General features: G+C 69.1%; 34 protein-coding genes and 2 pseudogenes. 21 read left to right on the forward strand and 15 right to left on the reverse strand.

The annotated features are described in order from the left end of the window. The first annotated feature begins 106 nt into the window (after positions 1 to 106). Both D7Y11_RS13470 and D7Y11_RS13475 read left to right on the forward strand, forming a co-directional pair. Entirely contained in the window at positions 107 to 1,345 is a 1,239-nt protein-coding gene (locus D7Y11_RS13470; protein WP_233607278.1) for a nitronate monooxygenase family protein, read from the forward strand. 206 nt (positions 1,346 to 1,551) lie between these two features. Next, positions 1,552 to 2,931, forward strand: a complete 1,380-nt coding sequence (locus D7Y11_RS13475; protein WP_199753730.1) for a hypothetical protein — start codon at positions 1,552 to 1,554, stop codon at positions 2,929 to 2,931. 384 nt (positions 2,932 to 3,315) lie between these two features. On the opposite strand, the gene D7Y11_RS13480 is transcribed toward D7Y11_RS13475, so the two are convergent. From D7Y11_RS13480 to D7Y11_RS13490, 3 genes are all read right to left on the reverse strand, one after another. Continuing rightward, entirely contained in the window at positions 3,316 to 4,086 is a 771-nt protein-coding gene (locus D7Y11_RS13480; protein WP_126933892.1) for a DUF6602 domain-containing protein, read from the reverse strand. A gap of 193 nt (positions 4,087 to 4,279) precedes the next feature. After that, positions 4,280 to 6,091 (reverse strand): serine/threonine-protein kinase, encoded by a 1,812-nt coding sequence (locus D7Y11_RS13485; RefSeq protein ID WP_126933893.1) that lies wholly within the window; start codon positions 6,089 to 6,091, stop codon positions 4,280 to 4,282. Positions 6,092 to 6,259: 168 nt separating this feature from the next. Continuing rightward, positions 6,260 to 8,041: a serine/threonine-protein kinase gene (locus D7Y11_RS13490; protein WP_233607279.1), complete on the reverse strand. Its 1,782-nt coding sequence runs from the start codon at positions 8,039 to 8,041 to the stop codon at positions 6,260 to 6,262. Between the two features lie 331 nt (positions 8,042 to 8,372). On the opposite strand from D7Y11_RS13490, the gene D7Y11_RS13495 reads away from it, so the two are divergent. From D7Y11_RS13495 to D7Y11_RS13510, 4 genes are all read left to right on the forward strand, one after another. Continuing rightward, positions 8,373 to 10,733, forward strand: a complete 2,361-nt coding sequence (locus D7Y11_RS13495) for a GMC oxidoreductase (protein WP_126933894.1) — start codon at positions 8,373 to 8,375, stop codon at positions 10,731 to 10,733. 12 nt (positions 10,734 to 10,745) lie between these two features. Continuing rightward, complete coding sequence (locus D7Y11_RS13500) at positions 10,746 to 12,293, forward strand: FAD-dependent oxidoreductase (RefSeq protein ID WP_199753731.1); 1,548 nt, start codon at positions 10,746 to 10,748, stop codon at positions 12,291 to 12,293. After that, a complete protein-coding gene (locus tag D7Y11_RS13505; RefSeq protein WP_120576397.1) occupies positions 12,283 to 13,389 on the forward strand; it encodes an alpha/beta fold hydrolase in 1,107 nt (368 codons plus the stop codon). Before D7Y11_RS13500 ends, D7Y11_RS13505 begins: the two co-directional genes overlap by 11 nt. A 131-nt stretch (positions 13,390 to 13,520) precedes the next feature. After that, a complete protein-coding gene (locus tag D7Y11_RS13510; protein WP_120576398.1) occupies positions 13,521 to 14,426 on the forward strand; it encodes an NADP-dependent oxidoreductase in 906 nt (301 codons plus the stop codon). Between the two features lie 9 nt (positions 14,427 to 14,435). Here D7Y11_RS13510 and D7Y11_RS13515 read toward each other — a convergent pair whose 3' ends face one another. After that, positions 14,436 to 16,115, reverse strand: a complete 1,680-nt coding sequence (locus D7Y11_RS13515) for a pseudouridine synthase (RefSeq protein WP_368773797.1) — start codon at positions 16,113 to 16,115, stop codon at positions 14,436 to 14,438. A 123-nt stretch (positions 16,116 to 16,238) separates the two neighbouring features. On the opposite strand from D7Y11_RS13515, the gene D7Y11_RS13520 reads away from it, so the two are divergent. The 3 genes from D7Y11_RS13520 (at position 16,239) to D7Y11_RS13530 (ending at position 19,483) form a co-directional block, all read left to right on the forward strand. Next, positions 16,239 to 16,616 carry a hypothetical protein gene (locus D7Y11_RS13520; RefSeq protein ID WP_126933895.1) on the forward strand — a complete coding sequence of 126 codons (378 nt, stop codon included), beginning with the start codon at positions 16,239 to 16,241 and terminating at the stop codon, positions 16,614 to 16,616. A 413-nt stretch (positions 16,617 to 17,029) separates the two neighbouring features. After that, positions 17,030 to 18,334, forward strand: coding sequence for a glycoside hydrolase family 2 TIM barrel-domain containing protein (locus D7Y11_RS13525; protein WP_126933896.1), 1,305 nt, complete (start codon positions 17,030 to 17,032; stop codon positions 18,332 to 18,334). 24 nt (positions 18,335 to 18,358) lie between these two features. Beyond that, a complete protein-coding gene (locus D7Y11_RS13530; RefSeq protein WP_126933897.1) occupies positions 18,359 to 19,483 on the forward strand; it encodes a hypothetical protein in 1,125 nt (374 codons plus the stop codon). Positions 19,484 to 19,493: 10 nt separating this feature from the next. Here D7Y11_RS13530 and D7Y11_RS13535 read toward each other — a convergent pair whose 3' ends face one another. Then, a complete protein-coding gene (locus D7Y11_RS13535) occupies positions 19,494 to 21,959 on the reverse strand; it encodes a hypothetical protein (RefSeq protein WP_126933898.1) in 2,466 nt (821 codons plus the stop codon). Between the two features lie 169 nt (positions 21,960 to 22,128). Then, a complete protein-coding gene (locus D7Y11_RS13540; protein ID WP_158641936.1) occupies positions 22,129 to 24,639 on the reverse strand; it encodes a hypothetical protein in 2,511 nt (836 codons plus the stop codon). 123 nt (positions 24,640 to 24,762) lie between these two features. Between D7Y11_RS13540 and D7Y11_RS43285 the strand changes: the two genes are divergently transcribed. Next, positions 24,763 to 25,854: an energy transducer TonB gene (locus tag D7Y11_RS43285; RefSeq protein ID WP_158641937.1), complete on the forward strand. Its 1,092-nt coding sequence runs from the start codon at positions 24,763 to 24,765 to the stop codon at positions 25,852 to 25,854. Here D7Y11_RS43285 and D7Y11_RS13550 read toward each other — a convergent pair. The 3 genes from D7Y11_RS13550 to D7Y11_RS13560 form a co-directional block, all read right to left on the reverse strand. Then, a complete protein-coding gene (locus D7Y11_RS13550; RefSeq protein ID WP_121753447.1) occupies positions 25,829 to 27,970 on the reverse strand; it encodes an FUSC family protein in 2,142 nt (713 codons plus the stop codon). The two genes, D7Y11_RS43285 and D7Y11_RS13550, sit on opposite strands and share 26 nt — an antisense overlap. 169 nt (positions 27,971 to 28,139) lie before the next feature. Continuing rightward, on the reverse strand, positions 28,140 to 29,219 hold the full coding sequence (locus D7Y11_RS13555) for a hypothetical protein (RefSeq protein ID WP_126933901.1): 1,080 nt from the start codon (positions 29,217 to 29,219) through the stop codon (positions 28,140 to 28,142). Between the two features lie 134 nt (positions 29,220 to 29,353). Beyond that, positions 29,354 to 29,914 (reverse strand): DUF2378 family protein, encoded by a 561-nt coding sequence (locus tag D7Y11_RS13560; protein ID WP_120563545.1) that lies wholly within the window; start codon positions 29,912 to 29,914, stop codon positions 29,354 to 29,356. Between the two features lie 231 nt (positions 29,915 to 30,145). Between D7Y11_RS13560 and D7Y11_RS13565 the strand changes: the two genes are divergently transcribed. The 3 genes from D7Y11_RS13565 to D7Y11_RS13575 all read left to right on the forward strand — a co-directional run bounded on the left by D7Y11_RS13565 (position 30,146) and on the right by D7Y11_RS13575 (position 33,476). Then, complete coding sequence (locus D7Y11_RS13565; protein ID WP_121753445.1) at positions 30,146 to 31,591, forward strand: hypothetical protein; 1,446 nt, start codon at positions 30,146 to 30,148, stop codon at positions 31,589 to 31,591. A gap of 94 nt (positions 31,592 to 31,685) precedes the next feature. After that, positions 31,686 to 32,549 carry an ATP adenylyltransferase gene (locus D7Y11_RS13570; protein WP_121753444.1) on the forward strand — a complete coding sequence of 288 codons (864 nt, stop codon included), beginning with the start codon at positions 31,686 to 31,688 and terminating at the stop codon, positions 32,547 to 32,549. A 114-nt stretch (positions 32,550 to 32,663) separates the two neighbouring features. Beyond that, a complete protein-coding gene (locus D7Y11_RS13575; protein WP_120576412.1) occupies positions 32,664 to 33,476 on the forward strand; it encodes an SAM-dependent methyltransferase in 813 nt (270 codons plus the stop codon). Here the strand turns inward: D7Y11_RS13575 and D7Y11_RS13580 are convergent. Both D7Y11_RS13580 and D7Y11_RS13585 read right to left on the reverse strand, forming a co-directional pair. Beyond that, complete coding sequence (locus D7Y11_RS13580) at positions 33,457 to 34,674, reverse strand: MFS transporter (protein ID WP_121753443.1); 1,218 nt, start codon at positions 34,672 to 34,674, stop codon at positions 33,457 to 33,459. The genes D7Y11_RS13575 and D7Y11_RS13580 overlap by 20 nt on opposite strands. Positions 34,675 to 34,687: 13 nt before the next feature. Further along, positions 34,688 to 35,230 carry a hypothetical protein gene (locus D7Y11_RS13585; RefSeq protein WP_121753442.1) on the reverse strand — a complete coding sequence of 181 codons (543 nt, stop codon included), beginning with the start codon at positions 35,228 to 35,230 and terminating at the stop codon, positions 34,688 to 34,690. 146 nt (positions 35,231 to 35,376) lie between these two features. Between D7Y11_RS13585 and D7Y11_RS13590 the strand changes: the two genes are divergently transcribed. Genes D7Y11_RS13590 through D7Y11_RS13605 form a run of 4 tightly spaced genes read left to right on the forward strand, consistent with a single transcriptional unit; the run spans position 35,377 to position 38,908 of the window. Further along, positions 35,377 to 35,889, forward strand: a complete 513-nt coding sequence (locus D7Y11_RS13590; protein ID WP_120576415.1) for a sigma-70 family RNA polymerase sigma factor — start codon at positions 35,377 to 35,379, stop codon at positions 35,887 to 35,889. Continuing rightward, positions 35,882 to 36,601 (forward strand): hypothetical protein, encoded by a 720-nt coding sequence (locus D7Y11_RS13595; RefSeq protein WP_121753441.1) that lies wholly within the window; start codon positions 35,882 to 35,884, stop codon positions 36,599 to 36,601. Before D7Y11_RS13590 ends, D7Y11_RS13595 begins: the two co-directional genes overlap by 8 nt. After that, complete coding sequence (locus tag D7Y11_RS13600) at positions 36,598 to 38,304, forward strand: caspase family protein (protein ID WP_126933902.1); 1,707 nt, start codon at positions 36,598 to 36,600, stop codon at positions 38,302 to 38,304. The genes D7Y11_RS13595 and D7Y11_RS13600 overlap by 4 nt, the downstream gene beginning before the upstream one ends. A gap of 43 nt (positions 38,305 to 38,347) precedes the next feature. After that, entirely contained in the window at positions 38,348 to 38,908 is a 561-nt protein-coding gene (locus tag D7Y11_RS13605; protein ID WP_121753439.1) for a sce7726 family protein, read from the forward strand. On the opposite strand, the gene D7Y11_RS13610 is transcribed toward D7Y11_RS13605, so the two are convergent. Beyond that, positions 38,886 to 39,986, reverse strand: coding sequence for a beta family protein (locus tag D7Y11_RS13610; protein WP_121753438.1), 1,101 nt, complete (start codon positions 39,984 to 39,986; stop codon positions 38,886 to 38,888). The two genes, D7Y11_RS13605 and D7Y11_RS13610, sit on opposite strands and share 23 nt — an antisense overlap. 185 nt (positions 39,987 to 40,171) lie before the next feature. Between D7Y11_RS13610 and D7Y11_RS44960 the strand changes: the two are divergent. Beyond that, positions 40,172 to 40,654, forward strand: a pseudogene (locus D7Y11_RS44960) (FmdE family protein); the annotation flags it as partial. A 38-nt stretch (positions 40,655 to 40,692) separates the two neighbouring features. On the opposite strand, the gene D7Y11_RS13620 reads toward D7Y11_RS44960, so the two are convergent. Next, positions 40,693 to 41,070, reverse strand: a complete 378-nt coding sequence (locus D7Y11_RS13620) for a DUF1304 domain-containing protein (RefSeq protein ID WP_121753437.1) — start codon at positions 41,068 to 41,070, stop codon at positions 40,693 to 40,695. A 92-nt stretch (positions 41,071 to 41,162) separates the two neighbouring features. On the opposite strand from D7Y11_RS13620, the gene D7Y11_RS13625 reads away from it, so the two are divergent. From D7Y11_RS13625 to D7Y11_RS13635, 3 genes are all read left to right on the forward strand, one after another. After that, complete coding sequence (locus D7Y11_RS13625; RefSeq protein ID WP_121753436.1) at positions 41,163 to 41,756, forward strand: TetR/AcrR family transcriptional regulator; 594 nt, start codon at positions 41,163 to 41,165, stop codon at positions 41,754 to 41,756. 88 nt (positions 41,757 to 41,844) lie between these two features. Continuing rightward, complete coding sequence (gene dbpA, locus D7Y11_RS13630) at positions 41,845 to 43,230, forward strand: ATP-dependent RNA helicase DbpA (RefSeq protein WP_121753435.1); 1,386 nt, start codon at positions 41,845 to 41,847, stop codon at positions 43,228 to 43,230. A gap of 50 nt (positions 43,231 to 43,280) precedes the next feature. Beyond that, entirely contained in the window at positions 43,281 to 44,627 is a 1,347-nt protein-coding gene (locus tag D7Y11_RS13635) for a Fic family protein (protein ID WP_120581403.1), read from the forward strand. Positions 44,628 to 44,633: 6 nt separating this feature from the next. On the opposite strand, the gene D7Y11_RS13640 is transcribed toward D7Y11_RS13635, so the two are convergent. After that, the gene (locus D7Y11_RS13640) at positions 44,634 to 45,317 is read right to left on the reverse strand and encodes an abortive infection system antitoxin AbiGi family protein (protein WP_233597515.1); all 684 of its coding nucleotides are present in this window, start codon (positions 45,315 to 45,317) and stop codon (positions 44,634 to 44,636) included. 128 nt (positions 45,318 to 45,445) lie between these two features. After that, positions 45,446 to 45,944: pseudogene (locus tag D7Y11_RS13645) on the reverse strand (APC family permease); the annotation flags it as partial.

The following is a 45,944-nucleotide window of genomic DNA, read 5'->3' on the forward strand; positions in this document are numbered from 1 at the left end:
GGGCTGGGGTCCGGCGGCCTCATCCTGGAGGAGTGAGGCCGCTCTGCTGGCCAGTGAGCACGGCCCCGCCCGGCCGCGACTGAATCAGGGGGCGGCGCTGCTAATCTTGAAGGCTCGGTACGTCAGCATCCTTTCGGGAGACGCGATGAACGGCGCGAACGACGGACGACCCGGCCAGCCCTCTGCTTCCCCCGAGGACGAGGCGTCGCTGGCGGACGGCGAGTCCGATGCCGCGGGCCTGGAGGCCCGTCCGAAGTCGAAGCCCATCTACGTGTTGGAGGGCAACACGCTGAGGACGCGGCTGACGCGCGAGCTGGGCATCCACTATCCCTTCGTCGGAGCGGGCATGGCGTTCGTGTCCCTGCCGCCGTTGGTGGTGGCGGTGTCGGAAGCGGGCGGCCTGGGAATGTTGGGCACGGCGCCGGAGCCGCCGGGCGTGCTGGAGGCGCGGCTGAAGGCCATCCAGGCGGGCACGCAGCGCCCCTACGGCGTGGACTTCATCGTGGACCGGCTGGAGCCGCACGGCTTCACGACGCGGGACCACGTGGACACCTGCATCGCGGCGAAGGTGCCAGTGGTGGTGTTCCACTGGGCGTTGCCGCCGCGCGAATGGATTCAAGCGCTGCAGGCCGCGGGGACGCGGGTCTGGGTGCAGGCAGGCACGGTGGAGCTGGCAAGGCAGGCACTGGACGCCGGGGTGCAGGGGCTCATCGCCCAGGGGCGGCAGGCGGGCGGGCGCAACCTGGGCAGCACGCCGACGTTGGTGTTGCTGAAGGAGTTCCGGAAGCTGACGGACTCGGTGCCGGTGCTGGCGGCGGGAGGCATCGCGGACGGCTTCAGCGCTGCGCGCGCGCTGCATCACGGCGCGGACGGCGTCTGGGTGGGCACGCGGCTGGTGGCGTCGGTGGAGGCGTACGCGCATCCGCTCTACAAAGAGCGGCTGGTGGACGGGGACGCGGGCGACACGGCGATGACGACGCTGTTCGGGCCGGAGTGGCCGGGCAAGCGAATGCGGGTGATCCGCAACCGCGTGGTGCGCGAGTGGGCGGGGCGCGAGTCGAGCGTGCCGCCGCCGACGGAGTCGGACGCCATTGGGACGACGCGGCTGTTCCCGGGCGTGCTGGACGTGCAGTACGTGATGCCGAAGTTCAGCTCGTTCCTGCCCACGCCGGACACGCAGGGGGACCTGGAGGAGATGAGTCTCCCGGCGGGAGGCGCGAGCATGGCGCGCATCGACACCGTGCAGCCCGCAGGGCAGATCGTCGTGGAGATGATGGAGCGGGCCCGGCGGTTGTTGGAGTCGCCGGAGGGGCTGGATGAGGCGGACGAGGAGGACCGGGGTTAGGTAATGCAGGCCAATCCGTATCGTGACTGTACCTGCTGGGTGAAATTGATCACTGCAGGAGAATCCTGAGATGCTGTTGAAAAAGGCCTGGAGGCGCTTTGGAATCACGATTTGTGGTGTGACTATTCAAAGACATATCTGTTTCGCTGTGGCTTGCCGACGCTGCTACGGACTTCAATGCCCTGCTAGGCCGAAGGACGCGACGCATGACCATGTCTGACCCGGTGCGGCCGCTCGCGAAGTGCCGATTCGACGCGCTGGCGGGCTATACCCGCCAGCCTTTCATCGTCCATCTCATCCAAGAGGTCGATTGGTTCGCGACTCACGACGAGCGAATCCTTGGGGTGGTGACCTGGGACCGCATCGACCACGACTTCGGATGGGTGGTGCTCGGCCGGGACGAGCGGTTCCGTTTCCGTGCGGTCTCTGTCAATAGTTCACTACCCACAATTCAAGTCGCACGTGCCGAGCTTGCCGCAGCACTCGCTGCGCGCGCCGCGGAACCCGATACCGCCTTTCATCAAGGCGATGCCATGGGCGCACCGGTTGACTTCTTCGTGCCTCACGCGCTGCCGGCGCGGCTTCATCCGACATTCCGGGTGCTAGTGGAGGACGAATGCTATTCGCCTGCGCGCGACATCATCGCGGCGATGATGCGGTTCTATGACGATCTCGACGGCAACTTCGTCGAGCAGTTTCAAACGAAGGCTTTCGATGCTCGGTTGTGGGAACTCTACCTCTTTGCTGCATTCGCCGAACTCGGCTACGCCCGCGAAGAGGCTCAGGTCCCCGACTTGGTACTGCGCGGTCCGCTCGGCCGTCTCTCGATAGAGGCGACCACTGCTAACCCGCCCAACGCCGCGCCGGAACTTCCGCCCGCGACTCTTGAGGAATTGACTGTCTATCTTCAGAACTACGTCCCAATTAAGCTTGCTCGGGCGCTCAGGCGCAAACTTGAGCGCCGCCCACCCTATTGGGAGGCGCCCGCAATTAGTGATGAGCCGTTCGCTATCGCGCTCCAAGACTTTCACGGCCCTGGCGTGATGCGCATGGTGGTGCCTGCCGCGACCCAGTATGTCTTCGGTGTGCGCCATAGTTTGGTCGGTGACAAACGGCGGATCGAGCGCATCGCCGAGCATCGCTTCAAAGGCGCTGTCGAACCATCAGGCTTCTTTCGCCTTCCCGGTGCCGAGAATGTCAGTGCAGTTATCGTTAATCCGCAGGGCACAATTACCAAGTTCAACCGCATGGGCTACCGCGCCGGGTTTGGAAGCCGACGCGTCCGGATGCTTCGCACTGGCGTTCGTCGTGGCGAGCGCGACCCTGACGGACCGATGCCGAAACCTTTCGCTCACGAAGTGCACGCGCCGGGATACTCCGAAAGCTGGATCGAGGGCATGGTAGTGCTGCATAACCCCGCCGCGCGCATCCCGCTCGACCCAATGCTCCTTCCGGGTGCTAATCACGAGTTCCTGCAAGAAGACGGTGGAATTCTCTCGCTCCTGCCGGACTTCCACCCTTACTTCTCGCAGACGGCGGTCGCGCTCGACTCGGACCCGTATCCGGACAGGATTGAAGAAGGCTGACAGGTGCGTGGACCCAGGCGCCGGTCCTGTCGTTCGGCGCCGAGCACATGGAACTGTTCCCTCAATCGGGCACGTCCTGTCTTGGTCAGTCTTGTCTAGTTCACTTCAGAAGGGCTCACTAGGACGGCATTGATGAAGTTGCGGTCCCTGCTCTTCGAAGGAGGGCCACTGCCAGAGTCCACCCAAGGCTCAACGCAACTCTATTCGGCATCGCTCGGCTTATGTCGGCGTACAGCCAGCGTTGAACATGCCTGACGCTGGCGAGCGACTTCCTAGAACCGGCTCCTGTCTAGATGTTCGCGCCACCAGGTTGATTCTTGTGTCGGATATCTGGCACAGCCTTTAGGTACAGGGAAATGCTTACAGAACAAGGCGGAGTATGCATTACCAGTACACAGTAGGCTTGCCTCCTGGCGGCAGGAAGTGGGATCTGTACTGTTCCTTCCCGCCGATGGCTGGGAACCAAGCGAATCCTGCGGAGTTGACGTCTCCTGAGCCAACCCACTCGATCAGGTTGCCCAAAAAATACGAGGGCGCGACTTCTGGCAATTTGTAGCCGTGCCAGACGGATCCCTGCTCGGCACTATTGATCTCGGTTCCTCGTGGCCAGTAGCGGACAAACGTTTCTTTGCCGTACGAGACGCAGTTGATTGGCCGATTTGTGACGGAATAAGACTTGGCAATCCCCTGAAGGATTTTTTCACAATCGTCGTGTTCGCCTTCGAAGACAAAAAGGCCTGTGAATACGGAGTCGCGACCGGTAGATTTTTGGCAGATGTTTTCGATCTGTGAGAGTTTGGTGAATGTTTCTGTCAGTTCCTTTGTTCCTCTTTGTGCGGTCTTGACCTCCACTACCGCCCGCACGGCGTCTGGCGTAACGATTAATAAGTCTCCGTCCTTGAAAAGGGTCGGCTTGTTCGCATCGACGATTAGGATGTCTATCTGTGTGGAACTCTCGGACTGAGTGACGACAAAGCCGCGGCCGACGATAACGGATTCCGGAAGGTGCCTGCGAAGTAGGCTCTTTACTGCTATCTCCTTGTGCTCGCCGTCAGTCGGCCAGTGTTGGACCAAATTCCGAATGCGGTCTTTGATTGAGTATAGTTCTTCGGTAATGCTGCGGTGGAACTCTGTGTAGTTCGGAGGGTTTGGCATGGGGGTTGGGATTCTAGCACTTTGCTTCTACATAGGTGATGCCCGGAGAGCAGTGACCGCGCGGGCTTCTACGAGCAAATGCCTCTCCCCTTGAACGGACATCAAATTCAGTTGCAGGATCTTGATGGTGGTCTGTTTTTCAATTGACGGGTGCTCAATGTGGTGCACGATGCCCCTGTTGTCGAGCCAATGATTAGCGGCGGAAGCGCGCCCTCAGTTGCTCCTCCCAGTCGTCCATGGCCTGGTTCAACGCCATGCGTTCGGTAGCGGTTTCGGCCTTCGCGGCCTCCGTGTAGAGGCCGACCAGCTTCCGCGTGAGGTCCGGCGCGACGTCCTGTCCCTTCGTGCGTCTGCGCAGCTCCGCGACCAGCTTGTCCAATCGCTGGGCGAGCCTCTGCTCAGACACGTTGGCCCGGGGCAGGGTGGGCAGCGAGGGCAGCACGAGCGGCGGGACCTTGGGCATCTCCGGAACAACGACCACGGGCGGCGCGTCATGCAAGGCGATGCGCTGGGTCAGGTCTTTCTCGATGGTGTCCAGCGCCACGTGGATCCGCGCGCGCTCGGCATCCTTCGTCGCGTCCGCGGCGGCCCGGTATTGGTGGATCAGCTTGCCGCGCAGCTCGCCTTCCGCGTCCACGTCCTTCGCTCGCTCCCGCTGTTGCTTGAACAACCCGGACAGCCGCCGCGCCAGCTTCTTCTCCGACGCCGTCGTGAGCGGCAGCGGAGGCAGTCCTGTCTTCACCTCCGTCTCCGTCTCCGACGCCTCTTCCTCGGGCGCCTCCGGTTCGGGCTCGGTTGTCACGACCGGATCCGGCGCGGGTGGCACGACCGGATCCGGCGCCTTCACCATGGGCGGGACCGGCACGGGCAGAGGCTGCTCCAACCTGGGAGGCGTCTCCGAGGGCCGAGTCATCCACCACAGCCCCGTGCCCAGCAACGCCACCCCCGCGACCGCCGCCGCGAGCGGTGCCACCTTCCGGCGATCCGCGAGCCCCTGCGGCCGGGGCGCCGTCGGAGACGTGGGCTCCTCCCGCTTCGGCTCCACCGCCACGGAAGGTCCCAGCGCATCCGGAGGCCGCTCCAGGGACAGCGCCTTCAACCTCTGCCGCACCTCCTCCGCGGAGGCAGGCCGCATCGCCGGAGCCTTCTCCAGCAACTGGAGCACCAGCGCGTCGAGCTCTGGCGGAATGCCCTCCACCTTCGACGAGGGCGGCGGCGGTGCCTGTTCGACGTGCGCGAACAACACCTGCACGTTGTCTCCCTGGAACGGACGCGCGCCGGTGAGCATCTGGAACGCCATCACGCCCAGCGCATACAGGTCCGTGGCAGGGCCCACCGCGCCGCCGCGGACCTGCTCCGGCGCCATGAAGTCCGGTGTCCCCAACACGGAGCCGTCCGCGTGCGTCAGTCCCTCTTGCGACTGCAGCACCTTGGCGATGCCGAAGTCGACCAGCTTGAGCATGGGCGCAGCATCCGGCCGCTCCGCCATGAACACGTTCGCCGGCTTCAGGTCGCGGTGCACCACCCCCGCCCGGTGCGCTGCCCCCAGCGGTGAGAGGATCTGATCCAACATCCAGACCGCCGTCCCCACGTCCAGCCGTCCCCGCGAGCGCAACACCTCCGCGAGCGACTGGCCCTGGAGCAACTCCATCACCACGTACGGCCGCCCGTCCGGCAACGACCCGAAGTTGAAGATGTCCAGGATGCCCGGGTGACGGATGGCGTTGACCGACCGTGCCTCCACCAGCAACCGCTGCGCCTGCTCCGGCGACATCAACTCCGCGCGCAACACCTTGATGGCGGCCTGCTTGCCAATGATGGGGTGCTCCGCCCGGTACACCACCCCCATCCCACCCGCGCCAATGCGCTCCTGGATGATGAACTCACCCAGCTGCGCTCCCAGCAGCGGATCCGCCTTCGGCGCCGCGGGTGCCACCGCCATCGGCACCTCCCGCTCCGTCAGCGCCCGGTGCGCCCCCGTCTCCGGAATTCTTCGCGTCTTCATGGAAAAGCTCGTTTTGCGGTGACAGTACCGTGAGCCCGGGGACGCCGTCGCGTGCCCTGGGGGCTTGCCGGTTGTTTGCTCGTCTGCCAGTCGACGCGGAGCTCCCCGTACTTCCAGTGCGGCGGTCCTTTTCCTCCCGACCGCCCTCACCGATGCACTCCTCGATGATCAGCGAGGGAAGCGCGCCGTCAATCGCTCCTGCCACGCATCCAAGGCTTGATGCACGGTCATGCGCTCGGTGGCGGTATCGGCCTTCGCGGCCTCCTTGTAGAGGCCGACCAGCTGCTTCGTGAGCTCCGGCGCGACGTCCTGGTTCCGAGTGCGCTTGCGCAGCTCCGCGACCAGCTTGTCCATGCGCTGGGCCAGCTTCTGCTCGGAGGCATTGCCCTGGGGCAGGGTGGGCAGCTTGGGAATCACGAGCGCCGGGACCTTGGGCGGCTCCGGAGCGGCGGCGACGACGACGGGAGGCGGGGGCGCGTCGTGCAGCGCGATGCGCTGGGTCAGGTCCTTCTCGATGTCATCCAGCGCGACATGGATGCGCGCACGCTCGGCGTCCGTCGCGTCCGTGGCGGCCCGGTACTGCTGGATCAGCTTGCCGCGCAGCGCTCCCTCCGCATCCACGTCCTTCGCCCGCGCCAGCAGGAGCTTGAACAGACCTGCGAGCCGCTGCTCCATCTTCTTCTCGGAGGCAGTTCCCGCCGGCAACGGCGGCAACTTCGTGGACTTCGCCAGGGTCGCTGTCGCGGTCTCTGCCTCTCCCGGCGTCTCTTCCGCGAGGACCTCGGGCGGCTCCTCGACAGGGGCTTGCGGCGGTGGCTCCACCGGAGGCGTGGGCCTCGCGTCCACCATCACCGGTTCAGAAGGTCGCGGCGGCGCAAACACTTGCGTCTGCTCCGCCTTCCGAGCCTGCGTCCCCAACCCGTAACCCAATCCCAGCAGCGCCACACCGGCAACCGCTGCCACCGCGATGGACACCCCGCTCCGGCGCCCCGGCGGCACGGTGGTCGCGGGCGCCTGCTGCGGTACGGCCCGCGACTCCACGCTCGGCTGCGGTGGCGCCTCCGGCTCCACGCTCACGGAAGGCACGGGCGGTCGCGCCAACCCCCGGAGCTTCATCCGCACAGCCGTCGCGGTCGCGGGCCGCTTCGCGGGCTCCTTCTCCATCAACTGCGACACCAGGTCATCGAGCTCCGGCGGAATCCCCTCCACCCGCGACGACACCCGGGGAGGGATCTGCTCCACGTGCGCGAACATCACCTGCACGTTGTCACCCTGGAACGGCCGGGTGCCCGTGAGCATGTGGAACGCCATGACCCCCAGCGCGTACAGGTCCGCGGCCGGGCCCACCTCTCCGCCGCGGATCTGCTCCGGGGCCATGAAGTCCGGCGTCCCCACCGTGGAGCGGTCCGCCCGCGCCAGCGCGTCATGCTCCTGCATCACCTTGGCGATGCCGAAGTCGACCAGCTTGATCAGCGGCGCCGCGTCCGGCTGCTCCATCAGGAACACGTTCGCGGGCTTCAGGTCCCGGTGCACCACTCCCGCCCGGTGCGCGGCCCCCAGCGCGGCGAGGACCTGCTCCAACACCCAGGCCGTGGTCCCCACGTCCATCCGGTCCTGCTCGCGCATCCGGTCCGCGAGCGACTGGCCCTGGAGCAGCTCCATCACCACGTACGGCCGGCAGTCCGGCAGCGTCCCGAAGTTGAAGATGTCCAGCACGCCCGGATGCCGGATGGCGTTCACCGCCCGCGCCTCCACCAGCAGCCGCTGCTCCTGCTCCGGGGACACCAGCTCCGCGCGCATCACCTTGATGGCCGCGTGCTTGCCAATCAGCGGGTGCTCCGCCCGGTAGACGACCCCCATCCCTCCCGCGCCCACGCGCTCCCGGATGACGAACTCGCCAATCGTCGACCCCACCAGCGGATCCGCCGAGGGCGCGGTCGACGCCGGCACCGCCGGGACCTCCTCGTCCGTCACCACCTCTGGTGACCCCGCTTCTGGCAATCGTCCGCGTTCATGGGAAAGGTCGTTCCGCGCCGATGGTACCGGGCCATGGCCATGACGTCGCGCGTCCAAGCGAGCCATCTGCCCGCTCGCCCGCCAACCTATCCGCGCTGATCATGGAATCCAGTTCTCCAGAGCGAAAAATGCTGATCCGCGGAGGGGGGCCGGCCTCAAGGAAACGGGGGTGACCCGTTGTAGAGTCAGGTCCGTCCTTCACCTGGACGTTCCCGGGTCGCGCTTCCGGATCCCTGCTCCCCAGGGACCGCACCCGAGGGGGAACATGGCACCGGCATACGACGCCCTGGTCATCGGCACCGGGTTTGGCGGCGCGGTGGCGGCCTGTCGGCTCGCGCAGGCGGGTTTGACCGTGCGCGTGCTCGAACGCGGCCTGCGCTACCCGAAGGGCAGCTTCCCTCGCGACTTCGAGGATCCTCGCAACGGCTGGCTGTGGCAGCACCGGCAGGGGCTCTTCGACATCAAGCTCCTCAAGGGGATGAGCGTGGTGCAGGCCGCGGGGTACGGCGGCGGCTCGCTCATCTACGCCAACGTGCACCTGCGCCCGCCGCCGGACGTGTTCGCGTCCGGGTGGCCGGAGGGCTACAGCCGGGAGTCGTTGGATCCGTACTACGACCTGGTCGCGCACATGCTGGACGTGCAGCCCATCACCGCCGCCGCGCGCGGGCTGCCGCCCAAGACGAAGCGGATGCAGGAGGTGGCGAAGAAGCTGGGCCGCGAGGCGCAGTTCTTCTACCCGAACCTCGCCGTGCGCTTCGCCCCCGCGGGCGAACCCCTGCCCAACAAGTTCGGCGTGCTCCAGGAGGGCTGCAACTACTGCGGCGAGTGCGACATCGGCTGCAACCGCCGCGCGAAGAACACCCTGGACCTGAACTACCTGGCCGTCGCCGAACAGCGGGGCGCGGAGGTCACCACCCAGGCGGAAGTGACTCGCATCGAGCCCCTGTCGCCGGGCTACCGCGTCACCTTCACCGACCACGCCAGCGCCGGCATGCAGCGCACCGTGGAGGCCCGCCGCGTCTTCCTGTGCGCGGGCGCGGTGAACTCCACGGAGCTGCTGCTGCGCAACCGCGACGTGCACGGCACGCTGCCGGACCTGAGCGCGCGGCTGGGCACGCGCTACTCCGCCAACGGGGACTTCCTCGCCTTCGCCTTCGACACGAAGGAGCCGTGGGACCCCGCGGTGGGCCCCACCATCACCACCGGCATGGTGGTGGATGAAGGACAGGGCAAGGACAAGACCTGGTTCCTCTTCCAGGAGGGCGGGCATCCGGCGCAGGCCGCGGGGCTGATGGTGGCCATGGACCCCGACCGCGCCATGTCGCTCCCGGCGGACCTGCTCCAGCGCGAGCTGGTGAAGGTGCTGCGCACGCGCTCCAAGGAGATGGCCGCCATCGAGAACGAGCGCGGCCGCTTCCAGGCCGTGTTCCTGGCCATGGGTCGGGACAAGTCCAACGGTCGGCTGACGCTGTCGCCCATCACGCGCGAGCTCCAGGTGCAGTGGGACGTGCCCGCGAACCTGCCGCTGTACCGCACGCAGGAGCAGCTCTGCGAGGACGTGGCCCGAGCGCTGGGCACGCGCGCCGCCTACAACCCGCTGTGGGAGCGGCTGCACCTGCCGGTGTCCGTGCACAACCTGGGCGGCTGCGCGATGGCGGAGGAGCCCGCGTACGGCGTCCTCAAGCCCGACGGCCAGGTGCACGGCTATCCCGGCCTGTACGTCATGGACGGCGCGGCGCTGCCGGTGGGCGTGGGCGTCAACCCGTCCTCCACCATCGCCGCGGTGGCGGAGCTCAACGTGGAGCGGGCCATCCGCGAAGCGAAGGACGCACCGGGCTGGGTGGCGCCGGAGCGCGCACCCATGAAGGCCACGCCCGCGTACCCGCCTCGCGTCAGCTTGCGGATGATGCCGGAGGTGGAGACGGTGGCCTCGCCGGTGGTGCCCGGAACGGATCCGCTGGGCGACGTGGTGATTCCGCCCGGAGGCACGGTGGTGTCCCCCACGCCGGTGGTGGGCCTGCGCTTCACGGAGCGGATGAAGGGCTTCCTCCAGCCGAACCACCCGTCGCCAGAGGACTTCGCCGGAGCTGCGCGGGCGGGCCAGCGCGGCGGGCAGACGGCGGAGTTCGTCGTCACCATCACGCTGCCCAACCTGGACCGCTTCCTCGCGCAGGAGTCACACGGCGGCATCGTGCAGGGCACGCTGCACGTGCGCGGCTTCACGCCGCCCGGGGGCGCGCCGGTGGAGAACGGCGTCTTCAACCTCTTCGTGGGCACGGAGCGCTTCTACGAGCGGCGCATGCTGTACCTGCTGCCCTTCACTGGCGTGGATGGCCAGCCGTACCTCCTGGATGGCTACAAGGAGGTCAACGACGACGCGGGCTTCGACGTGTGGAGCGACACGTCCACGCTCTACACCGTGCTGCGCAAGGGGCACGAGCGCACCGGCCCCATCGTCGCCACCGGCATCATCCGGCTGCACCTGCCGGACTTCCTCCAGCAGCTCACCACGTTCTCCGTGCTGGGAACGTCCTCGCCGCTGAAGCAGGCGGACGCGATGCGGCGCTTCGGCGGCATGTTCATGGGCACGCTCTGGGACGTCTTCGCCCGCGCGAAGTTCGACTAGGGGGAACACACCATGGGCATGGCGAAGAAGTACGACGTGGTGGTGGTGGGCTCCGGCTTCGGTGGTTCCATCACCGCGCTCCGGTTGGCGCAGGCGGGCAAATCCGTGGCGGTGCTGGAGCGGGGCCGCCGGTACAACCCGGGCCAGTTCCCCCGGGACGTCACGCGCGCGGACGAGCTGCTCTGGCGCAATCCCATCCGCCCGGAGGCACGCGGGCTCTATGACGTGCGCTTCCTGTCCGGCATCGGCACGGTGACGGCGAGCGGCGTGGGCGGCGGGTCGCTCGTCTACGCGAACATCCACGTGCGGCCGGACCCCATCGTCTTCGACCATCCGCGCTGGCCCCGGGGCTTCAGCCGCGAGGCGTTGGATCCGTATTACGACAAGGTGGCGAACGAGCTGGACGTGAAGCCGTTCCCTGCGTCCGACCCGTTGCGCAAGCGCGACCTGTTCCAGCAGGCCGCGCGGCGCATGGGCCGCCAGACGTTCGACCCGGACCAGGCGGTGTCCTGGACGGAGCCCTCCGCCCCGGGCCGCAAGGCGTGCCAGCGCTGCGCGGAGTGCGAGTTCGGCTGCCAGTCCGGCGCGAAGAACACCCTGGACCTCACCTATCTGGCGCGAGCGGAGAAGCTGGGCGCCACGGTGTGGCCGGGCCTGTCCGTGTCCCACGTGCAGCGCGTGGCGGGCGGCTACCGGGTGCACTTCAAGGACCTGGCCACCGGGGAGAAGACGTCCGTGGAGGGCAGCCGCGTGGTGCTGTCCGCCGGGGCGCTGGGCACGGTGGAGATATTGCTGCGCAGCCGCGACCGCGCCCGCACGCTGCCGCTGGTGAGCGATTGGCTGGGCCGCGGCTACTCCGGCAACGGCGACTTCCTGGGCTCGCTGCACGGCAGCCGCGAGGAGATCCTCCCGTGGGGGGGGCCGGACGTGGCCACGGTGATGCGCTTCTTCGACGCCGCGCCGCGCTTCACCATGGTGACGGCCACGTTCAACCGGCCGGCGACGGCGGTGCTCGCGGGGCTGGGGCAGCCGCAGCTGGGCCTGCTGGGCGGTATGGGGGCCCCGCTGTGGCCGAAGCTATGGCCGCTGTTGCACGGCGCGTTCGCCAAGGGGCTGTTCAGCAAGCCGCTGGGCACCGGCGTGGATCCGGCGCGCACGAGCAACCTGTTCGCCATTGGCCAGGACAATGCCAACGGACACATGGTGCTCAAGGGCGACCGGCTGGACATCGAGTGGGACTACGCGAACGAGAACGTGGCGCTGGTGAATCGCATGACTTCAGCGATGCATGAGCTGGCCTCGCAGTATGGCGGGACGTTCGCGCCGCTCGTCACGTGGGAGCTGTTCCGCCGGCCGTTCACGGTGCACTCGCTGGGCGGGGCGCACCTGGCGGAGTCGCCGGGCCGAGGCGTCGTGTCGACGGAGGGCGAAGTGTTCAACTACCCCGGACTGTACGTGGCGGATGGCTCCGTCATCCCCACGTCCATCGGTTTCCATCCGGTGATGACCATCAGCGCGGTGGCCGAGCGCATCGCGGAGGCGGTGGCCCATGGCTTTTGATTACCGAAGCAGCGCGGCGGTGTCGCGGACGCGGTCCCAGGATGTCTCGCTCCAGGGCCTGCCCATGGCGGAGCGGTACGACTTCCTCGCGGGCGACGGCGTGCCCCTCAAGCTCACCCGCTACGTGGGCGGCACGAAGGGGCCGGTGCTGCTGGTGCACGGCGCGGGCGTGTGGAGCGGCATGTTCATGCTGCCCACGCTGAAGGAGAACTTCGTCCAGTACCTGGTGCGCCACGGTTACGACACGTGGCTCCTGGACTGGCGCGCCAGCGTGCAGCTGCCCCTGCGCCAGTTCACGCTGGACGACGCGGCGGACCACGACATGCCGACGGCGGTGCGGCGCATCCGCGAAATCACCGGCGCGGAGTCGGTGCAGGCGGTGGTGCACTGCGCGGGGTCCGCGGCGTTCTTCATGTCCATGGCCGCGGGCCACCTGCAGGACGTGCGCACCGTGGTGGCGTCGCAGGTGGCGCTGCACCACCACACGCCGGCCTCCACGCGCTTCAAGGCGCTCCTGCGGGTGCCGGAGCTGCTGGACGCGGGGCTGGACTCGCTCACGCCGGATGACGCGTCCCGCACGCCGTTGTTCCAGGCGGCCTTCACGAAGGTGGCGGGCTTCCTGCGGATGGAGTGTGACAGCCCGGTGTGCCACCGGTTGTCGTTCATGTACGGCCGGTTGTACCGGCACGCGCGCCTCAACCAGGAGACGCACGCGCGGTTGGAGGAGCAGTTCGGTAGGTGCAACCTGCTGACGTTCCGCCACCTGGGGCAGATGTCGCGCGGCGGTCACGCGGTGAAGTTCGACTACGGCCGCGCGGAGAACCTGCGGCGCTACGGGCAGGCACGGCCGCCGGACTACCTGGACCCGGAGCCCTTCCAGCGGCCCATCACGTTCGTCTCCAGCGAGCAGAACCGCACGTACCTGCCGTCGTCCACGGAGCGCACCTTCCAGTGGCTGCGCGAGGCGAACGGCGCGCGCTGGTACCAGCGTCGCATGTTGCCGGGCTACGGCCACCTGGACACCTTCATGGGCAGCACCGCCGCGGAGGACACGTATCCGGTGCTGCGCGAGGCGCTGGAGTTCCAGCCCCGCTGACGGCCCTCGGCCGTCCAGGGAAGCAGGAGGAGGGGCGAGCGGTCGCGGACGATGGCGGCCCCTTCGCGGGTGCTTACCGTTGGGCCGACGTTGGAAGTCTCTTCCCTCGCTCGGCTTACGTGGAGGCCCGGATGAAAGCGGTCGTGCTTAAAGGCTATGGGGACGTGGACGTGCTCGCGGTGCAGGAGATGCCCGAGCCGAAGGTGGGGCCGGGCGAGGTGAAGGTCCGCGTCACCGCCGCGAGCATCAACCCGGTGGACTGGAAGATCCGCCGAGGGGACATGAAGGGGCGGATGGACCTGAAGTTCCCCACCATCCTCGGGCGCGACGTGTCCGGTGAGGTCGTGGAGGTGGGCACGGGCGTGGAGGACTTCGAGCCCGGCGACCGCGTGATGGGCCTGGTGAACGCCGGCTACGCGGAGACGGTGGTCGCGCCCACGGAGGCCTGGGCGAAGGTGCCCGACAACCTGGACCTGCGGGCCGCCGCCGCGCTGCCGCTGGTGACGCTGACGGGCACGCAGCTCATCGAGGAGCACGTGCGGCCCTCGCAGGGGGAGACGGTGCTCGTCACTGGCGCGCTGGGCGCGGTGGGGCGCTCGGCCGTCTTCGCTGCGCGGGCGCGGGGCGCGAAGATCTGGGCGGGTGTGCGGAAGACGCAGGTGGAGGAGGCCCGGAAGCTGGGCGTGGACGGCGTCGTCGCGCTGGATGATCCGAAGGACGTCGCGAAGCTGCCCACGCTGGACGCGGTGGCGGACACGGTGGGCGGTGAGGCCGTGGCGGCGGTGCTCGACAAGGTGAAGCACGGCGGGACCGTGGGCAGCGTGCTGGGTGAGCCGAAGGGCGCGAAGGAGAAGGGCCTCGTCGTGCGCAGCTTCATGGCCCATCCGGATGCGCGCCGGCTCGAGCAGATCGCGGTGAGCGCGGCGAAGGGGGACCTGGTGATTCCCATCAGCCGGACGTTCAAGCTGGACGACGCGCGCGAAGCCCAGAAGGTCGCGGAGCAGGGCGGCGTGGGCAAGGTGCTGCTCGTCAACTGACGCGGAAGTTCAGAACGGGGCGGCGCGGGTGAAGGACACGCGCTGCCCCGTCGCCGGATGCACGAAGGACAGCGTTTCGGCGTGCAGGTGCAGACGCAGGCCCGCGTGTCCGTACAACGGGTCTCCCATGATGGGCGCGCCCAGGCCCTGAGGGTGCGCCGCGTGGACGCGGAGCTGGTGCGTGCGGCCCGTGCGTGGATGGAATGCCACGCGCGTGTGGCTCACCGCGCGGTGGAGGACCTCCCAGTCGGTGACCGCGGGCTTGCCGTGGATGGGGTCGACGATCTGCCGGGGACGGTCGTCCAGGTCCACTCGAAGGGGCAGGGTGATGGTGCCCGAGCCGCCGTGCACGGGACCGTCGATGAGCGCCACGTAACGTTTGGCCACGTCGCGGTGGAGGAACTGGCGTTGAAGGGATGCGTGCGTGCGGCTGTCCAGCGCGGCGACGAGCAACCCGGATGTGTCCAGGTCCAGCCGATGCGCGAGCAGTGGTCCCGTGGCGTCGGGGTATCGCGCGCGCAGGCGGGTGAGCACCGAGTCCAGGAGGGATGCATCCCGGCCTGGCACGGACAGCAGGCCACAGGGCTTGTCGATGACGACCAGCCACGCGTCCTCGAAGACGATGGAGAGGTCCGGCGTGGGCGCGGGCGGTGGGACGAAGACGCGCGGGGCGGAGACCTCCAGGCCCTCCAGCATGAACGGGAGCAGGGGGCCGCACTTGTCGCGGCACGCCGGATAGAAGGCACCCTGGATGCGGCCTCCGGACGCGGGAGGCGTGCCCCACCAGAACTCCGCGAGCGCCACGGGCTGGAGTCCGTGCGCGAAGGCGTAAGCGAGAAGCTTCGCACCCGCGCAGTCGCCAGCACCGGACGGGGGCTCCGCGCCACCGTAGAGCGAGCGCAGGGGGCGGGTCTCGCCTCGGGCGTTGGTGATGGCGTAGGTGTCGTGGACCTGCTTCATGAAGCCGCGTGAGACGATGCGCCGCAGTCGGTCCAGCGCGCGCACGCGACGTTCCGCCTTTGCTCGGGCGGGGGCGAGCAGGTGGCGGGCCTCTTCTTGCGCCGCGTCCCACCGGCGCTTCTCCGCCTTGTCGCCCCGGCTCTCCTGGTCGAGCGCGTGAAGTGCCTGGGCGCGTTCGGTCTCCGTGAGCGCGGACATGGCCACGATGGCGGCGCGACGTTCATGGCGCTGGCGGCGTCTGTCTTCGTGGCGCACGCGCATGGCTTCGCGCTCCGTTGCCTCGCGTGTCTGACGGGCGTCATCGTCCTCGCGCACGCGACGCAATTCCTCTGAGGTGCTCCACATTTCGGCGCGGGCCAGCAGGGACTTCACCGTGGCGTCGGCCACCGGCTCGACGCGGGCGCGTGCCTCACGGTCGAATATGGGAGGCACGAAGCCCGATACGTCCCAGCGTCCCGCGAGCATCGCGGAGAAGGCTCGCAGCACTCCGAGCGTTCCGTCCGGCCGTCGCACCACGAGCACGCCGAACATCTTCCCGCCGTCCGGCCCCTGGAGGACGGCGCTGGCAATGCCGGGAGCGATGAATCCCTCGCGAAGCGTGGCCTGCAGCGACTCCGCGGCCCGGCGCGCGAGGGCGTGCGGGCCCACGGCGTCGAAGGGGCTCGGGAACGCACCTGGCAATTCATCCGCCTGGGGTGCCGGTTCGAGGAGGGTGACAAGCGGGTCCACGGCTTCGGGGTAGCACGAAACCCGATTCTTGGGGACGCAGGCATAAGGAGTGGCTGGTTGCTCTGCCTTCCTCCAGCGCCGCAGAATGGCTCGCCTCACCGCGCCCGTTCTTGGAAAGCCCGAATGTCATCCTGCCCGCTGTTCCGAACACTGCTGATGACGGCATCTCTTCTGCTCGTCCTCCCCCATTCCGCATCCGCGGACGATGATACAGCGGGGAAGCATAAATTTATCGCGTGCATCAACAAGGAGATGGTGGCGGCAAACTCGAATTGGAAGCTCTCGTCCGGGGACCTGAAGAAGTTCACGGATATTATTGACAGAGAGATCATGAAGGAACCTCTCGTCAAGAAGTCATCGGAGGAGCAGATGAGAGTCATCCATGAAATCGAGAATGCCACGCGCAAGGAAGTGCCCAGCCTGGAGCTCAAGACGGTCGATAAGATGATCGAGACGCTCAAGGCGAAGGGGATGCACTGTTCCTCGCAAGTGAAGCGGTAGCGCGAACCCAAGGGGCGGGTGCGCAGGCCTACGGAGAGGCTGGCCGGCTGGCGCGGAAGAGGGAAGTCAGCGCTCCATCACTCTCCTGTGCGCTTCACGGCTCTGCCTCCTGGACTTCCGCGGCCTATCTCGGATGACAATTCGTGCCTGCGCCCGGAGAAGGAGGAGACGTGATGGACGTTCCTGCGCGATTGCGTGAGTGGGTTGATGCGGGAAAGCAGGTAGGTCAGCGCAGGGACCTGGTTCGTGATGGAGAGTCCATCTACCAGACCATGGGGTTCAGCGCTCGGGGGATGCCTTTGTGGCCTATTGCTTTGAGATTCCGGAGGCGCTGAACATGACACCTCAGAAGGGGCGGAAGATTCTCCAGGTTGGATGAATAGGGGTTGAGGCGGTCTAGACTGTCTGCATCCATGGCCACTGCCCGTCCTGTCGCTGCTGGCGTCCTGCTGTTGACCGCGCTCCTGCTTCCCACCTGGGGCGTAGAGGCTCGCACTGCCATCCTGAAGGCAGGGGAGGGCTGGAAGCTGGAGGTGGACGGCCAGCACTACGTGGCGAAGGGCGTCACCTTCAGCGGCACGGGCGGGCCCGCGAACTTCGACAAGGATTGCGAGCAACTCAAGACCCTGGGCGTCAACACGCTGCGCACCTGGGGCACGGGGGATGAAACAGCCGCGCTGCTCGATGCCGCGCACAAGCATGGCCTGCGCGTGCTGGTGGGACTGTGGCTGCGGCCGGGCCGCCCGGGCATGGAGAATGACGACGCATTTGACTACGTGCGCGACGCCAAGGGCCGTGAGGCGCAACTCCAGGCCACTCTCGCGCAGGTGCGCCGCTTCAAGGACCACCCGGCGGTGCTCGCTTGGGGCGTGGGCAACGAAGTCATCCTCAATTCGCCGGATGATCCGTCCAAGGTCGCCTACGCGCGCTTCCTGGAGAAGGTCGTCCGCGCGGTGAAGAAGGCGGACACCACGCACCCGGTGCTGTCCGTGGATGCTTGGACGCTGGGCATCCCGTTCTGGGAGAAGTACGTGCCCTCGCTGGATGCGTATGGCTTGAACGTCTACGGCCGGGGCATCCACGCGCTGGCGGATGCGGTGAAGCAGGCCGGTGGCCGCAAGCCGTGGTTCATCACCGAGTTCGGTGCGCAGGGCGAATGGGAGGCCCCCAAGGACGCTCGCGGCGTGCCCCAGGAACCCGGTGACGGGGAGAAGTACGACGTCATCGTGGACGGCTGGCGCAACGCCCTGGCTCCCCACGTCCAGGCGGGCCGGTGTCTGGGATTGTTCGTCTTCAACTACAGCGCGGCGCTGGACCACACGGGCCTGTGGCTGGGCATGCTGTCCGGTACGTCCACGCGGCCGGCGTGGCACGCGGTGCGGGAGGCGTACACGGGCGTGAAGCCAGCGCCCGAGTTGCCCGTGCCGGTGCGCCTGGAGGTCCGGGGCTTGGAAAAAGACTGGGCGACCGTGGCCTTCGACGTCACCTCCGCCACTCCGCTGGACGTGTCTTTCGCCTACAACTTCCGGGGCGCGCCAGCCCGAGCAGAGCGCGACCGCGTGACGATGCTGGAGTCCCGGAAGGGGACCACTCCCGGTACGTGGCGGGTGCGTCTGCCAGTCGTGACGGGCGCCATCAAGCTGTACGGCCTGGCGAAGGACGGCGCGGGGAACCTGGTCGCGGCCACGACGTCCGTGTCGGCTCCAGCGACTCCCTGAGGCCCTGCGCTACAGTCCAGCGCCATGTCCTGGCGTCTGCTGTCCCTCTTCCTGCTGTGCCTTTCAACGGGATGTGGCCACTACGGTCTTCCCCCGTCCACTGCGAGTCATGGTCACCTGTCGCTGGCCATGGATGCCTACCTGGACGACCCGAGCTCCTATGAGCGCCGCATCGCCCAGGGCACGAACTTCGGGTTCGTCACCACCGACGCGTTTGCTTCCTTGAAGGCCCCTTCCGTGGAGCTGGAGCCTGACCAGGCGCCCCGTGTCTTCGAAGAGGTCGTCCAGGTCCTGAAGGGAAATCCCTCCGACGCGGAGCTTCGCCGCGCCTTCGGGGAGCTGCGAGCCTCATGCGACGCGGACTACGAGAAGGCGTGCGTGTTCTTGAAGGAGCAGGTGCAGCCTTCGGTCATCCTTGAGGCCGCGGCGGTACGCCCCATGAAGCGGGAGCCGCGGTTCACCCACACCCAGTACGCGCTGATCATCCTCGGCTGCCGGCTGGATGTGGATGGCCGCCTGCGCGACTGTCAGGTCATCGAGAGTGGGCCGGAGCATGAAGCAGCGCACCTCATCGCGCAGCTCTCAGAGGACCGGTACAGGCCGTGGATGCTGGCGGGGCATCCGATGAGCCGCCCGTACACCGTCAACTTCCATCCCATCTACGGCAGCAACCGGAGCCCGGACCTGTCCACGGAGTTGAAGCTGGAGTGGGCCCGGAAGCGGGTGGGGTGGTCCCCTACGAGCACCTCGGCCTGGACCAACCTGGCCGCGCAGCTCGCCATCCATGCACCGGATCATCCGCACTATCCCCGGGTGCTGGCCCGGGCCTACGCGATGGCGCCCGAATACTGGTGGATCGCCACGGAGATGGCCTGGCAGCGCGTCCAGGCGGGCCAGCACTCCGACGCGCTGAAGGCACTGCGCCCCGCCATCCGCCGCTCTGCGCTGGGCGAGCACCCCAACCCCTACGTGCTGGAGACCGCCGCCGCCGCGCACTTCGGGCTGAACCAGTGCACCGAGGCGCTGGCGCAACAGCGCAAGGCCGTGGAGCTGCTGCCCGCGAAATGGCCCGCGCCGGAACGGGAACGCTTCGAGCGCAAGCTCCAGGATTACCAGTCCGCCTGCGCCACGTCTCCGGCCACTCCCTGAAGCACCGCGCTCAGGGAGTGAGCGGCCCGTCCTCCGGGAACTGACGCGCCCATCCAGGGGCGAGGTTGGCATTGGCCTTCAACGCCGCATCGCGGTCCGCGCGGGCCTGGGCAGAGCCTGGGTCCTTCGTGCGAAGGATTGCCGCGCGCAGCAGCAGGGCTTCGGGCCAGTTCGGACGCTCCTTGAGCAACGCGTCCGCCAGCGCGAGTCCCTTGGACAGGAGTGGCTCCGGATCCTGCTTCGCGGCGTTTCGCGCCACTGCCCACTCACGGAACAGCTGGCCCTCCTCCAGACGGACCTCCCGATTCAGGGGCTCCACCTGGAGGGCCTCCTCGTAGGACTTCTCCGCTTCGACGAACTCCTTCTCCGCCTTCTCCGGATCCGTGCGGGCCGAATGGCGGGCACGCAGGCTGAACATCGTCCCGGTGGCGAGATAACGCAGGACGCGGTCCTGGCCGATCCGCTCCATGATGTCGAGGCTTTCCCACGGTCGCTTGAGCACGGGGTCGGGATCCCGGCCCTGCTCCAGCAGGTGGCGCGCCAGGATGTGGGAAACCTTCATGCGGCCTGCGAACTGCTGGTTCTTATGGGTTTTGAAGAAGGGGCGCGCCTGGCTGTAGAACGCATCCGCCCGCTCCGCCTGCTCGGTGGGATCCGCTCCCCGCCACCAGGCATATTCCGCTCGCGCCGCGTGGACCGCCGCCTGCCCGAACTTGCTCAGGTCCAGCGAGGGCGCCAGCTTCGCCGCCTGGGCCTGGGCTGCCTCCGCCTGCTGAAGCAGGGCGGTGGGGTCGCCTCCGTGCTCCCAGGTCTCCCTCGCATGCTCCAGGAGGACGAGCCCCAACTCGTGATGCAGGGTCGGATTGTGGGCCCCGTCGAGGAGGGCATTGCGGAGGTGGTGCGCGGCCTGCTCGAACCTCCATGGGGCCGTCTCGCCTTGGGCTCGCTTCCGCAAGGCGTGCGCCACTTCGGTGTGCGCCCACAGGAGCCACACCTCGGCTGCCTTCGTGCTGCCGCCACCCATCGCATGCCACACGGCCTTGTCTGCTGGCTCCAGGTCCTGGTCGACATCCTTCGCCGTGGGATTGGAAGCCCTGGCCAGGAGGAGCTCCCCCAGTTGGACCCAGTACGCGGCCACGCGCTTTTCGATCGCGACCGCGCTCCGCCAGGCTTCGATGGCCTGCTCCTGGTGCTTCCATCCGTTGGAGCCAACCCTCCAACTCCCGACCTGGAGGTCAGCCTCCGTCCAGAGCTGGAGGAGCCGGGCGCGCAGGAGGTGGAACGCGAGGTCGCGTCCCGACGGAGGAACGGCCTCCAGCAGGTCCAGGGCCTCCTGGAGCTTGTAGAAGTCCACGCGGCTCTCCTTCAGGACCGCCTCGGTTTCCTGCACCATCACCCGAGTCCGTTCCATGCGGCCGCATGCGCTCGCGGGCTCCAGCTCCAGGATGCGTTGCGCGGTCTCGACGGCCTTCCTGCGCAGGGAGAGGAAGGCCGCGTAGGTATTCGGGCGCTCCGCGAGCATGGTGAGGAATCGCGCCTTTTCGCAGGCGAACCCGGCATGGCCGGGATCCACCCGGGCGGCTGCGTCCAGCGCCGCGAGGCCTTCTTTCCCCGGGCCTGACTCCTCGTCGTCCCCGCTGGACAGCAGCAGCACGGGCCCGGAGTTGAGATGAAAGAGGTTCATTCCGGCGGCCTCGAACCGCGCCAGGCCCAGGTGGGCCGGGGCGAAGCTCTCCGCCGTGGTCCTGGCATCCTTGAGCGCCTGGAACGCGGCCGTCATGTCCTCGCCCGTCTCCTTCCTCCTATTCCCCTTCCAGTGCCAGGCGGCACGCAGCAGGAACACGTCCGCGCGCATCAGCCGCGCTTCCACGAACCAGGGATGCTTCGTATTCACGCCCTCCAGCAGCGCGAGCGCCGCGTCCAGGCGGTCCTCATGCATCGCGACCAGCGCCGCGCCGTAGTCCGTTGACGGGTACTCCGCACCCGCCGCCTGCCGCAGCAGCGTGAGCACCGGTTCCCGGTACTTGCTCTCCGCGTCCTGCTCGCGCGCCTTCCGTTCGTCCGGGTCGGGAGCGGTGATGGCTTCCAGCCGCAGCGCGCGGTAGCGCTCGCTCAGGATCTGCGTCCGGACCCACGCCACGCGAGGGTCTCGGAAGCCCGCGTTCCAGGCAGCCTCGAGGTGCGTCAGCGCTTCCGCCTCGCGACCCAGGGCCCGTTCCCCGCACCCGAGCGCATAGTGTCCAGGACCCTGTGCCTCGGCGCCTCCGAGCGCCATCTCCTGGGAGACGGTCTCCATCCAGCCGCGCAGCTCCGCCTGCTCCGCGCGCACGTCGTGCAGGCGGGCCATGCCCACCGAGCGGGCCCGGGCCTCGATGCGTTCCGCGGCGCTGATGAAGTGCGCGGCCCAGGTCGTGTCCCGCTGGGATTGCCTGTCCGCCGCGCAGGCCGTTGCCGCAATGATTAGCAGGACCTGCAAGGCCAGCACGCCGCTCCTGGACCTTCCAGAGGTGGCTTTGCTCGGGACGTCATTCAATGGCGCGGCTCCTGGTGCGTTCCGTGACGGGCCGGAACGTGTGCCATTCCAGGATACAAAGCCTTACGCGGTCATGGGCATTTTGCTTGCGCGACGCACTGAATCGCCACGCTCAAGGCACCTTGGGCATATCCTCGGGGAACTGACGCACCCATCCGGGCGCGAGGTTGGCATTGACCTTCAGCGCCGCATCGCGGTCCGCGCGGGCCTGGGCCGAGGCCGGATCCTTCGTGCGCAGGAGCGCCGCGCGAAGCAACAGGGCTTCGGGCCAGTTCGGGCGCTCCTTCACCAATGCGTCGGCCAGCGCGAGCCCCTTTGCCAGCAAGGGCTCCGCGTCCTGCCCCGCGGCCTTCATCGCCACCGCCCGGTACCGGTTCAACTCACCCATGGCCAGACGGGCCTCCTGACTCCGAGGTTGCTGTCCCAGGGCTTCGGTCAGGGCCGCCAGCGCGTAGTTGAGAAGCGTCTCCGCCTGAGGGGCATCTGTCCGCGCAATCCATCGGGCCAGTACAAGGGCATCCTCCCCGAGGGTTCGCAGGTAGGAGACGCGCTTGTGCACGGTCAGCATGGCCATCAGGTCGATGGACTTCCTCCGCCGGTCGAGGGCGGGCTCTGGATCCCGGCCCTGCTCCAACTCGTAGCGCGCCTGGGTTTGAAGCATCTGCAGGAGGCCCAGGATGGCCTCCGTTTTCGTGGGTCTCTCGGACATGGCTTGCGCGTAGAGGGCTTCGGCCTTGTCCACGTCGGGGGAGGGATCCTCTCCTCGCCGCCAGGCGTACTCCGCTCGGAGCGCGGCGATGTCCGCCCGCCCCAGCACCCCGGGGCCATGTCCGGAGTCCAGCTTCGTGGCTACCGCCTGTGCCGCCTCCGCCGCGTCGAGCAGCTCCGCGGGATTGCCTCCGTGTGCCCAACGCTCCTTCGCCTGCTCCAGGAGGATCCGCCCCAGGGCGTGATGCAGGGACGACTCCTGGGGCTGCTGGGTGAGCCCGTCGCGGAGGCGTGCCCTGGCGGTCTCCCACGCCTTCCCGGACTCCTCACCCCGGGCCCGGCTTCGCAGGGCCTTCGCCATCTGGACGTGGGCTCCCAGCAGCCACAACCCGGGCGCCTTCGTGCGCAGGGTGCTTGCCTTGGCCCAGGCGGCTTCCGCCTGTTCCAGGTCCACGGCGCCGTCCTCCATCAACGGGTCCATGCCCCGCTCCACGAGCAGCTCCCCGAACTGGATCCAATACGCGGGGATGCGCGCTTCGAGCGCGAGGATGGTCCGCCAGACGTCGAGCGCCTGGTCGCGGTGCGCGCCGTGCCGGTCCCCGACCCGGGTATGTCCCCAGTCGTTCTCGATGATCACCCAGAGTCCGAGGACCCGGGCGTGCAGGAGGTGGAACGCGAGGTCCCGCCCCGCTGGGGGCACGGCCTTCAACAGATCCTGCTCCTTGGGCATATCCGGGCCGTAACCTTCCTGCCTCGCCCTCTCCGCTCGGGACACCTGGGTCCGGATCCGTTCCATGTAGGCGCAGCGGCTGGTGGGGTCCCGGGCCAATATCGCGTCGGTGGTCTCGACCGCTTCGTTGAACAGATGGCCCTGGAAGTGATCCTTGCGACGCGGATGCTCCGCCAGGGCATTGAGCATTCGTGCCCGCTCACAGGGCGGTGCGGGGGCGGCGGGGTCCAGCCGGGACGCGATGTCCAGGGCGCCGAGCGCACTGCCCGCGGGCCCCAGACCCGCTTCGTAGGTCAACGGCACGGTGCCGGGCGGGTCGGTCCGGATGACGGCGATGACGGCGGCCTCGAAGCGCGCCTGCGCCAGGTATGCCTGCATCTGGCTCTCCGCCGTGGTCCTGGCCGCGGCGAGGGCCTCGCGGCCGTGCTCCAGCCGCGCCCGGGCCGCGCCCTCCTGTCCTTCCTCCCACAGCTGGGCGGCGCGGAGCAGCAGCACATCCGCGCGCAGCAGTGGCGCCTCGACGAACCAGGGATGCGAGGCGGCCATGGGCTCCAGCAGGGCGGCCGCCGCGTCCAGCCTGCCCTCATGAAAGGCGATGAGCGCCGCGAGGAGATCCGCCGACGGGGCCTCCTTCTCGCGGGCCTGACGGAGCAGGGCGAGCACCGGCTCGCGGTGCTGACGTTCCGTGTCCTGCTCGCGCACCCTCCGCTCCTCCGGATCCAGCACCGTCAACGCCGTGATGCGCTGCTCGCGGTAGCGCTGGCTGAGCGCCAGGGCCCGGGCCCACACCACCGAGGGCTCACGAAAGCCCGCGCCCCATGCGGCCTCCAGGTGCTCGATGGCCGCGTTCAGGTCGCCCAGGGCCAGCGCCCCCCGCCCGAGCGCGGCATGTCCAGGCCCCTGGGCCTCGGCGCCTCCGAGCGCCATCTCCTTGGACAACGTCGCCATCCAGCCGCGCAGCTCCGTCTGTTCCGCGCGCACATCGTGCAGCCGGGACAGGCCCACCGCGCGGGCCCGGGCCTCGATGCGCTCGGCCGCTTCGGTGAAGTGCGACGCCCAGGAGGTGTTCCGCTGGGAGGGCTTGTTCGAAGCGCACGCCGAGGCCAGGACGAGCACCAGGAGGGGCAACGCCCGCACGGTGTTCCGGGGCCAGCCAGGGGGCGCGGCGTTCGAGGCGTCTTTCAAGCAGACAGCTCCAGGTGTGCGTTCCGGAAGGAAACCGATTTCAGGATACGCAGCTTCGCGGCGACACGGGTTGTTCGCTGGGCCAATTCCGCCAGCGCTGCCTCGCGGTCTAGAGTGCGGACCATGCGTTGGAGCTGGCTGTTCCTGTCCCTGCTGCTTGGATTCACCGGATGTGCCCATTCGGGCGTCCCGACCCTGCCCGCGAGTCATGGCCATCTGATGTCCGAGATGGAGGCCTTCCAGTTGAAGAAGGGCCTACCGTCGTCGGGGATGTGGGACGTCGCGATAGGGGCCGAGGTGGCGCCGAAGCCGCCGCTCAAGCTGGAGCCAGAGCAGGCACCTCTTGTCTTCGAAGAGGCGGTCAGGACGCTGGGTGGGACCCCCGGCGAGGATGCAGCCCTCAGCGCATTCCGGGACATCGTGGCCGCGTGTGTGGCAGGTCTCGCCGAAGCTTGCAGGCTCGAGTCCGAGGCATTCACCGGTCCGAAGGTGATCTCGCCGGCGGCCTTCACGTATCCCGAGGCGCTGCTCAGGCCAGGTGCGTTCGCCTTCATGGTCTTCCACTGCCGCATCGGCGCGGATGGCCAGGTGCGTGACTGCAAGATCGTGGAAGGGGCGCGGCTGCCCGGCGTCGAGCAGAACCTCGCGGCGTGTCAATTGGCTCGATATCGTCCCGCGACCATCTCGGGGCACCCCGTGAGTGTCGACTACACCTTCCACGTGCGCTTCGTTCCGCAGGGGATCACGTTGAACAGGCATCAAGAACTGGAATGGGCCCGGCTGCGGGTCCGCCAGAATCCCGAGAGCCGTTCGGCATGGCTCAACCTCGCCCGGGAGCTCGCGAAGAATAATCCAGGGGATCCGCTCTATCCCCAGGCCGTCGCCCGCGCCTACTTCCTGGCGCCCAGGAGCGGGTGGGCCGCCAGCGAGGCCGCGTGGCAGCTCGTGCAGTCAGGCCAGTATGCGCCGGCCCTCGGCGCGGTGCGTCCCTTCGTGCGACGCAGCCACAATCCCTATGTGCTGGAGACCGCCGCCGCCGCGCAGTTCGGGCTGAAACAGTGCACCGCCGCACTGGCCGAACAACAGAAGGCCGTGGAGCTGCTGCCCGCGGAATGGCCCGCGCCGGAACGGGAGCGCTTTCAGCGCAAGCTCCAGGACTACCAGTCCGCCTGCGCCCCGCCCAAGTCCGTCAGCGCAGCGACGGATCCTCGCTGATCCGCGCCACCGCGCCGTGCAGGATGCCCAGCTGCCGGGGCACGCGCTCCAGCAGCGCGCCCAGCACGGGGTCGTCACTGGTGCGTGGCAGCGCCAGGGCCGGTAGGGGCGGGGGCTCGCGCCGCTCCTGCAACGCGCTGGCGAGCAGCTCCAGGCTGTCGCTGGCCCGCTGCGCCAGCTGCTGCGGCAGCACCGTGGAGGTCCTCCCATCGAAGCGCCCCGTGCCCAGCGCCGTCACCGCCAGCGCGAACCTGCGCGCGTAGGTGAGCAGCGCCATGCCCGGCTCCAGGTGCCCGGGCGGGCCCCGGTACTCCGTCATCAACCGCTGGAAGGACGACTCCGCCTCCAGCAGCGCCTGGTCCAGGCGGCGGCGCTCCTCGTTCACCGCGGGCTCCGTGCCGCTGCGGTGGGTGACGAGCTGTTGCAGGTACTTCCCGTCCGCGCGCAGGGCGGAGGCCGCCGCGTCCGGGAAGCGGCGGCGCTCCGGGCTGGGCCACAGCGTCCATGAGCCCACCAGCGCCAGCGCCCCCGCGATGAGCACGCCCAGTGAGCGCTGCGACGCCACCGTCCAATCCCCGGAGCTGAGCGTGGCCATCAAGAGATAGTCCGGCGTGAGCAGGACCTGGAACGCGCCGAAGTTCAGCGGCAGCAGCGCCACGGAGATGGCCGTCAGCACGCTGATGACGCCAATCATCATCGGCGGCGTGTGCACCGTGGTCGCGATGAGCGCCGCCAGGCTCGCGCCCACCAGCGTCCCCAGCGTGCGCTGGAGCACGCGCTCCTCCGTGCTGCCCGCGTAGGGCTGGAGGATGGAGATGACCACGAGGCTCACCCAGTGCGCGTCGCCCACCTGCAATGCCCGCGTCAGCCCCAGCGCCGCCGTGGCCACCATCCCCGTGCGCAGCGCGTGCCGCAGCACCACCGAGTCCGCGTGCAGGTGGTCGCGAATCGGCCGCCACAGGGAGAACCCCGGCGCCTGTCTGGGACCGCCCACCGTGCCCTTGCCTCGCGCCGACACCGGGTCTCCGAAGAGCAGGCCCGACGCCGTCTCGTGCGCCACACCCGCGTGCTCGCGCAGCCGGTCCAGCAGCGTGGCGACGTGCGTGGACAGCGGCCCCTTCGCGCTTTGCCGCACCGGGGGCACGGCCATCCTCGCGGGCTGCCGGCGACGGGGTCTCAGCGCCAGCCGGGGCGGCTCGCGCATGCCCTCGTTGCGCTCCTGCCTCAGCGCCCGCGATACCCATTGGTCCATCGCGCCGAAGGCCTCGCACAGCCTGATGACCCGTTCGCGTGTGGCGTGCATGTGCGGGTCGCGCCCCACCACCTGCATCGCCTCCGCCAGAGCACTGAGCAGCGCCACCATGGGCTCCACCAGCTCCACCAGCACCAGCAGGTGTTCGCCGCGCCGGGACTCGTCTGGCCTCCCGCGCCGCGTGGCCGCGAGCACGTCGCGCGCCCGTTCGATGTCCGGGCGGATCCGCGCGTGGCGCTTCAGCCCCGCTGCCCACGACTCGGCCGTGGCTCCATCCCGCGTGGCCCTTCCCAGGTCCTCCGCCGCGATCGCGAGCCCCGCGTACACCTGCGCCACCGCCCGGCGCGCGGGGCGATAGGGCCTGAGCGGCCACAGCAGCAGTGACAACGCCATCGCCCACAGGCCCCCCAGCAGCAATGCCGCGCCTCGCAGCACCGCCTCTCGCGGCGAGGCGGTGGGCGCGCCCAGCGACACGACGAAGATGACGGCGAGCTGCCCTCCCACGGAGCCCGCTGTCTCGCCGTAGCAGCGCGCGAAGTTCGCCGCGGTGACACCCAGGAGCAGCAGCGTGGCGTCCACCACATAGGTGTGGCCCGCGGGCGCGGCGAGCAGGCCGACCAGCGCCCCCAGCACCGTCACCACCCCCATGACGCGCGCCCGCACGCGGTAGGAACCGCCCTTGTCCGCGAGCGTGACGAGCAGCCCCGTGAGGCCCGCCCAGCCGGCCTGGGGCACGGTGGTCAGGAAGGACAGACACAGGGGCAGGGCGGTGGCGACGGCGGCCCGGATGCCCGCCCACAGGGCCGGTCTTCCGGGGTCCACCCGGAGGAGCGACTGGAGGTGTCTCCGCAGTCGATGGCGCATGGATTTCGGGGGAGCGGCGGGCCGTCACCCCAGAGGGTGGCTACGGCCGTCCCCATCCACAGGCGGGGGAAGGTCCTCCCCCTCAAGGCCCGGGCGCCACCCGGGCAGTACCCCGGGCCCCGCGCCACAAGCCCCTCCCTCCCGGAAGGCGGAGGCGGGTGGCCCGGCGTCAGCCCGTTCCCAGGGCCGGCGCAGCCTCGTTGGGCGCGCCTTCCGCTTCGAGCGCGGTGCCGTCCCATGGGATGTAGCGCACGCCCGGCATCTGCTCCGGGCCATGGAACTCCAGCGCGCCCACGGTGGAGGTCAGCTTCCCGGTGGGCTTCCACGCAGCGAAGGGGTGGGGCCGGGAGAACAGCTGCACCTCGCAGCGGGCCACGTCGCTCTGGGCCACCATCACGTCCCAGCCCTTGGGGTCGCGGTACGCGTAGCCCACCAGCGTGCGCGGGTCGCACCACGCGCGGCCCTCCACGGCCACGGTGGCGGACGCGGCGCGGAAGGACAGCTCCCCGGACGCGGGCGACGTCACGCGCGACAAGAGCACGTGGGGCATTTCATGGAACGTGTGCTCGGCGTCTCGCGTGCGCAGGTAGATGGGCGACAGCTGTGGGTGGCCCCGCTTGCGCTTCGCGCGCACCGCCATGATCTCCAGCCGCGCGTCCGGGTCCTCGGAGAAGCGCGGGCAGTACAGCCACGTCAGCTCCTCCAACCGCCGGTGGCCCCACAGGTGCTTCTGCAGGCCGGGCGCGCCCTTCACGTCGATGCGCTCGCCGTCCACCGTCACCGTGCCTTCGAAGAGGACGTCGTCGTGCACGTGGGCCACCTGCGTGGGCAGGGGCAACAGCGCGGTGCCTCGCGGTTCGCGGCGCACGGGCTCCGGGTGTCCGCCCTGGAAGCGCAGGTCCCACGCGATGGAGTGCCCGCCGCTGGCCACCTGTCCGTGGACGTGGCCGGGCGTCAGCTCCGAGTCCGCGATGCGCACGCCGCCGTCCGGCAGCGCCGTGAACGCGGAGGCCGGATGGATGGCCTTGAGCGCCACCGCGGGCCGATCCTGGGACGCGCAGTCGAACGCCGCCGCCCACAGGGTGGCGCGAGGCTCGCCGCCGCTGCCCGGCGCGGGCGTGAACAGGGTGTAGCGCAACCACCAGGCGCGGTCTCCGCCCGGGTCGAGCACCACCAGGAACCAGATTTCGAAGAACCCCTGCTGATGACCGTTCCAGCGCGGCAGGTTGGCGCGCTTGCGCGACGGCATTTGGATGAATCCCCCTCTTCGCGCGGCGTTCACGGCCCCGACGCCGCGCGCAGACCCTCACGCTGGCAGATGGGGCCCGGTGCGAGCAAGGGGCCCCGGGGTCGCGGATCCGCGAGCATGGGGACGCTGGTGACTCAGGCGCCCGGAGCGCCCCAGGACACGCGGTACGTGACGCTGTCGTCGTCGAACTGGACCACGTCCACCTGCGTGGCCGGGCCGCTGGCGGCGCGCACCGTGGCCAGCATCACGCCCTGCTTGAAGTAGCGCAGCAGGCCAGGCTCGTTGAGCCACAGGTCCGCCTCGCGCTCGCCGCGCTCGGTGATGCGCACCTCGGTGTAGTTGTTGCCGGTGCGGAAGCTGTGCTGCGTGCGCAGGAGCATCCGCTTGGGGCCGATGAGCCGCAGCACGCCCAGCAGCGCCCGGCCCACCATCGTGTCGCGGTAGCCGTCGATCATCCGCTCGCCGAGCATCCGCCACGCCACCGGATCCGGCTGCTCCGGGTGCAGCGTCTTCGCCGTCAGCGCCACGCAGCGCGTCCACGTGTCCAGCGAGTACGCGGGCTGCAGGGGCCGGTCCAGGTCCAGGCCCTCCTTGCGCAGCTGCTCCTTGAGGGCAAAGGGCACCTTCCCGGAAAGTCCCCGGACGAAGAGTCCTTCGACGATGGTCGGGAATACGAGTTTCTCGGCGGTGGCCATGGGGGCCATTCCGCCCAGCACCGCGCGTTCTGGTCAAGACCTACCGCCCGGGCGACGTCCAACGCCCGAAAGCGCGGTCATCCTCCAGGGCCATTCCACCCGTTCCCGCACCCGTGAAACATCACGTGTATCCGCGAAATTCACGCAAGGTGCGTAAACACTCCCAGCCCTCGCGGGGAGCGTCCATCTGGTAGCGTCCGGGCGCCCTGGCTCCCCCTGGCTGACCTCCCGATGACGTCCCGTGTCCTGACGTGCCTGCTGCTGTCCGTGCTGTGCGCGCTCCCGGCCCTGGGCGCCCGGCCGGTGCCCGCGCCGGCCGCGGACGGCATGGCGATGCTCCAGCGGGTGGATACGGCGCGGGTCCAGGGCAGCCCCAGCACGCTGCGCACGGAGCTGGACGCGCAGCAGGCGAAGGCTCCCAAGGACCCCATGCCCCGGGTGTACCGGGCCTTCCTCGCGCTGCCCTCGGACGAGAGCTTCGCCGAGTTCAAGGCGCTGGCGGTGGTGTACCCGGAGAACCCGTGGCCGCACGTGGGGATGGGGCTCGTCTACGTGCGCTGGGGCATGTTGAAGGACGCGGCCGCGCCGCTGGAGACCGCGCGCAAGGCGGTGCCCGGCTTCGCGCCCGCGCTCTGGGCGGACGGACTGCGGCTCCAGGCGGAGGGCAAGCCCGCGGAGGCGGAAGCCCGGCTGCGTGAGGCGCTGACGAAGCTGGACATCCCGCGCTTCCGCACGGACCTGGCGCTGCTCCTGGCGGGCCGGCCGGGAGCCGCGGCGGAGGCGCGCGCGTTGCTGGTCCGCTCGGTGAAGGACTGGCCCGAGCAGCCGGAGGCGCTCCAGGTGTTGTCGCGACTGGCGCGCGAGGCCGGAGACGCGAAGGCGGGCGCGGAGGCCGGCGCGCTGCTCGTCGCGCTCCAGCCGCATGACCGCGAGGCGCACCGGCGGCAGGCGGAGGCGTGGCTCGCCGCGGGCGACAAGGCGCAGGCGGTGAAGATGCTGGAGCGCTACTCGACGCTCGGGGGCGCGGAGCCCGCGGTGCTCTCCACGTGGGTGAAGCTCGCCGTGGAGCTCGACCGCCCGGAGGACGAGGCGAAGGCCCTGGTGCGCCTGGCCGCGGCGACGCCCAAGGACCCCGAACCGCTCCTACGGCTGGCGACGCTGGCGGAAGCGAAACAGGACGTGGCCGCCACGGAAGCGCGGTTGGATCAGGCGGCGGCGCTGGCCCCGGAGCGCGCGGACATCCAGGTGCGGAGGGCGCGGCTGTTGCTCAAGCTGGAGCGCTACTTCGAAGCCATGGCGGCGTACCGCGCGGCGCTTGCCGCTCCGGAGCGGCCGGTGCCCGAGGCGGCGGAGGAGGCCGCGCAGCTGACCAAGAAGCTGCACCTGCCCGCTTCGCCCGCGAAGGGCACGGTGGAGCAGATCTACGACCGGGTGTCGCTGGGGCTGGTGGCGCTGTACCTGGAGCACCTGATGGAGAAGCCGGACCTCAAGGGCAACCTGAAGGTGCGCGTGGACCTGGACCCCACGGGGAAGGCCACGAACGTGGTGGTGCTCTACGACAGCCTCCAGGACGTGCTCATCACCCACAGCGCACACGTGGCCTTCATGGACGCCCAGTACCCGCCCGGCAGCGAGCCGCAGGTGTACCAGTACGTCTTCCGTCCTCCTCCGCGCTGAGGCGGACATCCGGAGCGTTCTCCCACCGGAAGCCGGTTGACGCTTGGGTCAGCGGACGGCACAGACTGGAAGGTCTCGCGCCAGGAGCCCGCCCGTGAACGCCACACCGCTGACGCCCGCCGCCCTGTGGCCCCGCACGCTGGATGTCACCCGCCACGCGTTGGAGACCGGGGCGCTCCAGCCCATCGCCACGGAAGCGCGCACGGTGCCGGCCGCGAGCACGGAGTTCCAGGTGCGCGTGCTGGGGCGGGTGGCGCTCAAGGAGCGCAAGCGTCCGGCGCCGTCTGGCTCGGAGCCGTTCAACCCGTTCGCGAACCCGGAGCCGGACCTGGTGCTGGGGGACGTGGCGCCCGCGCACGTGTGCCTGCTCAACAAGTTCAACGTCGTGGAGCACCACCTGCTGCTGGTGACGCGGGCCTTCGAGTCGCAGGACGCGCTGCTGACGCCCGCGGACTTCGACGCGCTCTCCACGTGCCTGGAGGGGCTGGACGGGCTGGCCTTCTACAACGCGGGGGAGACGGCCGGCGCCAGCCAGCGCCACAAGCACCTGCAACTGGTGCCGCCGCTGGGGCCAGACCGCCTGCGCGCGCCCGTGGAGGCGCTGTTCCCCGTGCTGCCGGGGCCGGGCCGCGTGGTGGCCGCGGAGTCACTGCCGTTCGCGCACCTGCTGGCGGGCCTGGGGCCGTGGGGCGCGCCGGGGCAGGGCGCGCGGATGCTGGCGGCGTACCGGCTCCTGCGGGACGGGCTGGGCCTGGCGGAGCACGCGCCGTACAACCTGCTCGTCACCCGGGACTGGATGCTGCTCGTGCCTCGGAGCCGCGCGGAGCACCTGGGCGTCAACGTCAACGCGCTGGGCTTCGCGGGGTCGCTGCTGGTGCGCACGCCCGAGCAGTTCGACGCGGTCGCCGCGCTGGGGCCGCTGGAATTGCTGCGCCAGGTCGCGGGCGTGACTCCGTAGGAAGTGTGCAACCGCGCGAGCGGACCGGCACAATGCCCGGGCAGCAGGCTCACCCGTCGACACGGGCAGTCGCACGACGCGGGTGGGGGGCCCGAACCGTATGGAGCGACGACCATGGATGTGAACGAGCTGGCCCGCGTGCCGGGCGTGAATCCCCAGGTTCCCGACGCGGCACGCATCTACGACTACACGCTGGGCGGCAGTCACAACTTCGACGCGGACCGGCAGGCGGCGGAGTACATGTTCTCGCTGCTGCCCTCCACGCGGAAGTGGGTGCGGATGCTGCGCGCATGCCTCCAGGGCGCGGCGAAGCGGTTGTCCGCGGAGGGCTTCACGCACTGGGTGGACTTCGCGTCCGGCCTGCCCACCAACGACCATGTGCACGGCGTGCTGCCGCCGGACGTGAAGGTGCTGTACTCGGACATCAATCCGCTGACGATGGCGCAGGCGCGCGTGCTGTTGGGGAACGAGCCGCGCGTGCGCTACCTGGAGTGCGACATCCGCCAGGCGAAGTCCTTCCTAGAGCGCCCCGACGTGCGCGACTTCCTGGGCGGCGAGCGCAAGGTGGCCCTGGGCGCCAACGGCATCACCGTGTTCCTCAAGGCGGAGGAGAACCAGAAGTTCTTCCGCGACCTCTACGACTGGGCCGCGCCGGGCTCCCGGCTCTTCACCACGTTCGAGACGAAGGACCCCGCGAAGACGACGCCCCAGTGGGAGCAGTTCGTGGGCATGTTCCAGAAGATGGGGGAGAGCTTCGAGCTGTTCTCCCTGCCGGAGTACCTGGAGCTCTGCAAGCCGTGGACGCCGGGCCCCGGTGGCGTGCAGACCGTGAGCCGGTTCCTGGGGCTGCCGGACGACTCCATCACCGAGGAGGACCGGCAGGGCGTGGGCATCGAGTTCTACGCCGTCATCCTGGAGAAGAAGTAGCCGCCGCCTTCGCGCGGTAGCGCAGTCCGATGAGCGCCGCGACGAAGCCCGCCGCGGCGCCCACGCCCAACGCCTGGCGGGGACCGAACGTGTCCGCGACCCACCCGACGATGGGGGCCCCCAGCGGCGTGCCGCCCAGCGCGATGGCCAGGAGGATGGCGAGCACGCGCCCGCGCATGGACGGATCGGTGGACAGCTGCACCAGGCTGTTCGCGGTGGTGGTGAACGTCTGCGCGGACACGCCAATGACGACGAGCGTGACGGCGAAGAGTGCATAGACGGGCATCAGCGCCGCGAGCGTGAGCCCCGCTCCGAAGACCGCGGCCCCCGTCACCAGCAGCCCGATGCGAGGCTGCGCGCGCCGGGCGGAGAGCAGCGCGCCCGTCACGGAGCCGATGGCCATGATGGACGTGAGGAGCCCGTAGCCGCTGGCGCCCTGACCGAAGACGCGCACGGCCATGGTGGAGATGAAGATGGGGAAGTTGAGGCCGAAGGTGCCAATCAGGAAGAACATGGTCAGCACCGCCACCAGGTCGGGCCGCTTCCCGACGTAGACGAAGCCTTCCAGCAGGCCCCCGCGTGTGTGGAGCGCCCGGTCCCTCACGTGCAACTCATTCACGCGAAGCAGGCTCAGCGAGCAGAGCACCGCGCCGAACGAGGCCGCGTTGAGGACAAACATCCACCCGGAGCCCACGGCGGAGATGAGCAGCCCCGCGATGGCAGGACCGAGCATGCGCGCGGCGTGGAACGAGGTGGAGTTGAGCGCCACGGCGTTGGCGAGGTCCTCCTCGCCCACCAGCTCCGATACGAACGTCTGGCGCGCGGGGGCATCGAACGCGGTGACGCACCCCAGGAGGAACGCGAACACGTTCACGTGCCACAGCCGGATGTGTCCGGAGAGCGTGAGCAGCCCCAGGCCCAGCGCCAGCGCGCCCAGGGCCGCCTGCGTGGCGAACAGGAGCTTGCGCCGGTCGAAGTGATCCGCCGCGAAGCCCGTCAGGGGAAGGAGCAACAGCGGCGGCGCGAACTGGAGCGCCATGACCACGCCCACGGCCGTGGCGTTGTTGTGGGTGAGCTGGGTGAGGACGAGCCAGTCCTGGGCGGTGCGCTGCATCCACGTGCCCACGTTGGACACGAGCGCTCCGGCCGCCCACGTCCGGTAGTTGTAGCCGCGCAGCGAATGGAAGGTGCCCTTCATTCCGCGGGAGACCTTATCCGCATGACTCCCCGTTGAGTGCGCAGCGGCCGGACGCGCAGGGCGTGAAGGAAGCGCTGGAGCAGCCCGTGGCCTCGCAGCGGCAGGTGGTGACGCGGCGGGTGAGTGCGTCGCAGCACGGCGCGTAGGACACCGGCGGCGTGCCTGCGTCGGTGCTGGTGCCCGCGTCGGTGCTGACGCCGCCGTCTTCTATTCCGGTGCCCGCGTCGGTGCTGACGCCGCCATCTTCGATTCCGGTGCCCGCGTCGGCCTCCACGCCCGCGTCGACGCCGGCGCCTCCGTCGAAGCTCGTGCCGCCGTCCTGGCTGCCGTGGAGGGTCTCGCAGCTGTCCCGGAGCGACGGCGTGCAGGTGCCGGCCGAGCACGCCTGGAAGCGGATCTCACAGCCGTTGGAGTCCTCGCAGAGACAGGTGTCCACCTGGTTGCGGACGCAGCAGACGGCCCAGGACTCTTCGCCTGGTTCGTCGGGGTCCTCGTAGAGCGGGTCGAAGCAGGCGCCCAGGAGCGCGACGAGGATGGCGATGGCGAGTCGTTTCACGGCGGTTGGGACACCCGGTGCGGCCGGCCTGGGACATGCCGCCGGGGTACGACTAGTATTCCACAGCCCATCGCGGATGCGATGCGATGTCCCAGGCCGCCGGGGCCGGGTGTCTCAAGGACGAAAAGGAAGGTCGGACCCATCGGATGGCGAGCGGGCTCGGTGCGGAGGAGCTCAGGGAGCTCTACGAGCGCTTCGCGCCCGTGGTGCACCGTCGCGCGCTCGCGCTGCTGGGACGCGATGCCGACGCCTGGGACATCGTCCAGGAGGTCTTCGAGCGCATGTTGACGGCTGGCGCGCGGTTCCGACGGGAGGCCCGTCCCATGACGTACGTGTACCGCGTCACCACCAACCTGTGTCTCAACGCGCTGCGCTCGCGCCAGCTGCGGGAGCCGGTGCTCCTGGAGGCGCCGGAGGCCGCGGCGCTCACGCCCAGCCAGTGGGAGGCCGCGGACTTCATCCGCCACCTCGTGGGGCGGATGGGCGAGCGCGAACTGGAAGTGGCCACGCTGCACTTCTTCGACGGGCTGACCCAGGAGGAGATCGCCGGGATGCTGGACGTGTCGCGAAAGACCATCGTCCGCGACCTGGACTCCATCCGGAAGAAGGCGGCGGAGCTGGGGCGGCTGCCGGAAGCGTTGGAGGCAGAGCGTGGCTGAGCACCTGACACGGCTGGAGTTGGACGAGTGGCTGTCGGGACTGGATGCCTCGGGTCGCGCGGAGCGGCACGTGGCCGCCTGCCCGGCCTGCGGGATGATCGCCGAGCGGATGCGGCAGGCGCGAGCGTCGAGCCTGGCCCAGCCCCGAGCGAAGGCGGTGCTGGCGAGGTTGGAGGAGAAGCGCGCCCGGTCCGCGAGGCCCTGGTGGAGCTGGGGCGTGCCGCTGGTGACCGCGCTGGCGGTGGGGCTCGCGATGGTCGTCTATGTGCCGCGAGGCGCGGAGGACGGCGTGCGGCTGAAGGGGACCGTGGCGCTGCGGCTGCTGTCCGTGCAGGGCACGCCGGTGCAGGACGCGAAGCCCGGCGAGCAGATGACGCTCGCGGTGGGCACGGGGCCGTACCGGAACGTGCTGGTGCTCGCGGTGGATGAAGCGGGCGCGGTGGATCCGCTCTGGCCGAGGGACGGGCAGACGAGCGGCACGGTGGAGCCAGGGGCGGAGGTCCGGTTGTTCCCCGCGTTGGAAGTGACGCCGGGGTCAGTGGCGTTGCATGCGTTCTTCTCGGATGCGCCGCTGGACGTGGAGCAGGCGCGGGAGGCGCTCACTGCGCGCGTCGCGGAGGCGCGCGGGAAGGGGCAGGGCCCGCTGGAGGTGGCGACGCCGGAGACCATCGGGAAGGCGCAGGCGCGCACGCTGCTGAGGGTCGTGCCGTGAGCCGCGCGTTGGGCCTGGGTGTTCGGGTGTTCGCGGTGCCGAGCCCGCTGAGGCGCGCTGAAGAAGGGGCACGCCGCTGGGCGCTTGGCTTGGGGGGACAGCTGCTCGCGGTGCCGGAGCCGCTTCCGGGCGCGGCAGTAGAGGAGTCGCCGCGCTGCCGGGCATGGGGCCTGGGAGTAAGGCTGCTCGCTGTGCTGCTCATGGTGCTGGGCCCGCTTCCGGGCGCCGCCGCGGAGGAAGCGCCGCGCCGCTGGGCGCTGGTCGTGGGAGAGAACCAAGGCCTGGCCAGCGAGGAGCGGCTGCGCTTCGCGGAGACGGACGCGCAGCGGATGCGCGAGGTGCTCCAGGAAGTGGGCACCGTTCCGCCAGAGCGCACGATGACGCTGCTGGGTACGGATGCCGCGAAGCTGCGCGAAGCCCTGGCGCGCTTCCGGGCGCGGCTGGCCGTGGAAGCCTCGCCGAGGGATTGGCTCCTGCTCTACGTGTCGTCGCACGCGGGCGACGGCAGCCTGCACCTGCGCGGCACCGAGCTGCCGATGCGCGAGCTGGTGGACTTCCTCAAGGGTGCCCCGGTGGGAGTGGGGCTGCTCATCCTGGACTCGTGCCGCTCCGGTGTCGCCACGCGATTGAAGGGCCTGAAGCCGGTGGCCGCGCCCATCACGATGGAGGCCTCGGACCTGGAGGGCCGGGTCGTCATCAGCGCGTCTGGCGCGGATGAGTACGCCCAGGAGTCGGATGCGTTGCAGGGCTCCTTCTTCACGCACCACCTGGCGGTGGGTTTGCGCGGAGCGGCCGATGCTTCGCGAGATGGGCGCGTCACGCTGGAAGAGGCCTACCGCTACGCCTACGCGAGGACGCTGGAGTCCACGCTCGTCTCACCGGGAGGCATGCAGCGCCCCACGTTTCGCATGGACCTGAGCGGCCGCGGAGAGTTGATCCTCTCCGAGCCCCAGCGCGCGCGAGGCCGCCTGACGCTCGACGTGAAGGCCCCGGGCCGCTGGCTCGTCATGGCGTCGGAGAGTGGCGCGCTGGTGGCGGAGCTGGAGAAGGGCGAGGGCCCCACGACGCTGGCAGTGGCGCCCGGCGCGTACCGGCTGCTGCTGCGAGCGGAGGACGGATATCTGGAGCGGTCGGTGAGGGTGCCGCTCGACGGAGCCGTGTCGGTGGGAGGCGAGCCCCTGGAGCAGGCAGCGAGGATGAGGCTCGCGCGAAAGGGTGGGGCGGGGTCGACGCTGCTGGTCGCGGTAGGGCCATCGCTGACGTCGGGCATCGTGTCGGGCCTGTCGTCGCTCGCGGGCCTGGACGTGCGCCTGGTGCGCGAAGGGCGGCTGTTCACCGGTGTGGACACGTCGGGCCTGGGGCTCGCGGTGCGGCGGGGGACTGGCAGCAGGGTGTCCTTCCAGCAGACGGAGCTGGAGCTGCGGCTGGGCGCGGGGCCGCATTGGAAGCTCGGAGCCTGGACGTTCAGCGGCGCGCTGGAGGCCGGGGCGCTGGCGGTCTTCCAGTCGCGCATCCCGGATGAAGATGCGCGCTTCGGGCTGGAACCGCTGGCGCTCGTCACCGGGGGCGTGCGGCTGGACGTGCGAAGCCGCCTGTCGATGCTCTTGAGCGCCTCCGCCGGAGGCGTCATGGCGAAGCGAGACTCCGGCACGGCGCTGGTGCCCAGGGCCTCCGCGTCACTGATGGTCGGCTACGCGCTCTGACCTGTCGCGTTCGCCCAGCCTGGCCCGTAGACTTCGCCGCCCCATGCGTGACTTCGACGTGCGACAGGCCCTCACTGCGAGCCTCAAGGCCACTCACGCGAGTGACCCTGGAACCCTCATCCGTGAGGAGCTGGGTCTGGAGCACGGGCAGGTCTTCGTGGACGTGGCCGTCATCAACGGTGAACTCCATGGCTACGAGCTGAAGAGTGAGCGGGACACCCTGGAGCGGCTTCCGCGACAGGTCGAGGCGTACAGCGCGGTGCTCGACAGGGCCACGCTCGTCGTGGGCGCCCGTCATGTGCAACAGGCCCTCGGTCTCATCCCCGCATGGTGGGGCGTCAAGACTGCCACGACCCAGCGCGATGGTTCGGTCAGGTTGAGCCCCTTGCGCAAGGGCCGGCGCAATCCCCAGCAACAGATGTCGGCCCTGGTCCGGTTGCTCTGGCGCGACGAGGCGCTGGAGCTCCTGGAGTCACGGGAGGCCGCCAAGGGATTGCGGAGCAAGCCCCGGAAGATGCTCTACGAGCGCCTGGTGGAAGTGCTGCCAGCTGAAGTGCTGCGCGTGGAGGTCCGCCGCCTGCTCAAGGCGCGTGAAGACTGGTGAGCTGCTTCAGCACCTTCGCGATGTGATGGTTTGTTCCCACCTTGCGCCACACGGCCGGGTTTCCGGGCGTCTCTGCTCCACCGGCGCATCCGAAGATGTAGTCGTCGCCCTGACTGAAGGTGCGCCCGGCGTAGCACTCCTGTTCCACCAGGTACTGTGCCAGCGCGGCGTATTGCTCATATCCGAGTCGCTTCAATGCGCCGCCGCGCACCACGAGCCAGTGGTCGTCCGCCGTGTAACGGATGTTGGGGCTTCCAGAGTGGAGTGCCGCGTCCGCTGAGGGAGGCTGTGCCCCTTGGATGGCGTAGTCGCCGTAGGTGGGCACCCGAACGAGCGACTTCGCTTTCCCGGAGAGGATTCGCCACAGGATCCAGTCGGCACGCTGGACCTTTGTCGGCAGTTTGATGTCGCTGATGGACCGCGGAAATGCGCCGGCCGCCACGGTCAGCGTTCGAAAGGCCATCAGCCCATCGATAGCGCCGATGACGCCCGGGAGACTCTTCGAGAGCACGCCCACGTCGTCTGCCGCGATGGGGCCCAGGTCCAGCACCAGGTCGGCGGCTTCACGAGTCGTCCCTGTCTTTCGAAGGGTCGACGAAAGCGCCTCGTCGAGGTCGTCCCCGAACAGCTCCTTCTTGCGAATGCGGACGCATACACCCCGCTGGTCTTCGGCGACCGCAGACCTGACCGCGACCTGGTATTCGGAGTCACGCTCAGGGCCTGTGACAGGGACGAGCGCGACTCCAGCCTCCCTGGCCTTCGCCAGGACGTAGGTCAGGGGATGTTCTCCGGAGGCCATCGTCTGCGCGGGTGCCAGGTGAAGCCCGTCGATGAAGGCACGGCTATTCGGGATCGACTTCGCGAGATGAGGCCCCGTCCTGGCAAGCAACTCCTCCAGCGTTTCCATGCGGAGGGTCTTCCGCCTGTCTTTCTCTCGCTTGGGCTTGAGCGGCCGGATTTCGAAGAGCGGGGTCACCCGCTGGCGCTGCGCGGCCTCAAGCTGCGCGAGGGCATCGCGCTCTCCCTGCATGAACTTGAGGATGGGCACGTAGTGCGTTCGGTTGAAGCCTTGTGTCACCTGGATGTTCCCCCCGGGATGTGACGCAAGCCTGCCTGGGTCGTGCCATCGCGTGGCGGTCCCAAAGGAGGTATTGCGTTGGAGGCCACTCTGCCATCCAGCCCTGACACACCAGACCGGTCAGTCGTCAGCGGCTGATGCTTCCAGGTAGAACACGCCTCGCCTGTCTTTCACCGGAGCCACCCATGACCCTGCGCCGCCACTTTCTGCTCACCGTCACGCTGGGCCTCACCCTGGGCTGCGCGGGCGCGAAGCCCACCGTGCCCGCACCCGCTGAACCGGGCGCGCTGGAACGGGTGGCGCTGGTGCATGGTGGCGCGGGGCCGTGGGCGGTCGCGGGCTACCGGATGGGCGATTACGCGCTCCAGCAACTGGGCCTGCCCCGGGGCAGCTTCAAGCTGGAGGTCGTCCATCACAGCCCGGCGAAGGTCCAATACACCTGCGTCGCGGACGGCGCGGCGGCGGCCACCGGCGCCAGCCTGGGCAAGCTCAACCTGTCGCTGGAGACCACACCCTCGCCGGAGGATGTCGCGACCACGTTCCGCAACCGCGACACCGGCCAGTCCCTCACGCTCCGCCCGTCCGCCAGCTTCGTGCAGCGCTTCCGGGACGTCCCGCGCGAGAAGCTGGGCGAAGCGGGCCGGGCCGTCCTCACCCTGCCAGACGCCGAAGTCTTCGAGACCGTCACGCCTGAGCGGAACGCCGCTCAGAGGACGACGAGCGAGATGGCCAGCGCCGGCAGCGCGCCCTGGACGATGCTGGCCACGAGGAATTTCCGGTTGCTGCTCACCAGCACCACCGCCGCCGCCAGCATGCACCCGCAGCCGAACACCACCGCCGCCACGCCCGACGCCACCGCGCCCGAGTGCACCACCGCCACGCCCACCAGCACGCCCACGGCGAGGAACAGGTTGTAGAAGCCCTGGTTGAGCGCCATCGGCTTCACCACGTCCGCGTCCGCCTGCGACTTCAGCCCGAAGCGCTTCCACACCTTCGGCTGCGAGAAGACGATGCTCTCCATCACGAAGAACAACACGTGGATGAGCGCGGCGATGACCGCGAAGACCTGTGCCAGTGGCGACATGATGACTCCCCCTCCGGGGTTGGGATATTCTGAACCAGTCAGTTCCGAATTCATATTGAAACGGTCAGTTCAGAATTGTCAAGGAGGGTGACGTGGCGCGGACGCGGGCGTTCGACGAGACAGAGGCGGTGCGGGCGGCGTTGGGAGTGTTCTGGTCGCGCGGCTACGAGGCGACGTCGCTGTCGGACCTGGAGGCCGCGACGGGGCTGAACCGCTCCAGCCTGTACCAGACGTTCGACAGCAAGCGCGGGCTGTTCGCGCGGACCATCGCGCTGTACCTCCAGGAGGTCATCGGGCCCCGGCTGGGTGTCTTCGCGAAGGACGCGCCGGGCCTCGAGCAGGTGACGGAGTACTTCGAGTCGCTCGCGGCGACCATGGCCACCGCGCCGCCAGCGCTGACCCGGCGGGGCTGCCTGCTGGTGAACACGGCCACGGAGCTGGGCCCGCATGACGCGGAGGCAAAGCAGGCGGTGGAGGACTACCGGGCGCTCCTGCGAGGCCACCTGACGCGGGCCCTGGAGGGCGCGGCCCGGGCGGGCGTGTTGCCGCGCAAGACGGTGGCGCGCCGGGTGGAGCTGCTCCTGGGCGCGGTCATCGGGGTGCTCGTCACGGCGCGCGTGGACCCGGCGGCCGCTGCGAAGCTGGCCCAGGCGACGGCGAGCGAGGTGGCGGGCTGGGCGGGGTAGGGGGGCGCCGGGCTTGTCCGGCGTGGGAAGGCTGGTACAAGGGCGCGATCTCCCGAGGCGCCCCGTGCCTCCGTCCCCCGAGGCTCCGATGGAATTCTCCGCGCTCTCGCTGTCGCCCCCGCTGCTCCAGGTGCTGGAGGAGTTGGAGTTCAAGACCGCCACCCCCATCCAGGCACAGAGCATCCCGGTGCTGTTGCAGGGAAAGGACCTGGTAGGCCAGGCGCGCACGGGCAGCGGGAAGACGGCGGCGTTCGCGCTGCCCATCCTGCAGAAGGTGAAGCTCACTCAGGACCGGCGGCTCCAGGCGCTGGTGCTCTGCCCCACGCGCGAGCTGTGCGCGCAGGTGGCGGGAGAGATTCGCAGGCTCGCGCGACGCATGCCGGGCGTGCAGGTGCTGGCGCTCGCGGGCGGGCAGCCCATCCGGCCGCAGGTGGAGGCGCTGGAGAAGGGCGCGCACATCGGCGTGGGGACACCCGGGCGCATCATTGACCTGCTGGACCGCGAGGTGCTGGACACACGGCACCTGGCCACGGTGGTGCTGGATGAAGCGGACCGGATGCTGGACATGGGCTTCCGGGAGGACATGGAGCGGGTGCTCGGCGCGACGCCCTCGAAGCGGCAGACGGTGCTCTTCTCCGCGACGTTTCCGGACGACATCGAGAAGCTGAGCCGCGCGTTCCAGAAGGACCCCGTGCGGGTGTCGCTGGCGCAGGAGGAGGCCGCGCCGGACATCCAGCAGGTGGGGTACGCGTGCACGCCGGAGGAGAAGCAGACATTGCTGTTGCGGCTGTTGCGCCAGCACCAGCCGGCCTCCGCCATCGTGTTCTGCAACTTCAAGGCGGTGGTGGTGGAGCTGACGCGAGCGCTGGTGCAGGCGGGCGTGAGCGCGGACGGGTTGCAGGGCGACCTGGAGCAGTTCGACCGGGACCGGGTGATGGCGAAGTTCCGCAATCACAGTACGCGCGTGCTGGTGGCCACGGACGTGGCGGGCCGGGGCATCGACGTCGAGGCGCTGGACGCGGTGGTGAACTACGAATTGCCGCAGCAGCCGGAGGCGTACGTGCATCGCATCGGCCGCACGGGGCGCGCGGGCCGTCGCGGGCTGGCGCTGTCGCTGGTGACGCGCTCGGACAGCCGCAAGGTGGAGGACATCGAAGGGACGACGGGCGTGAAGCTGGAGAAGGGGGACGTGGACGCGCTGGTGCCGGAGAACGTGCCGGGCGTGTCGCTCATCTCCGGCTGGGAGACGCTGTCCATCTCCGCGGGGCGCAAGGACAAGATGCGGCCCGGAGACATCCTGGGCGCGCTCACGGGCGATGCGGGCGGGTTGAAGGCGGAGGACGTGGGCAAGATTGAAATCCACGACCATCACGCCTTCGTCGCCGTCTCCAAGCGCGTGGTGAAGGTGGCGTTCCAGCGGCTGAGCGAGGGCCGCATCAAGGGCCGCAAGCACCGCATCGAACGCGTGCGGTGAGGGACTACTAATCTCATTCGAAATTAGTAGTAGATTGGGAGTTCAAGCCCATGCGACTCCCCGCGACGCCTCCCGACCTCCATGCATTCGTCCAGACGGTGGCAAGGTCAGGGAAGGAGCACCTTGTCGCTCTGCTGGAGCACAAGGCCGTGGGGCCAGAGCTCGACGGGCGTTATCTCCATTGGGACGAGCTTCGCCGGCATCCCGCGCCAGAGGGCATGACGCATGAGGAGTGGTGGTACCGGGTCAAGACCGCGCGAACCACGTTGGGCGCCGACCTGCCGCTCCTGGACAAGACGGGGCAGCCGTTCTCCTTCACCCGTCCTGACGGGCTTTTTTCGGGCCTGCACCGGATCGACCGGCAGCTCGGAAAGGGGCTGGAACTGGCGGACCCTCAACTGGCCAATGCAGGCGTCCGGGACCGATACATCGTCGAATCGTTGATGGAAGAAGCCATCACTTCCAGTCAGCTGGAGGGTGCCTCCACGACCCGAAAGGTTGCCAGGGAGATGCTGGAGCAGGGACGTCCGCCTCGGACCAAGGACGAGCGGATGATCTTCAACAACTTCCAGGCCATGGAGCTGATGCGCCGGAATGCGCATGTGCCGCTGACGACCTCCCTGCTCCTGGAGCTTCACGAAACCATCACGCGTGACACGCTCGACCCAGGCGAAGAGGGCCGCTTGCGGCACGGCGATGAGCCCGTCACGGTCCAGGACCGGGCGAGTGGAGCGATCCTCCACGTCCCCCCTGATGCCAGTGAGCTGCCCGGCCGATTACGGAAGCTCTGTGCGTTCGCGAATGGCTCCGACGGGAGCGTCTTCATCCATCCCGTCGTGCGCGCCATCGTGATCCACTTCATGCTCGCCTATGACCATCCCTTCGTGGATGGCAACGGCCGCACCGCACGGGCGCTGTTCTACTGGAGCATGATCCGGGAGGGATATTGGATCGCGGAGTTCCTCTCCATCTCCCGGATCATCCAGCGCGCCCAGATGCAATACAGCCGGGCGTTCCTGTTCACGGAGACGGACCGGGGAGACCTCACCTATTTCCTCCTGCACCAACTGGACGTCATCCAACGCGCGACCGATGACCTCTACGCGTATCTGGAGCGGAAGGGGCAAGAGGCCCGGCAGGTGGATCTCCTCCTCAAGGAGGATGCGGGCCTCAATCCCCGGCAGCGGGAATTGCTGGCGCATGCCCTCCACCATCCGACCGCGCGCTACGACATCCAGTCGCACCGGCGTCGGCACGGAGTGGTTTATCAAACCGCCCGACAGGACCTGCTCGACCTCGAAGCCGCGGGGTTCTTGGAGAGAGAGCAGGTCGCACGGGCCTACTTCTTCTCGCCTGTTGCCCACCTGGAGAGACGGCTCAAGAAGCACAAGCCCTGAGGCGGGTCACCCCGGCGCGCTCTTGCGCTCCGTCGCGACCGGCGCCTGCGTGTGCTTCGCCAGCGCCTCCATGATCTGCTCCGCCTTCCACCCCGGATCCAACACCGGGCAGAAGTAGCCCGGACCCGCGCGTTCGCGGACGGCCCAGGCGAAGAAGTCCCTCGCCACGGTGTGGACCTCTTCTGGCAGGAAGAGCGCCGCCACGTCGTACTCCGTGAAGCGCATGAGGCCTGGGACGCGCCACTCCCGCTCCCAGTCGAAGCGGTAGCTGTAGGGCGCGTTGTGCGCGTCACCCTGGATGTCCACGAAGGGCGTCACCGCCCACACGGGCTCCTTCTGGGGCTCCTTCGCCGCCAGGGCCTGGTCCAACTGGTGCTTCATCGCCAGGTGTGCCGGGGAGCCGTATTGCACGTACCAGACAGGGCCTCCGCCCTGCGACAGGATGAAGCTCTTCCGGAAGGCGATGCCGTACAGACTCCGGCGCTGCACCAGCCTCGCGAGTTGATCCAACGGAATCTCGCTGAAGCACACCGAGCGGTGCCGGTCCGCCACCGCCGCCTCCCGCCGCGCGATGCCAAACCCCTCCGCGCCCGGGATGAGCGTGCGCGCTCCCAGGATGCTCATCATGTTCTGGTAGGCGTCGTGGTACGGGGGCCCGGGCTTCGTGAAATGCACCACGAAGTCAGACATGTCCCGCCACTGCGCATTCGCCTGATACCCGAGCATCGCCTCGCGAGTGTCCCGGCCCGGTCCCTCCTTCGCAACACAACGTGCCGGGTTGTCCCAAGGCCTGCCCGCTCTCCTGACGTGCGAAGGCGTCAGGACAGGCGGACGGGCGCTGGCTCCCTCGGCCGCGATAGGCGCATCAATGCCAGGCCCGCGAGCACCGCTCCTGACGCCACCGCCGCCTCCCGCGCGCTCGCGCCGAAGGCCACCAGCGTCAGCCCCAGCACCAGCGTGGGCACCGCCAGCAGCGCGTGCACCGGCCGCAGGTTCCGCTCCCGCCGCAGAGACAGCACCGCGAGCGCCGCCGCCGTGACACCGAATTGCATCAGCACCGCGATGGCGGAGAGCGCGAAGAGCTCCGACAAGTCCCCCAGGTTCACGAACCCCAGCACCAGCGCCCACGTCACCGCCAGCGCACGCATGGGCACTCCCGACGCCGACATGCGCTCCAGCCCGAACAGCGAACGCTCTCCGGAGGCCAGCGCGGACAGGTAGCGCGGCGTCGTCACCATCATCCCCACGCAGATGCCCAGCGCGGACACGCTCGTGCCCGCTCCCACCAGCCGCTCCAGCCCCGCGCCGCCCCACACC

It is taken from the genome of Corallococcus sp. AB018 (assembly GCF_003986945.1).
GTDB lineage: Bacteria > Myxococcota > Myxococcia > Myxococcales > Myxococcaceae > Corallococcus > Corallococcus exiguus.

Excerpts from the sequence above, each read along its gene's own strand:
- D7Y11_RS13475 (WP_199753730.1), top strand. The coding sequence starts at position 1,552 with ATGACCATGTCTGACCCGGTGCGGCCGCTCGCGAAGTGCCGATTCGAC.
- D7Y11_RS13480 (WP_126933892.1), bottom strand. The coding sequence starts at position 4,086 with ATGCCAAACCCTCCGAACTACACAGAGTTCCACCGCAGCATTACCGAA.
- D7Y11_RS13485 (WP_126933893.1), bottom strand. The coding sequence starts at position 6,091 with ATGAAGACGCGAAGAATTCCGGAGACGGGGGCGCACCGGGCGCTGACG.
- D7Y11_RS13495 (WP_126933894.1), top strand. The coding sequence starts at position 8,373 with ATGGCACCGGCATACGACGCCCTGGTCATCGGCACCGGGTTTGGCGGC.
- D7Y11_RS13500 (WP_199753731.1), top strand. The coding sequence starts at position 10,746 with ATGGGCATGGCGAAGAAGTACGACGTGGTGGTGGTGGGCTCCGGCTTC.
- D7Y11_RS13505 (WP_120576397.1), top strand. The coding sequence starts at position 12,283 with ATGGCTTTTGATTACCGAAGCAGCGCGGCGGTGTCGCGGACGCGGTCC.
- D7Y11_RS13510 (WP_120576398.1), top strand. The coding sequence starts at position 13,521 with ATGAAAGCGGTCGTGCTTAAAGGCTATGGGGACGTGGACGTGCTCGCG.
- D7Y11_RS13520 (WP_126933895.1), top strand. The coding sequence starts at position 16,239 with ATGTCATCCTGCCCGCTGTTCCGAACACTGCTGATGACGGCATCTCTT.
- D7Y11_RS13525 (WP_126933896.1), top strand. The coding sequence starts at position 17,030 with ATGGCCACTGCCCGTCCTGTCGCTGCTGGCGTCCTGCTGTTGACCGCG.
- D7Y11_RS13530 (WP_126933897.1), top strand. The coding sequence starts at position 18,359 with ATGTCCTGGCGTCTGCTGTCCCTCTTCCTGCTGTGCCTTTCAACGGGA.
- D7Y11_RS43285 (WP_158641937.1), top strand. The coding sequence starts at position 24,763 with ATGCGTTGGAGCTGGCTGTTCCTGTCCCTGCTGCTTGGATTCACCGGA.
- D7Y11_RS13550 (WP_121753447.1), bottom strand. The coding sequence starts at position 27,970 with ATGCGCCATCGACTGCGGAGACACCTCCAGTCGCTCCTCCGGGTGGAC.
- D7Y11_RS13555 (WP_126933901.1), bottom strand. The coding sequence starts at position 29,219 with ATGCCGTCGCGCAAGCGCGCCAACCTGCCGCGCTGGAACGGTCATCAG.
- D7Y11_RS13560 (WP_120563545.1), bottom strand. The coding sequence starts at position 29,914 with ATGGCCACCGCCGAGAAACTCGTATTCCCGACCATCGTCGAAGGACTC.
- D7Y11_RS13565 (WP_121753445.1), top strand. The coding sequence starts at position 30,146 with ATGACGTCCCGTGTCCTGACGTGCCTGCTGCTGTCCGTGCTGTGCGCG.
- D7Y11_RS13575 (WP_120576412.1), top strand. The coding sequence starts at position 32,664 with ATGGATGTGAACGAGCTGGCCCGCGTGCCGGGCGTGAATCCCCAGGTT.
- D7Y11_RS13580 (WP_121753443.1), bottom strand. The coding sequence starts at position 34,674 with ATGAAGGGCACCTTCCATTCGCTGCGCGGCTACAACTACCGGACGTGG.
- D7Y11_RS13590 (WP_120576415.1), top strand. The coding sequence starts at position 35,377 with ATGGCGAGCGGGCTCGGTGCGGAGGAGCTCAGGGAGCTCTACGAGCGC.
- D7Y11_RS13605 (WP_121753439.1), top strand. The coding sequence starts at position 38,348 with ATGCGTGACTTCGACGTGCGACAGGCCCTCACTGCGAGCCTCAAGGCC.
- D7Y11_RS13620 (WP_121753437.1), bottom strand. The coding sequence starts at position 41,070 with ATGTCGCCACTGGCACAGGTCTTCGCGGTCATCGCCGCGCTCATCCAC.
- dbpA (WP_121753435.1), top strand. The coding sequence starts at position 41,845 with ATGGAATTCTCCGCGCTCTCGCTGTCGCCCCCGCTGCTCCAGGTGCTG.
- D7Y11_RS13635 (WP_120581403.1), top strand. The coding sequence starts at position 43,281 with ATGCGACTCCCCGCGACGCCTCCCGACCTCCATGCATTCGTCCAGACG.
- D7Y11_RS13640 (WP_233597515.1), bottom strand. The coding sequence starts at position 45,317 with ATGTCTGACTTCGTGGTGCATTTCACGAAGCCCGGGCCCCCGTACCAC.